Annotated in this window: 59 protein-coding genes, 5 tRNA genes and 1 pseudogene (1 of these 65 running past the window's edge); 26 read left to right on the top strand and 39 right to left on the bottom strand. The window is 68.7% G+C overall.

Going from position 1 to position 53,912, the window contains the following annotated elements:
- Positions 1–468, bottom strand: partial view of a pyruvate dehydrogenase complex E1 component subunit beta gene (locus tag J2Y58_RS16570; RefSeq protein WP_310105460.1) — the beginning only. It extends 963 nt beyond the left edge of the window; only the first 468 of its 1,431 coding nucleotides appear in the window; it begins with the start codon at positions 466–468; the stop codon falls past the left edge of the window.
- Position 469: 1 nt separating this feature from the next.
- Positions 470–1,525 (bottom strand): pyruvate dehydrogenase (acetyl-transferring) E1 component subunit alpha, encoded by a 1,056-nt coding sequence (pdhA, locus tag J2Y58_RS16565; protein WP_310105458.1) that lies wholly within the window; start codon positions 1,523–1,525, stop codon positions 470–472.
- A gap of 113 nt (positions 1,526–1,638) precedes the next feature.
- Between pdhA and J2Y58_RS16560 the strand changes: the two genes are divergently transcribed.
- From J2Y58_RS16560 to J2Y58_RS16550, 3 genes are all read left to right on the top strand, one after another.
- On the top strand, positions 1,639–2,985 hold the full coding sequence (locus tag J2Y58_RS16560) for an MFS transporter (protein WP_310105455.1): 1,347 nt from the start codon (positions 1,639–1,641) through the stop codon (positions 2,983–2,985).
- Complete coding sequence (gene cysK / locus J2Y58_RS16555) at positions 2,982–3,902, top strand: cysteine synthase A (RefSeq protein ID WP_310105452.1); 921 nt, start codon at positions 2,982–2,984, stop codon at positions 3,900–3,902. Before J2Y58_RS16560 ends, cysK begins: the two co-directional genes overlap by 4 nt.
- Positions 3,903–3,975: 73 nt before the next feature.
- Positions 3,976–5,163: a cell wall hydrolase gene (locus J2Y58_RS16550; protein ID WP_310105448.1), complete on the top strand. Its 1,188-nt coding sequence runs from the start codon at positions 3,976–3,978 to the stop codon at positions 5,161–5,163.
- Between the two features lie 237 nt (positions 5,164–5,400).
- Here J2Y58_RS16550 and J2Y58_RS16545 read toward each other — a convergent pair whose 3' ends face one another.
- The 3 genes from J2Y58_RS16545 to J2Y58_RS16535 all read right to left on the bottom strand — a co-directional run bounded on the left by J2Y58_RS16545 (position 5,401) and on the right by J2Y58_RS16535 (position 7,192).
- Complete coding sequence (locus tag J2Y58_RS16545) at positions 5,401–5,955, bottom strand: FKBP-type peptidyl-prolyl cis-trans isomerase (RefSeq protein WP_310105445.1); 555 nt, start codon at positions 5,953–5,955, stop codon at positions 5,401–5,403.
- Between the two features lie 103 nt (positions 5,956–6,058).
- Entirely contained in the window at positions 6,059–6,265 is a 207-nt protein-coding gene (gene rpsU / locus J2Y58_RS16540) for a 30S ribosomal protein S21 (protein ID WP_007404630.1), read from the bottom strand.
- Positions 6,266–6,364: 99 nt separating this feature from the next.
- A complete protein-coding gene (locus tag J2Y58_RS16535) occupies positions 6,365–7,192 on the bottom strand; it encodes a carbon-nitrogen hydrolase family protein (protein ID WP_310105418.1) in 828 nt (275 codons plus the stop codon).
- A gap of 121 nt (positions 7,193–7,313) precedes the next feature.
- Here J2Y58_RS16535 and cysS point away from each other — a divergent pair, with 121 nt between their 5' ends.
- The 4 genes from cysS to J2Y58_RS16515 all read left to right on the top strand — a co-directional run bounded on the left by cysS (position 7,314) and on the right by J2Y58_RS16515 (position 11,171).
- Positions 7,314–8,744 carry a cysteine--tRNA ligase gene (gene cysS / locus J2Y58_RS16530; RefSeq protein WP_310105416.1) on the top strand — a complete coding sequence of 477 codons (1,431 nt, stop codon included), beginning with the start codon at positions 7,314–7,316 and terminating at the stop codon, positions 8,742–8,744.
- A gap of 27 nt (positions 8,745–8,771) precedes the next feature.
- The gene (locus J2Y58_RS16525; RefSeq protein WP_310105414.1) at positions 8,772–9,551 is read left to right on the top strand and encodes an SDR family oxidoreductase; all 780 of its coding nucleotides are present in this window, start codon (positions 8,772–8,774) and stop codon (positions 9,549–9,551) included.
- A 69-nt stretch (positions 9,552–9,620) separates the two neighbouring features.
- A complete protein-coding gene (locus J2Y58_RS16520; protein WP_310105410.1) occupies positions 9,621–10,988 on the top strand; it encodes a class II 3-deoxy-7-phosphoheptulonate synthase in 1,368 nt (455 codons plus the stop codon).
- A 107-nt stretch (positions 10,989–11,095) separates the two neighbouring features.
- Positions 11,096–11,171, top strand: a tRNA-Glu gene (locus tag J2Y58_RS16515).
- A gap of 154 nt (positions 11,172–11,325) precedes the next feature.
- Here the strand turns inward: J2Y58_RS16515 and J2Y58_RS16510 are convergent.
- The 5 genes and pseudogenes from J2Y58_RS16510 to J2Y58_RS16490 form a co-directional block, all read right to left on the bottom strand.
- Positions 11,326–12,480: pseudogene (locus J2Y58_RS16510) on the bottom strand (IS3 family transposase).
- Between the two features lie 40 nt (positions 12,481–12,520).
- The gene (locus tag J2Y58_RS16505; RefSeq protein ID WP_310105407.1) at positions 12,521–12,826 is read right to left on the bottom strand and encodes a hypothetical protein; all 306 of its coding nucleotides are present in this window, start codon (positions 12,824–12,826) and stop codon (positions 12,521–12,523) included.
- Between the two features lie 10 nt (positions 12,827–12,836).
- Positions 12,837–13,535 carry a DUF6538 domain-containing protein gene (locus J2Y58_RS16500; protein WP_310105404.1) on the bottom strand — a complete coding sequence of 233 codons (699 nt, stop codon included), beginning with the start codon at positions 13,533–13,535 and terminating at the stop codon, positions 12,837–12,839.
- 105 nt (positions 13,536–13,640) lie between these two features.
- Positions 13,641–13,715, bottom strand: a tRNA-Gln gene (locus J2Y58_RS16495).
- Between the two features lie 36 nt (positions 13,716–13,751).
- The gene (locus J2Y58_RS16490; RefSeq protein WP_310105401.1) at positions 13,752–14,831 is read right to left on the bottom strand and encodes a branched-chain amino acid aminotransferase; all 1,080 of its coding nucleotides are present in this window, start codon (positions 14,829–14,831) and stop codon (positions 13,752–13,754) included.
- An 83-nt stretch (positions 14,832–14,914) separates the two neighbouring features.
- Here J2Y58_RS16490 and J2Y58_RS16485 point away from each other — a divergent pair, with 83 nt between their 5' ends.
- Positions 14,915–15,403 (top strand): helix-turn-helix domain-containing protein, encoded by a 489-nt coding sequence (locus J2Y58_RS16485; RefSeq protein ID WP_310105398.1) that lies wholly within the window; start codon positions 14,915–14,917, stop codon positions 15,401–15,403.
- Between the two features lie 100 nt (positions 15,404–15,503).
- Here J2Y58_RS16485 and J2Y58_RS16480 read toward each other — a convergent pair whose 3' ends face one another.
- From J2Y58_RS16480 to J2Y58_RS16460, 5 genes are read right to left on the bottom strand one after another with little or no spacing between them, the layout of a single operon-like run.
- Positions 15,504–16,289, bottom strand: a complete 786-nt coding sequence (locus J2Y58_RS16480; protein ID WP_310105395.1) for a pyrroline-5-carboxylate reductase dimerization domain-containing protein — start codon at positions 16,287–16,289, stop codon at positions 15,504–15,506.
- A gap of 7 nt (positions 16,290–16,296) precedes the next feature.
- Positions 16,297–16,803, bottom strand: coding sequence for a YbjN domain-containing protein (locus J2Y58_RS16475; RefSeq protein ID WP_310105392.1), 507 nt, complete (start codon positions 16,801–16,803; stop codon positions 16,297–16,299).
- Between the two features lie 57 nt (positions 16,804–16,860).
- Positions 16,861–17,121 (bottom strand): accessory factor UbiK family protein, encoded by a 261-nt coding sequence (locus tag J2Y58_RS16470; protein ID WP_310105389.1) that lies wholly within the window; start codon positions 17,119–17,121, stop codon positions 16,861–16,863.
- A 27-nt stretch (positions 17,122–17,148) separates the two neighbouring features.
- Entirely contained in the window at positions 17,149–17,703 is a 555-nt protein-coding gene (locus J2Y58_RS16465; RefSeq protein ID WP_310105387.1) for a TspO/MBR family protein, read from the bottom strand.
- A gap of 60 nt (positions 17,704–17,763) precedes the next feature.
- Positions 17,764–18,507: a TlyA family RNA methyltransferase gene (locus J2Y58_RS16460; protein WP_310105385.1), complete on the bottom strand. Its 744-nt coding sequence runs from the start codon at positions 18,505–18,507 to the stop codon at positions 17,764–17,766.
- 203 nt (positions 18,508–18,710) lie between these two features.
- Here J2Y58_RS16460 and J2Y58_RS16455 point away from each other — a divergent pair, with 203 nt between their 5' ends.
- Positions 18,711–19,373 carry an alpha/beta hydrolase gene (locus J2Y58_RS16455; RefSeq protein ID WP_310105382.1) on the top strand — a complete coding sequence of 221 codons (663 nt, stop codon included), beginning with the start codon at positions 18,711–18,713 and terminating at the stop codon, positions 19,371–19,373.
- 12 nt (positions 19,374–19,385) lie between these two features.
- On the opposite strand, the gene J2Y58_RS16450 is transcribed toward J2Y58_RS16455, so the two are convergent.
- From J2Y58_RS16450 to gap, 3 genes are all read right to left on the bottom strand, one after another.
- Positions 19,386–20,576, bottom strand: coding sequence for a phosphoglycerate kinase (locus J2Y58_RS16450; protein ID WP_310105379.1), 1,191 nt, complete (start codon positions 20,574–20,576; stop codon positions 19,386–19,388).
- Positions 20,573–20,980 (bottom strand): MOSC domain-containing protein, encoded by a 408-nt coding sequence (locus J2Y58_RS16445; protein ID WP_310105501.1) that lies wholly within the window; start codon positions 20,978–20,980, stop codon positions 20,573–20,575. The genes J2Y58_RS16450 and J2Y58_RS16445 overlap by 4 nt, the downstream gene beginning before the upstream one ends.
- A 139-nt stretch (positions 20,981–21,119) precedes the next feature.
- Positions 21,120–22,121, bottom strand: coding sequence for a type I glyceraldehyde-3-phosphate dehydrogenase (gene gap, locus J2Y58_RS16440; RefSeq protein ID WP_310105376.1), 1,002 nt, complete (start codon positions 22,119–22,121; stop codon positions 21,120–21,122).
- 140 nt (positions 22,122–22,261) lie between these two features.
- Here gap and J2Y58_RS16435 point away from each other — a divergent pair, with 140 nt between their 5' ends.
- From J2Y58_RS16435 to J2Y58_RS16420, 4 genes are all read left to right on the top strand, one after another.
- Positions 22,262–22,450: a hypothetical protein gene (locus J2Y58_RS16435; protein WP_310105373.1), complete on the top strand. Its 189-nt coding sequence runs from the start codon at positions 22,262–22,264 to the stop codon at positions 22,448–22,450.
- 1 nt (position 22,451) lies between these two features.
- Positions 22,452–22,757: a cell division protein ZapA gene (locus tag J2Y58_RS16430; RefSeq protein ID WP_310105370.1), complete on the top strand. Its 306-nt coding sequence runs from the start codon at positions 22,452–22,454 to the stop codon at positions 22,755–22,757.
- 189 nt (positions 22,758–22,946) lie between these two features.
- The gene (locus tag J2Y58_RS16425) at positions 22,947–23,489 is read left to right on the top strand and encodes a 5-formyltetrahydrofolate cyclo-ligase (protein ID WP_310105367.1); all 543 of its coding nucleotides are present in this window, start codon (positions 22,947–22,949) and stop codon (positions 23,487–23,489) included.
- Positions 23,486–23,692 (top strand): DUF2842 domain-containing protein, encoded by a 207-nt coding sequence (locus tag J2Y58_RS16420; protein ID WP_310105366.1) that lies wholly within the window; start codon positions 23,486–23,488, stop codon positions 23,690–23,692. The genes J2Y58_RS16425 and J2Y58_RS16420 overlap by 4 nt, the downstream gene beginning before the upstream one ends.
- Positions 23,693–23,712: 20 nt before the next feature.
- Here the strand turns inward: J2Y58_RS16420 and J2Y58_RS16415 are convergent.
- From J2Y58_RS16415 to J2Y58_RS16400, 4 genes are all read right to left on the bottom strand, one after another.
- Positions 23,713–23,789, bottom strand: a tRNA-Asp gene (locus tag J2Y58_RS16415).
- 91 nt (positions 23,790–23,880) lie between these two features.
- Positions 23,881–23,957, bottom strand: a tRNA-Asp gene (locus tag J2Y58_RS16410).
- A 46-nt stretch (positions 23,958–24,003) separates the two neighbouring features.
- A complete protein-coding gene (locus J2Y58_RS16405; protein WP_310105364.1) occupies positions 24,004–25,191 on the bottom strand; it encodes an AI-2E family transporter in 1,188 nt (395 codons plus the stop codon).
- Positions 25,192–25,245: 54 nt separating this feature from the next.
- On the bottom strand, positions 25,246–25,980 hold the full coding sequence (locus tag J2Y58_RS16400) for a Crp/Fnr family transcriptional regulator (protein ID WP_310105358.1): 735 nt from the start codon (positions 25,978–25,980) through the stop codon (positions 25,246–25,248).
- Between the two features lie 192 nt (positions 25,981–26,172).
- Between J2Y58_RS16400 and J2Y58_RS16395 the strand changes: the two genes are divergently transcribed.
- The 4 genes from J2Y58_RS16395 to J2Y58_RS16380 all read left to right on the top strand — a co-directional run bounded on the left by J2Y58_RS16395 (position 26,173) and on the right by J2Y58_RS16380 (position 31,527).
- Positions 26,173–28,209: a 3-hydroxyacyl-CoA dehydrogenase NAD-binding domain-containing protein gene (locus J2Y58_RS16395; RefSeq protein WP_310105356.1), complete on the top strand. Its 2,037-nt coding sequence runs from the start codon at positions 26,173–26,175 to the stop codon at positions 28,207–28,209.
- The gene (locus tag J2Y58_RS16390; RefSeq protein WP_310105355.1) at positions 28,206–29,384 is read left to right on the top strand and encodes an acyl-CoA dehydrogenase family protein; all 1,179 of its coding nucleotides are present in this window, start codon (positions 28,206–28,208) and stop codon (positions 29,382–29,384) included. Before J2Y58_RS16395 ends, J2Y58_RS16390 begins: the two co-directional genes overlap by 4 nt.
- Positions 29,385–29,506: 122 nt before the next feature.
- The gene (locus J2Y58_RS16385; RefSeq protein WP_310105352.1) at positions 29,507–30,643 is read left to right on the top strand and encodes an acyl-CoA dehydrogenase family protein; all 1,137 of its coding nucleotides are present in this window, start codon (positions 29,507–29,509) and stop codon (positions 30,641–30,643) included.
- Complete coding sequence (locus J2Y58_RS16380; RefSeq protein WP_310105349.1) at positions 30,640–31,527, top strand: acyl-CoA thioesterase II; 888 nt, start codon at positions 30,640–30,642, stop codon at positions 31,525–31,527. Before J2Y58_RS16385 ends, J2Y58_RS16380 begins: the two co-directional genes overlap by 4 nt.
- 1 nt (position 31,528) lies before the next feature.
- Here the strand turns inward: J2Y58_RS16380 and J2Y58_RS16375 are convergent, their stop codons facing one another.
- Positions 31,529–32,533 (bottom strand): catalase family protein, encoded by a 1,005-nt coding sequence (locus J2Y58_RS16375; RefSeq protein WP_310105498.1) that lies wholly within the window; start codon positions 32,531–32,533, stop codon positions 31,529–31,531.
- Between J2Y58_RS16375 and J2Y58_RS16370 the strand changes: the two genes are divergently transcribed.
- A complete protein-coding gene (locus tag J2Y58_RS16370) occupies positions 32,471–32,629 on the top strand; it encodes a hypothetical protein (protein ID WP_310105346.1) in 159 nt (52 codons plus the stop codon). The genes J2Y58_RS16375 and J2Y58_RS16370 overlap by 63 nt on opposite strands.
- Before the next feature lie 28 nt (positions 32,630–32,657).
- On the opposite strand, the gene J2Y58_RS16365 is transcribed toward J2Y58_RS16370, so the two are convergent.
- Genes J2Y58_RS16365 through J2Y58_RS16355 form a run of 3 tightly spaced genes read right to left on the bottom strand, consistent with a single transcriptional unit; the run spans position 32,658 to position 35,703 of the window.
- On the bottom strand, positions 32,658–33,455 hold the full coding sequence (locus J2Y58_RS16365; RefSeq protein ID WP_310105343.1) for an SDR family oxidoreductase: 798 nt from the start codon (positions 33,453–33,455) through the stop codon (positions 32,658–32,660).
- Positions 33,452–34,471, bottom strand: a complete 1,020-nt coding sequence (locus tag J2Y58_RS16360) for a phosphotransferase family protein (protein ID WP_310105340.1) — start codon at positions 34,469–34,471, stop codon at positions 33,452–33,454. The genes J2Y58_RS16365 and J2Y58_RS16360 overlap by 4 nt, the downstream gene beginning before the upstream one ends.
- Positions 34,468–35,703: an acyl-CoA dehydrogenase family protein gene (locus tag J2Y58_RS16355; protein WP_310105337.1), complete on the bottom strand. Its 1,236-nt coding sequence runs from the start codon at positions 35,701–35,703 to the stop codon at positions 34,468–34,470. The genes J2Y58_RS16360 and J2Y58_RS16355 overlap by 4 nt, the downstream gene beginning before the upstream one ends.
- Before the next feature lie 135 nt (positions 35,704–35,838).
- Between J2Y58_RS16355 and J2Y58_RS16350 the strand changes: the two genes are divergently transcribed.
- Complete coding sequence (locus tag J2Y58_RS16350; RefSeq protein ID WP_310105334.1) at positions 35,839–37,086, top strand: TetR/AcrR family transcriptional regulator; 1,248 nt, start codon at positions 35,839–35,841, stop codon at positions 37,084–37,086.
- Between the two features lie 62 nt (positions 37,087–37,148).
- Here J2Y58_RS16350 and J2Y58_RS16345 read toward each other — a convergent pair whose 3' ends face one another.
- Positions 37,149–38,003 (bottom strand): helix-turn-helix domain-containing protein, encoded by an 855-nt coding sequence (locus tag J2Y58_RS16345; protein WP_310105330.1) that lies wholly within the window; start codon positions 38,001–38,003, stop codon positions 37,149–37,151.
- 165 nt (positions 38,004–38,168) lie between these two features.
- On the opposite strand from J2Y58_RS16345, the gene J2Y58_RS16340 reads away from it, so the two are divergent.
- The 5 genes from J2Y58_RS16340 (at position 38,169) to J2Y58_RS16320 (ending at position 42,270) form a co-directional block, all read left to right on the top strand.
- On the top strand, positions 38,169–38,807 hold the full coding sequence (locus J2Y58_RS16340) for a glutathione S-transferase N-terminal domain-containing protein (RefSeq protein ID WP_310105327.1): 639 nt from the start codon (positions 38,169–38,171) through the stop codon (positions 38,805–38,807).
- Positions 38,804–39,574, top strand: a complete 771-nt coding sequence (locus tag J2Y58_RS16335) for a thioesterase family protein (RefSeq protein ID WP_310105325.1) — start codon at positions 38,804–38,806, stop codon at positions 39,572–39,574. Before J2Y58_RS16340 ends, J2Y58_RS16335 begins: the two co-directional genes overlap by 4 nt.
- 111 nt (positions 39,575–39,685) lie before the next feature.
- Positions 39,686–40,153, top strand: a complete 468-nt coding sequence (locus J2Y58_RS16330; protein ID WP_310105323.1) for a ca2+ sensor protein — start codon at positions 39,686–39,688, stop codon at positions 40,151–40,153.
- Positions 40,154–40,195: 42 nt separating this feature from the next.
- The gene (locus tag J2Y58_RS16325; protein ID WP_310105320.1) at positions 40,196–40,915 is read left to right on the top strand and encodes a response regulator; all 720 of its coding nucleotides are present in this window, start codon (positions 40,196–40,198) and stop codon (positions 40,913–40,915) included.
- A 2-nt stretch (positions 40,916–40,917) separates the two neighbouring features.
- Positions 40,918–42,270 carry a HAMP domain-containing sensor histidine kinase gene (locus J2Y58_RS16320; RefSeq protein ID WP_310105316.1) on the top strand — a complete coding sequence of 451 codons (1,353 nt, stop codon included), beginning with the start codon at positions 40,918–40,920 and terminating at the stop codon, positions 42,268–42,270.
- Positions 42,271–42,487: 217 nt separating this feature from the next.
- Here J2Y58_RS16320 and J2Y58_RS16315 read toward each other — a convergent pair whose 3' ends face one another.
- The 12 genes from J2Y58_RS16315 to J2Y58_RS16260 all read right to left on the bottom strand — a co-directional run bounded on the left by J2Y58_RS16315 (position 42,488) and on the right by J2Y58_RS16260 (position 51,682).
- Positions 42,488–43,300 (bottom strand): inositol monophosphatase family protein, encoded by an 813-nt coding sequence (locus J2Y58_RS16315; protein ID WP_310105314.1) that lies wholly within the window; start codon positions 43,298–43,300, stop codon positions 42,488–42,490.
- Positions 43,301–43,536: 236 nt separating this feature from the next.
- Positions 43,537–44,100 carry an elongation factor P gene (efp, locus tag J2Y58_RS16310; protein WP_294197670.1) on the bottom strand — a complete coding sequence of 188 codons (564 nt, stop codon included), beginning with the start codon at positions 44,098–44,100 and terminating at the stop codon, positions 43,537–43,539.
- 66 nt (positions 44,101–44,166) lie between these two features.
- On the bottom strand, positions 44,167–44,754 hold the full coding sequence (locus J2Y58_RS16305) for a M23 family metallopeptidase (protein ID WP_310105309.1): 588 nt from the start codon (positions 44,752–44,754) through the stop codon (positions 44,167–44,169).
- Between the two features lie 2 nt (positions 44,755–44,756).
- Positions 44,757–45,758: a L,D-transpeptidase family protein gene (locus J2Y58_RS16300; RefSeq protein WP_310105306.1), complete on the bottom strand. Its 1,002-nt coding sequence runs from the start codon at positions 45,756–45,758 to the stop codon at positions 44,757–44,759.
- A 55-nt stretch (positions 45,759–45,813) separates the two neighbouring features.
- Complete coding sequence (gene thiE / locus J2Y58_RS16295; protein WP_310105302.1) at positions 45,814–46,494, bottom strand: thiamine phosphate synthase; 681 nt, start codon at positions 46,492–46,494, stop codon at positions 45,814–45,816.
- 223 nt (positions 46,495–46,717) lie between these two features.
- On the bottom strand, positions 46,718–47,626 hold the full coding sequence (locus J2Y58_RS16290; protein WP_310105300.1) for a class I fructose-bisphosphate aldolase: 909 nt from the start codon (positions 47,624–47,626) through the stop codon (positions 46,718–46,720).
- A gap of 22 nt (positions 47,627–47,648) precedes the next feature.
- Entirely contained in the window at positions 47,649–47,999 is a 351-nt protein-coding gene (locus tag J2Y58_RS16285; protein WP_310105297.1) for a type II toxin-antitoxin system PemK/MazF family toxin, read from the bottom strand.
- Positions 47,990–48,226: a ribbon-helix-helix protein, CopG family gene (locus tag J2Y58_RS16280; protein WP_028966408.1), complete on the bottom strand. Its 237-nt coding sequence runs from the start codon at positions 48,224–48,226 to the stop codon at positions 47,990–47,992. The genes J2Y58_RS16285 and J2Y58_RS16280 overlap by 10 nt, the downstream gene beginning before the upstream one ends.
- Before the next feature lie 58 nt (positions 48,227–48,284).
- Positions 48,285–48,824, bottom strand: coding sequence for a hypothetical protein (locus J2Y58_RS16275; RefSeq protein ID WP_310105291.1), 540 nt, complete (start codon positions 48,822–48,824; stop codon positions 48,285–48,287).
- Complete coding sequence (gene dxs, locus J2Y58_RS16270; protein WP_310105289.1) at positions 48,821–50,740, bottom strand: 1-deoxy-D-xylulose-5-phosphate synthase; 1,920 nt, start codon at positions 50,738–50,740, stop codon at positions 48,821–48,823. Before dxs ends, J2Y58_RS16275 begins: the two co-directional genes overlap by 4 nt.
- 35 nt (positions 50,741–50,775) lie before the next feature.
- The gene (locus J2Y58_RS16265; protein ID WP_310105287.1) at positions 50,776–51,258 is read right to left on the bottom strand and encodes a transcriptional repressor; all 483 of its coding nucleotides are present in this window, start codon (positions 51,256–51,258) and stop codon (positions 50,776–50,778) included.
- A gap of 37 nt (positions 51,259–51,295) precedes the next feature.
- Entirely contained in the window at positions 51,296–51,682 is a 387-nt protein-coding gene (locus tag J2Y58_RS16260) for a MerC domain-containing protein (protein ID WP_310105284.1), read from the bottom strand.
- 99 nt (positions 51,683–51,781) lie between these two features.
- Between J2Y58_RS16260 and recJ the strand changes: the two genes are divergently transcribed.
- Entirely contained in the window at positions 51,782–53,527 is a 1,746-nt protein-coding gene (gene recJ / locus J2Y58_RS16255; RefSeq protein ID WP_310105281.1) for a single-stranded-DNA-specific exonuclease RecJ, read from the top strand.
- Positions 53,528–53,583: 56 nt separating this feature from the next.
- A tRNA-Glu gene (locus tag J2Y58_RS16250) sits at positions 53,584–53,658 on the top strand.
- The last annotated feature ends 254 nt before the right edge of the window (positions 53,659–53,912 follow it).

The following is a 53,912-nucleotide window of genomic DNA, read 5'->3' as shown; positions in this document are numbered from 1 at the left end:
GCGGACGGTGACCTTCACCATCTCGGTGCCCGCCGGGATCGCGGGATCGGTGACCTCGGCCTTGTGGCTCGCGGCCTCGAACAGCTGGCGGGCGCCGGTGTCGACCTTTTCCTGCGCCGGGTGCGCCGAATCCTCGACCTGGTCGGGCTTCTTCTCGTCGGCCTGCGCGTCCGGCTGCGCGGTGTCGTCCTTCGTCGCGGGCGCGGCGGTATCGCCGGCGTCCTCGCCCTCACCCGCCAGCTGCATGATGACCGTGCCGACCTTCACGCCGTCCGTACCCTCGGCAACGAGGATCTTCGACACGGTGCCCTCGTCGACCGCCTCGAACTCCATCGTCGCCTTGTCGGTCTCGATCTCGGCCATGATGTCGCCGGACTTCACCGTGTCGCCTTCCTTGACGAGCCACTTGGCGAGCGTGCCCTCCTCCATGGTGGGCGACAGCGCCGGCATCTTGATGTCGATCGCCATCTCAGTACTTCTCCACCAGAACGTCGGTATACAGTTCGGCCGGATCCGGCTCCGGCGTGCTTTCGGCGAAATCGGCGGACTCGGCCACCTGCTTGCGGATGCGCTGCTCGATCGCCTTGAAATCCTCTTCCTTGGCGCCGTGCCCCTCGGTCAGCAGCTTCTTGACGTGCTCGATCGGGTCGGACTTGTCGCGCACCGCCTGCACCTCGTCGCGCGAGCGATACTTGGCCGGGTCGCTCATCGAGTGACCGCGATAGCGATAGGTCTTCATCTCCAGGATGATCGGCCCCTTGCCCGCGCGCACCCAGGCGAGCGCTTCCTCGGCCGCGCCGCGCGCCGCCAGCACGTCCATGCCGTCGATCTGAAGACCCGGGATGCGGAAGCTCTCGCCGCGGCGGTACAGCTGATCCTCGGACGACGCGCGATTGACGCTGGTGCCCATCGCATACTGGTTGTTCTCGATCACGAAGATGATCGGCAGCTTCCACAGCTCGGCCATGTTGAAGCTTTCGTACACCTGGCCCTGGTTGGCCGCGCCGTCGCCGAAATAGGCGAGGCACACGCCGCCGTCGTTGGCGTACTTGTGGCTGAACGCCAGCCCGGCGCCGAGCGACACCTGCGCACCGACGATGCCGTGGCCGCCGTAGAATTTATGCTCGACGCTGAACATGTGCATCGAGCCGCCCTTGCCCTTCGAGATGCCGGCCTGGCGCCCGGTCAGCTCCGCCATGACGTCCTTGGGCGGGATCCCGCACAGCAGCATGTGCCCGTGGTCACGGTAGCCGGTGATGACCGAGTCCTTCTCGGTCAGCGCCGACTGCAACCCGACCGCGACCGCTTCCTGCCCGATATACAGGTGGCAGAAGCCGCCGATCAGCCCCAGGCCGTACAGCTGCCCGGCCTTCTCCTCGAAGCGGCGGATCAGCAGCATGTCCTCGTAGAATTTGAGCAGCTCGTCCTTGCTCGCCTCATAGGGCCGCGGGTCGGCGGGCCGCTCGCGATTCGTTTTCTGCGGGTCGGCAGCCGGTGCTTCGCTGCGTGCGGGGGCTTTTGCCACGATGGACACTACCTCGTTTCCTGAAAGACGTAGCGGCCTATAGCCACGGCACGGTGCAGACTGCAAACCCCAGTGTCTTGCAAGGGATTAGGGGCGGGTCTAGGCCTGCCGCGATGAGTGGAACGATCGACCTGCCGCCCCCTGTCCATCCGCTCAGGATCGCCAATTTTCGGGCATACTGGCTGTCGCGCTTCGCCGGCACAATCGCGGTCAGCGCGCAGGCGATCATCATCGGCTGGCAAGTCTATGGCATCGCTCGCGAAACCATGGATATCCGCGAGGCCGCCTTCATGCTGGGCATGATCGGGCTGGTGCAGTTCATTCCGCTGTTCCTGCTGACGCCCGTCGTCGGGCTGGTCGCCGACAGCGTCGATCGGCGCTGGATCGTGCGCGGCACGACCGCGCTCCTGGTCGCCAACGCGGCGACTTTGGGGCTGCTGACCTGGTCGGGTAATCTTTCGTTGCCGACGTTGTTCGGCGCCGCCGTGCTGATCGGGATTGCGCGTGCCTTCTCCGGACCGGCCTATTCGGCGCTGGCGCCGAACCTGGTCCCCAAGGAAAGCCTGCCGACCGCGATCGCAATCTCCTCGATCGCATGGCAGTTCGGAACGGTCGCGGGACCGAGCATCGGCGGGCTGCTGTATGCGATCCACCCCGATGTCGCGTACGGCGTGATCTCGGCGTTGCTGGCGCTGGCGCTGGCGACGATGTTCCTGATCGGCAAGGTGCCGCAGCCGCCGGCGCAAAAGGATCGCCGGCCGCTCCAGCGCATCCTCGACGGTTTCTCCTATGTGCGTCGTAACCGACTGGTTTTGGCGGCGATCACGCTGGATCTGTTTGCGGTGCTCCTGGCGGGCGCCACCGCGCTGCTGCCGATCTACGCGCGCGACATCCTGCACGTCGGGGCAAGCGGGCTGGGCTTCCTGGCGGCCGGCATGGGGATCGGCGCGGGGACAACCGCGATCTGGTTCTCGTTTCGTCCGATGAAGTCGAATGTCGGGGTGAAGATGCTGGCCGCGGTGGTAGTCTTCGGGCTGGCGATCCTGACCTTCGGCATCGCGACCCAGGTCACCGAGCTGCTGGAGATCACCCGCATCGGCGCGGTGCAGGTCGATTTCGTCATCAGCCTGATCGCGCTGATCGTCGCGGGCGGCGCGGACATGGTCTCCGTCTACGTCCGTACCTCGTTGATCCAGCTGCACACCCCCGATGCGATGCGCGGCCGGGTGAGCGCCGTGTCGCAGCTGACCATCTCGGCCTCGAACGAATTGGGCGAGGCGGAGAGCGGGTTGATGGCGTCGCTGCTGGGCCCGGTGGGTGCCGTCGTCTTCGGCGGGGTCGGCGCGATCGCGGTCACGCTGCTGTGGTCGCGGCTGTTTCCGGAACTCCGCCGCGCGCGGACCTTTGACCCGCCCGACATGATCGATACCGTCCCACAACATGGAGTAGCGCAGCCATGAAGGCACAGAACGTCCTGGAGACGATCGGCAACACGCCGCACGTCCGCATCCAGAAGCTGTTTCCCGGCTCGGAAGTGTGGATCAAGTCCGAGCGCGCCAATCCCGGCGGGTCGATCAAGGACCGTATCGCGCTGGCGATGGTCGAGGCGGCCGAAGCATCGGGCGCGCTGACGCCCGGTGGCACGATCATCGAGCCGACCAGCGGCAACACCGGCATCGGGCTGGCGATGGTCGCAGCGGTCAAGGGCTACAAGCTGATCCTCGTCATGCCGGAAAGCATGAGCCTGGAGCGCCGCCGGCTGATGCTGGCCTATGGCGCCGAGTTCGACCTGACCCCGCGCGAGAAGGGCATGAAGGGCGCGATCGAACGCGCGCTGGAGCTGGTCGAACAGACGCCCGGCGCATGGATGCCGCAGCAATTCGAGAACCCTGCGAACATCGACGTGCATGTGCGCACGACCGCTCAGGAAATCCTGAACGACTTCCGCGACTCACCGATCGACGTGATCATCACCGGCGTCGGGACCGGCGGGCACATCACCGGCGTGGCCGAGGTGCTGAAGAAGGAATGGCCGAACCTGAAGGTGTTCGCGGTCGAGCCCAAGGCGTCGCCGGTCATCTCCGGCGGGCAGGCCGGGCCGCACCCGATCCAGGGGATCGGCGCCGGCTTCATCCCCGCCAACCTGCACACGCAGACGCTGGACGGCGTGATCGAGGTCGACGCGGCGGTCGCCAAGGACATGGCGCGGCGCTCGGCCCGCGAGGAAGGGCTTCTGGTCGGCATCTCCTCGGGCGCGACGCTGGCGGCGATCCTGCAAAAGCTGCCCGACCTGCCCGACGACGTGCGCGTGCTCGGCTTCAACTACGATACCGGCGAGCGCTACCTGTCGGTGCCGGACTTCCTGCCGGAGAACTGACCTGTCCGAGCCGAGCTGGAGGCTGCGCGCGATCCTGGGCGGAATCGCGACGCTGGCGGTCGTGGCGCCGGCGGTGGTGGTTACGCGCACGCCCGACGTGCCGCGCGCCATCCGCGCCAAGGTGGCGCGGCCGCAGCGCGTGGTGGCGGCGACCGAGATCCCGGAGGTCGAGCCGGTCGAGTTGCAGGATCTCAGCCCCGAGGATGCGCGGCTCTACAATGCCGGCATTCCGTTCGTGCGCGGTCCGCGCCCGCCTGCGCAGCCGTTCCGATTCGTCGGCGACGAGGCGCAACGGGCGCGCGCGACCGACTGCCTGGCCGCCGCGGCGTGGTACGAGGCGGGCGACGATCCAGTCGGCGAGCGGGCAGTGGTGCAGGTCGTGCTCAATCGGCTGCGCCACCCCGCCTTCCCCAAGACGGTGTGCGGCGTGGTCTTTCAGGGGCAGGAGCGCCGGACCGGCTGCCAGTTCACCTTCACCTGCGACGGTGCGCTGGCGCGGCACCCGTCCGAGCCGGCGTGGCAGCGCGCGCGCGCGATCGCGACCGCTGCGCTGAACGGCGCGGTCGTCAGGCAGGTCGGCTATGCGACCCATTACCATACCGACTGGGTGGTGCCGTATTGGAGCGCGAGCCTCGACAAGCTCGCCGAGGTGCATACCCACCTGTTCTTTCGCTGGACCGGTTGGTGGGGCACGCCGGCGGCGTTCCGGCGTGCGGTGTCGAGCGACGAGCCGGTGATCGCGACGCTGGCGGCGATCTCGCCCGCGCACCGGCTGGGCGGGGCGCTGGAGGAGGCCGCCACCGCCGTCGCCGCAGCGGCGCCGATCGTGGGTGCGGCCGCGGTGGCGACGAGCGCGGTGCCGGGCGAGCCCGACAGCTTCACCGCGCTGCTCGACGTCGGCGCACCCGAGACGTATCCGCAGCTGGCGAAGACGGCGTGCGGCACGCGCGCGAAATGCAAGTTCCTCGGCTGGACCGACCGCGCGATGCTGCCGGGCGGCGCGGCGATGACGGCGGCGCAGATGGCGGCGATGTCGTTCAGCTACCTGCGCGACAAAGATGCCGGGCTGGAGCGCGAGCTGTGGAACTGCCGGGAGTTTCCGCGCACCGGGCCGGGGCTGTGCATGCGGCGGCAGGTCGTACCGGTGGCCGCCGCGACGCCGGCGCCGCGCGGCGATGGCGCGCCGGCACCGCTGACCGGCGTCCGCCGCCGCGAGGGGCTGACCGCCGCGCCGCTGCCGGGCGCAACGACGCTGCCGTAGCGACGGCGGCTCACCCTTCCCGTCGCGATCGTGGCGGCGAGGCCAGCGTTGTGTCGCGCAGGGCGCTCCGCGCCCGCGACTTCCCATGACCATCCTCACGCCGATCATGCGGGCGGCCGGGCGGTAGCCGAGAAGTGAGTTGCACGAACCGAGCTTATCGCAGCTCCGCGCCGCCCGAACGGAAAAGGGCGACCCGCAGGCCGCCCCTCACCTATCCGACGGTCGGTAACCCCGCGATCAGCGGCCACCCGGGGCGGCACCCGGCGCTCCGCCCGGACCACCCATGCCGGGCATCCCGCCCATCATGCTCTGCTGCATCTGCAACTGGCGCAGCGTCGCCTCGGGGATGAAGTCCTGCAGCTCGACGTCGAAGACCAGGGTCGAGTTCGGCGGGATCGGCCCGGCGGCACGCTCGCCATAGCCCAGTTCCGGCTTGATCCAAAAGCGGTACTTGGCGCCCTTGTGCATCAGCTTCAGGCCTTCGGAGAAGCCCGGGACGACACCGGCGACCGGCAGCGGCGTCGGCTGCTGCGACTTGTCGAAGACCGTACCGTCCACCAGCCGGCCTTCGTAATTCACCAGCGACACGTCCGTGTCGGTGGGGTGCGGCCCCTTCACGTCGCCGGCCTTCAGCACCTGATACCGCAGCCCCGACGGCGTCGTGACGATCCCGGTGCTGCCGGCGCGTGCGAGCGCCACGCCCGCCACCAGCGCGATCAGCAATCCGGCGATCAGCCACAGCACGTAGGCGCGGCGGACGGGCGGAATCGGAACGGCGGTGACAGTCGACATGATGCGGGCAACCTCAGCTTGCGCGCGCCGTCCCCGACGCGCCCACGGACAGGTGATGGCCGCGGCGACGCGCCGGAGCGCGCCTCACGGCCGACGCAGCGTCTTACCGCGCGCCGTCACGCTCCGCACGCTTGCGCTCCAGCTTGCGCGCACGACGCACCGCCGCCGCACGCTCACGCGCGCGCTTCTCCGACGGCTTCTCGTAGTGGCGGCGCAGCTTCATTTCGCGATACACGCCTTCACGCTGCAGCTTCTTCTTGAGCGCGCGCAGGGCCTGGTCAACATTGTTGTCGCGAACGATGATCTGCATGGAAACCTTCAACTCCGGATCAAACAGGTAATGCGGCGGCGAGCGAGGCTCGCGCCGAACACACCGGCCCTAGCAGCAACCGCCCGTGCCCGCAAGCGCTCACGCAATCACGATCGGGGCGGTGACGACGCGGCGATGCTGGATCGCCGGCACGCGCCCGCGCACCGCCGCCACGCGATCAGGATCGAGCTCGGCATAGCCGATACCGGGCGCCTCGCCCATGTCCAGCAGCACCTCGCCCCAGGGATCGACGACCAGCGAATGGCCATAGGTGGCGCGCCCGTCCTCGTGCACGCCGGTCTGCGCCGCGGCGACAAGGTGGACCCCTGCCTCGATCGCGCGCGCGCGCAGCAGCACGTGCCAGTGCGCCGCCCCGGTCGGGCGCGTGAAGCTGGCCGGCACCGCCAGCACCTGCGCGCCCGCGTCGGTCAGCGCGCGGTACAGGTCGGGAAAGCGCATGTCGTAGCAGATCGACAACCCCATCGGCCCGAGCGGGGTGCCGACCACCACCGGGCGGTCGCCCGCAGCATAAGCGGCCGACTCGCGCCAGCTCTCGCCGGTCGGCAGGTCGACGTCGAACAGGTGCATCTTGTCGTAGCGCGCGCGGATGTTGCCCGCGGCATCGATCACGAAGCTGCGGTTGGCGAACCGCCCGTCGGGACGCCGCAGCGCCAGCGAGCCGAGATGCACCCAGATGCCCGCGCGCGCCGCCGCCTCGCGCACCGCGACCAGAACGCGGTCCTCGCCCTCGCGCACGATCGCGTCGGATGCGCGCGCGCGGTCGCGGTCGAGCAGCCCCGACATTTCCGGGGTGAACGCCATCGTCGCCCCCGCCCCCGCCGCCTCCGCGATCGCCGCGACCAAGGCGGCGGCGTTCGCCGCAGGGTCGATCCCGGTCGTGGTCTGAACGACGGCAATCTTCGTCACGCCTCACTCCTTGCTGCCTGGATGATCCGGAACAGCAAGCGCTTCGGCGGCGCAAGTGTTGCATCGCGGCAACGGGAGCGGACGGTTGGCCTTGCGCGCGGGGCGGACTAAGAGCCGCGACATGACCGGCGCTCCTCTGATCCTGTACAACAGCCTGACGCGTGCATCCGAGACGTTCGTGCCGCTGGACCCCGGCAACGTCCGGGTCTATTCCTGCGGACCGACCGTCTACCATTATGCGCATGTCGGCAACCTGCGCGCCTATGTCTTCACCGATACGCTGACCCGTACGATCGCGTGGAAGGGCTGGCCGCTGACGCATGTCGTCAACATCACCGACGTCGGGCACCTGACCTCCGACGCCGATGCCGGCGACGACAAGATGGAGGCGGCGGCGCGCGCGACCGGTCGGGATATTTGGGCGATCGCAAGGCATTATACCGACGCGTTCAAACAAAACCTCACCGACCTCAACATCCGCACGCCGACGCACATGCCGCTGGCGACCGATCATGTCGCCGAGATGATTGCATGGGGCGAGAAGATCGCCGAGCGGCATTGCTACCGATTGGCGGACGGACTGTATTTCGACACCACCACCGTTCCCGACTACGGGCGGCTGGCGGGCGCCGCCGACGATGCCGCGCATGCACGGATCGACGCGGTCGCGGGCAAGCGCCACCCGCAGGACTTTGCGATCTGGCGGACGACCCCGCCGGGCGAGACGAGGCAGATGGAGTGGGACTCGCCGTGGGGCCGCGGTGCGCCGGGCTGGCATCTCGAATGTTCGGTGATGTCGGCCAAGTATCTGGGACCGGCGTTCGATATCCACACCGGCGGGATCGATCACCGCGAGATCCACCACCCCAACGAGATCGCGCAGAACCAGGCGCATTGCGAATGTGCCGACACGGGTGCGACCTTCTGGATGCACAACAACTTCCTTGTCGATCGCACGGGAAAGATGAGCAAATCGTCGGGCGAGTTCCTGACGCTGCCGGCGCTTGGCGCGCGCGGCTTCCACCCGCTCGCCTATCGGCTGATGTGCCTTCAGGCGCATTATCGCAGCGAGCTCGAATTCTCCTGGGAAAACCTGGCCGCGGCGCAGGTGCGGCTGAAGCGCTGGGTCCATGCGGTGGAAGGATTGCGCCTGCGCGCCGGCGACGAGAGCGGCGCCATCTCCGCCAGCTACGTCGAGCAGCTCGATGCCGCGATCAGCGACGATCTGGCGACGCCGCGCGCCCTGCCGGTGCTGGACGCCATGCTGGCCGACAAGAAACTGTCGCCGGCGACCCGGCTCGCCACGCTGGCCGAGTTCGACCGGGTGCTCGGCCTGGAGTTGGCGGAGGCGACGCGCGCGGCGCTTCGGACGCGCCCGGCCGGGGTTGCGATCGAGCCGGCCGCGATCCAGGAACAATTGGCGGCACGCAAGGCGGCGCGGGCGGACAGGGACTTCGTGCGCTCCGATGCGATCCGCGATGCGCTGCTCGCCGCGGGGGTCGATGTCATGGACGGCGATCCGCTGGGATGGGACTGGAAGCTGCCGGGGTGACCGGCGCATGGACGAAGGACGGCCATCATGGACCTGGGACTGACCGGACGAACCGCGATCGTCTGCGCCTCGAGCCACGGGCTGGGGCGCGCGTGCGCCGCCGCCCTTGCCGCGGCCGGGTGCACGCTGATCCTCAACGGGCGCGACGCTGCCGCGCTGGAGGATGCCGCCGCGGCGCTGCGCCATGACGGTGCCACCGTACGCACGGTCGCCGGCGACGTCGCGGACGAGCAGGTGCAGCAGGCGCTGATCGACGCGGCCCAGGGCAAGGTCGACATCCTCGTCAACAACAACGGCGGCCCGCCGCTGCGCGACTTCCGCGCGCTGGATGCCGAGGCGATCCATGCCGGCGTGGACGCCAACATGGTCACTCCGATCCGGCTGGTCCAGAAGGTGATCGACGGGATGATCGAGCGCCGCTTCGGCCGGATCGTGTGCATCACCTCGGGATCGGTGAAGGCGCCGGTGCCCGGCCTCGACCTGTCGAGCGGCGCGCGAGTGGGGCTGACGGGGTTTTTGGCCGGCGTCGCGCGGCAGGTTGCGCATGCCAATGTCACGATCAACTTCCTGCTGCCCGGGCTGTTCGAGACGCGGCGGCTGGCCGGTGTTCATGCCTTCAATGCGAAGGCCAGGGACATATCGGTGGAGGACGCCGCGGCGCAGGCACGCGAGCGCATCCCCGCGCGGCGCTTCGGCGATCCGGCCGAGTTCGGCGATGCCTGCGCCTTCCTCTGCGCTGCGTCGTCGGGCTTCATCACGGGACAAAGCCTGCTGATCGACGGCGGCGCTTACCCAGGCGTGCTGTAAAGAGGAAGTTGATTGCGGGCCGCGCACGATTGGTTCAAGGCGACGCCCTAAATTGGAAGGAAGAATGCCATGGCCACGTGGGCCCCGCACAGCTGGACTGCCGCAGAGGCGCGCCAGCTTCCCGTTTATCCCGACGCTGCGGCGCTGGAGGATGCGACGCGCCGGCTGGCCACCTTTCCGCCCCTCGTCTTCGCCGGCGAGGCGCGCAACCTGACCGCCGATCTGGCCAAGGTGGCGGAGGGCAAGGCATTCCTGTTGCAGGGCGGCGACTGCGCGGAAAGCTTTGCGGAATTTCATCCCAACACCATCCGCGACACGTTCCGCGTCATCCTGCAGATGGCCGTGGTGTTGACCTATGCGTCGAAGCTGCCGGTGGTGAAGGTGGGGCGGATGGCGGGGCAGTTCGCCAAGCCGCGCTCGGCCAACACCGAGACGGTCGATGGCGTCGAGCTGCCCAGCTACCGCGGCGACAACGTCAACGACATCGCCTTCACGCCCGAGTCGCGCATCCCCGATCCGGAGCGGATGATCCGCTCCTACGCGCAGTCGGCGGCGACGCTGAACCTGCTGCGCGCGTTTGCGCAGGGCGGCTATGCCAATCTCCACCAAGTCCATCGCTGGACACACGACTTCATGGGCCGCAGTCCGTGGGCCAAGAAGTATGCCGAAACCGCCGATCGCATCGGCGAGGCGCTGGACTTCATGGAGGCGTGCGGGATCAGCCCCGACACGGTGCCGCAGCTGTCGCAGACCACCTTCTATACCAGCCACGAGGCGCTGCTGCTGCCGTTCGAGCAGGCGCTGACGCGGCAGGACTCGCTTACCGGCGACTGGTACGACACGTCGGCGCATTTTCTCTGGATCGGCGACCGGACGCGCTTCGAGGGATCGGCCCATGTCGAATTCCTGCGCGGGATCGGCAATCCGATCGGCGTGAAGTGCGGCCCGTCGCTGGACCCGGACGCGCTGCTGCGGATGCTCGACACGCTCAATCCGCAGCGCGTGCCGGGGCGCATGACGCTCATCACCCGCTACGGTTACGACCAGATCGAGGCGCATCTGCCGCGGCTGGTGCGCGCGGTGACGCGTGAGGGGCATCCGGTGGTGTGGAGCTGTGACCCGATGCACGGCAACACCGTGAAGGCGGCGACTGGCTACAAGACGCGGCCGTTCGAGCGCATCCTTTCCGAAGTGCGCGGCTTCTTCGCCGTCCACCGTGCGGAGGGCACGCACGCCGGGGGCATCCATGCCGAGATGACCGGGCAGAACGTGACCGAATGCACCGGCGGCGCGATCGACGTCACCGAACAGTCGCTCGCCGATCGCTACCACACGCATTGCGATCCGCGGTTGAACGCGGGGCAGAGCTTGGAACTGGCGTTCCTGCTGGCCGAGATGCTGAACACCGAAATGGCGGAGCGGCGCAAAGCGGCGTGACACAGCGCGGCGCCGGTAGCCACTCCGGCACCGTTTCGTGGCGGATGCAAGAAAGTCGTTGACGGCACCTCCCCCGCCTCCTAACAGCGCGCCTCCACACCGCGCACGGCCCCTTCGTCTAGCGGTCTAGGACGTCGCCCTCTCACGGCGAAAACACGGGTTCGAGTCCCGTAGGGGTCACCAGCGATTACAAGCACTTAGCTTGCATCGTCGGTTTAGTGGTCGATTATCGATCAAATACACGGTGGCGGACCCTGTCCAACGCCTGTGGATATTCTCGGCCGGCTGAAATTTCGATTGCCTTTTTCAGGTGACGTGCTCCCCGTCTTGTTACCGCTCAGACGTAGAGTGCGTGGGGATCATGCTTGAGGGTTGAGGGGATGACAACGTGGTCCGGGACATGCCCCGGACCACGTTGGCCGGCTATCTGGGCGGGGGTGCGCCCGCCGAGCTGGGAGTGTGGCCTGACGGTGTTGTAGTCGAGGCGCCAAGCCGCCAACACCGCTCTGGCGTGGGCCAGCGAGGTGAACAGCGTCTCGTTGAGACATTCGTCGCGCAGGCGACCGTTGAAGCTCTCGACGAAGGCGTTCTGGGTCGGCTTGCCTGGTGCGATATAGTGCCACTCGACCTGCCGTTCCTGCGACCAACGCAGGATGGCGACCGAGGTGAGCTCGGTGCCATTGTCGCTGACAATCAGGAGCGGCTTGCCGCGCTCACCCAGCAGCGCCGTCAGCTCGCGTGCAACACGGGCGCCGGACAGTGACGTGTCCGCCACCAAGGCCAAGCACTCCCGGCTGAAGTCATCGACTACCGCCAGGATACGGAAGCGCCGGCCGCAGACAAAGGCATCCGACACGAAGTCGAGGCTCCAGCGCTGGTTCGGCTCCTGCGGCACCGTCATCGGTGCGCGCGTGCCCAGCGCCCGCTTGCGGCCCCCACGCCGGCGGACCTTCAGACCCTCCTCGCGATAGATGCGCAGCAGCTTCTTGTGATTGGGCGCCAGCCCCTCCCGGGCAAGGAGGTAGCCCAGTCGCCGGTAGCCGAACCGACGGCGCTCCCCGGCCAGCTCTCGCAAACGCTGGCGCAGGACGCCGTCGTCGGGCCGCACCGCTTCATATCGGACGACCCGACGCGCAACGCCGACAATGTCGCAGGCACGGCGCTCGCTGAGCCCCAGCCGCTCGCGGATGAGATGGATGGACGGCCCGCCGCTTCGCGTCGGGCGTCACCAGTTTTTTCCCACGATCTCCTTCAGCGCGGCGTTGTCGAGCATCGCGTCTGCCAACAGCCGCTTCAGGCGCGCGTTCTCGTCCTCCAGCGCCTTCAGCCGGCGCGCCTCGGATATCTCCAGGCCGCCATATTTCGCCTTCCACTTGTAGAAGGTCGCATCGCTGATCCCGTGCCTGCGGCACACATCAGCCGTCTTCGTGCCGGCCTCCTGCTCCTTCACGATCGCGATGATCTGCTCGTCCGAAAACCTGCTTCGCTTCATCTATCCGTCTCCTGTCGAGGCGGACTCTACCTCACCGCGGTCACATTCCAGGGGAGCACGTCATCGATGCCACCTGCCCCTTCTCCAACGCCGCGGACCAAAGCGCGGCGAGTGCATTGAAATGTCGCTGAATGGTTCGGGGCGTCAGACGATCGGTATCGATCGATTTGGTAGCCGCAACGATCTCGGCCGCGGGCATGCCGCGAAACTCGGCCGCCTTGCCATAATTGGCGGACAGATCGCTGAGCAACTCCTTGAAGGCCGCGGCATCGCTTCGCGCAAATCCCTCGAGCGGCCGATCCCCGAAATGCTGAACGAAAAGCGCATAAGTCTTGCGCGCCTGCAAGGCCGTCTGCTTATCCCACACACCTCGACGAACTTGCGTCTGGCGAAATTGCTCCGCTTCGACAGAGAACATCGGGCCCGGAGGGGGCAGGCGTTTGGGTCGGGGAGACGGGTTGCGGCTGTACTACCCGTTCGGTAAGCGCCGCTGCCAGTAGCTTATCGGCCGGTTCGTAATTGAAGTCGCCTTCGGCCCTGGCGCGCAATGTCTCGGCGATTTCTACGCCGGCACGCAGCATGGCTTGCCCCGCTTTGCGAACACTCAGTTTGTCGAAGCGTGCCTCCGTGCGGTATCGACGTGCAAGCATGACGGCGGTGATCTGCCGCACCGATCCAAAAGCATTGCTCGCGAGGTCGATCCGGCTGCGTTCTGCAAGCTGGCGATAGTGCTCCGCCCGATGTTCCCGGAAGGCATCGGGAGTGTCGTTTAGCAACCGCTCATTGTCGTCCTGCCGCAAGATGGTGGCATAGAAGTCCCGCACCAGCGCCGCGATGTCGTTTTCGCTCAACATGGGCGCGCACTCGAGAACACCGAACAATTCCTCCGACCGCAGGTACAGGCAGCGCGACAGCGTTCGCGCCGCACCTGCTTCGTGCGTGTGGAGGCTGCATGTCAATTCGGCACGGGCCAACCGCATGCGCAGCGCCGTCGGCACGGCCCTGCGGAAGTGATAGACGCCACCGCGCCTGACCGTATTCGGGATCGCTCCCATCCCCACAAAACCCCGGCTCTGTAGCAGGGTTCTGTAGCAAAACCCCACCACGGTTCCGGCACCCCCCCGCAAAACCGAGACTGGTCACTATCTTAGATGGTATTGTGGCTGGGGCGGCAGGATTCGAACCTGCGAATGCCGGTACCAAAAACCGGTGCCTTACCGCTTGGCGACGCCCCAACGAGCCGCGCGCCTTAGAACGGCGCGCGGGAAAGCTCAACCGATACGATGCAGCCAGCCATGAGAATCTTCCACCCGCCCGCGCTGGATTGCGCTCAGTCGCTCCAGGAAGTGGGCGGTCAGCTGCCCCGTCCCGCCGCTCCCGATCGTGAACTCATAGTCCGGCCCCGCGACGCGGCCGATCGGCGTCACCACCGCTGCGGTGCCGCAGGCGAAGCTCTCAACCAGGCGGCCGCTTTGCGCATCGGCGCGCCAGTCCTGGATGGCATACGGCTCCTCGTGCACCGCCAGCCCCTGGTCGCGCGCGATCTGCAGGATCGAATCGCGCGTGATCCCGGGCAGGATCGTGCCGGTCAGCGGCGGCGTGCGCAGCGATCCGTCCTCGAAGACGAAGAAGATGTTCATCCCGCCCAGTTCCTCGATCCAGCGCCGCTCCGCCGCGTCGAGGAACACGACCTGGTCGTAGCCGCGGCGGATCGCTTCCTGCTGCGCGACCAGGCTGGTGGCGTAATTGCCCCCGCACTTGGCCGCACCGGTGCCGCCAGGCGCGGCGCGGGTGTAGTCGTGGCTGACCCACAGCGACACTGCGCGCGCGCCGCCCTTCCAGTACGCGCCGACCGACGACGCGAGCACCATGTACAGATATTCCGCGGACGGCTTCACACCTAGGAAGGCCTCGGACGCGATCATGAACGGACGCAGGTACAGCGACCCGCCCTCGACCGTCGGCATCCATTCGCGTTCGGTGAGCACCAGCTGCTCGACCGACTCGAGGAACAGTTCCTCGGGCAGTTCGGGCATCGCCATCCGCCGCGCCGAATTGTTGAAGCGTCGCGCATTCGCCTCCGGCCTGAACAGCGCCAACCCGCCGTCCTCCAGACGATATGCCTTGAGCCCCTCGAAGATCTCCTGCGCATAATGGAGTACCGACGACGCCGGGTCCATGGTCAGCGGCATCCGCTGCGCGATGCGCCCGTCGTGCCAGCCGCGCCCCTCCGAATAATGCAGCACCGCCATGTGATCGGTGAAGACGCGCCCGAATCCCGGATCGACCAGCCGGGCCGCACGCTCGTTGGCGGAGACGGGGGACGGATGCGGTTCGAACGCGAAGTTCACGGGACAATGCCTCCAGGGATGGCGACGGCGCGTCGACGCGCCGGGGTTGCGGTGGCCTAGGGCCGATGGCAAAGCCGGTCAACATGGCTGCCACAACCCATTCCGCCTCGCCGCTTTTCCTCCGCGAAACCGAAATCCGGCGCGGGTTGGAGCTGTTGTACTTCGGCAATGCGCACATCACGCGGTCGATCGACCGCGGGCTGGCCAAGCAGGGGCTGGGACGCGCGCACCACCGCGCGCTTTATTTCATCGCGCGCAAGCCCGACATGCCGGTCAGCGATCTGCTGGCGCTGCTGGCGATCACCAAGCAATCGTTGGGGCGTGTGCTGAACGAACTGATGGAGCGCGGGCTGGTCGAGGCGCGCGCTGGGGACCGCGACCGGCGCCAGCGGCTGCTGCGGCTCACCCCAGCCGGGGTCGAGCTGGAGGCCAGCCTGTACGAGGCGCTGCGCGAGAAGCTGTCGCTGGCCTATTCGCGTGCTGGCCAGGGGGCGGTGACGGGCTTCTGGGCGGTGCTCGAAGGACTGATTCCGGACGACGAGATCGCGCGCGTCGAGGCACTGCGCGGTTAGGAAACGCCGTCGCCAAGGGCGTGGCGAAGCGGTCGTGTGCGTCCTGATCTGACGCTCGACCCTTCGTCGATCCGGCAGAAAACGCGTCCGGCACCGCCGGTCAGCCTTTCGCCATCTCCGCCCCCCGCGCCGCCGCCGCGCCGATCGTGCGCTCGAGCAGCGTCACGAGCGCCTCTTCGTCGTCCAGCACGTTCAGCCCGGCGCGGGTCATCCCGCCGGGGCTCGCGACGGCGTCGGCCAGCGCCGCTGGCGTGCGGTCGCTCGCCGCGGCCATCGCCGCCGCGCCCTCGACGGTCGCCAGCGCCACCGCCGCGGCCCGCGCCGGGTCGAGCCCGATCGCGACTCCGCCAGCCGCCAGCGCATCGACGAACCGGAACAGGAACGCCGGCCCACATCCCGACAACGCGCCCGCCGCCGCGAAGCGCGCCGCATCGTCGAACCATTCGATGAGCCCCAGCGGCGCCATCAGCCGGTCGACCGTGGCGCGCGCGTCGGCCGGTGCGGCCGGTGCATGGATCGCAACGACCCCGCGCCCCAGCTCGACCGGCAGGTTCGGCATCGTCTGAATCGCCAGCGGCCCCGGGAACGCTGCCGACAGCCGCGCCGGATCGGCCCCGGCCAGCATCGACACGAGCAGCGGCGCGTCGCGGAGCCGGTCGCGATGTACTGCCGCTACGTCGTCCAGTTGCTGCGGCTTGATGCCGAGCACGACGACGTCGGGCGGCGGTCCGTCCGGCAGCGTCCGGGCCTGCCGCACGTCGCCGGGCAGCGAGCGGTCGGTCCGGTTCACGACATCCACGTCACCGGCGGCCACCACACCGCTGGCCAGCCACCGCCGCAACATCGCGGAGGCCATGTTGCCGCACCCGATCATCCACAGCCGCATGCTCGCGTCAGGCCTCGCCCTGCGTCTCGACCATCGCCGCCGCGATCGCCTCGGCCGGCGACTTGCCGCCCCACAGCACGAACTGGAACACCGGGTAAAAGCGCTCGCACTCGTCGATCGCCGAATCGACCAGCAGCTCGGCCGTGGCCAGCGCCATCGTTGCCTCGCCCTCGCGCGTCTCGATCACGGTCGCGCAGCGATACAGCAGGATCCCGCTCGACGACCACATCTCGAAATGGCCGAGCCATAGTTGCTCGTTGATCAGCCCCAGCGTCTCGTAGATCTTGCCCCGCCGCCCCTCGGCCACCTTCACGTCCGGGAACGCCAGCAGCTGCACGACCCCGTCCTCCTCGCGCCACAGCGCGCGAAGCTCGTATTCGGTCCAGCTGCCCTTGACCGTCGCGGTGATCTCGTCCTCGTTCCGCTCGCACGGCCAGCCATGGGCGAGGAAATAGGACTCGAGCATGTCGAGCGGCGCTTCGGGTTCGGAAAATTGATCGGCTTCGTCGAGCATTACGCGCTTATCGCACGGCACGGCGCGTCCGTCATCCCTGCGTGACGGCCACAGCCGTCACTCGCCGCCGCGCGCAGCCAGTGCCGCCTCCAGCTTCTCGATGCGCGCGCGCAGCGCGTCGTTCTCGTCGCGCGCGGCGACGGCCATCGCCTTTACCGCGTTGAACTCGTCGCGTGCAATGAAGTCCAGCCCACCGATCCACTCGCGCGCACGCGCCCGTGCATTGGCCTCGGCCTCGCGCCCCATGCCCGCGATCGTTCCGGCGGCGCCGTTGAAGAGCTTGGCGACGTCACCGAACAGATGGTTTTCGGATTGCATGGCGATTCGTCCTGACAGCTGAGAAGGTCAACGGATCATCTGGGACGCGACGGGCGCTTGCACAACCCGTTCCGCATCCGGATTGAGGCGACCGATCTCCCAATTCAGCGCCGCCGCCAGGCACAGCCACGCCATATACGGCACCATCAACCACGCCGCCGCACGGCGGATCTGCGCGAACACGATCGTGGCGAGCACCGACAGTCCCAGGATCGCGACGATCAGCAGAAAGGCGGCATCGACGCGGTGCGCGCCGAAGAACAGCGGCGTCCAGGCCAGGTTGCCGGCCAGCTGCGCCACGAACAGCGCGGCCCCGAGCCCGCGCAGCCGCGCACCGCGCGCACTGACGATCATCGCGATCGCCAGCCCGAGCATGACGTACAGCACCGACCACACCACCGGAAACGCCCAGCCCGGCGGCGTGAAATCCGGTTTGGCCAGCGCCGCATACCAGCCGTTCTGCTCACCCGAAGGGACCGTCCGGCCCGACAGGAAGCCGAGCAGCAGCACCGCCGGGATCAGCACCGCGGCGGCGCGGACGAAGTCCATCCGCAACTGCGACCTTGACGCCAACTCGCCCATGCCTCTCCCCTGTCCTGATGTGAACAATCGACCGCCAAAGCGCCAACATCCGCGACGGTGTCATCCTCTTTGCGCGGCCAGCAGGAACTCGACGTTTCCTTCCGGTCCGGTGATGGGGCTTTCGACCACCCCCTCCACGCGCCACCCCTGACCCACGAACCAGTCGGCGATCTCGCCGCACACCCGCTGATGCACCACGGGGTCGCGCACCACACCGCCCTTGCCGACCTCCGCGCGTCCCGCCTCGAACTGCGGCTTGACCAGCACCAGCGCGCGCCCGGCGGCGGTCACGAAGCCCAGCGGCACCTCCAGCACCTTGGCGAGTCCGATGAAGCTGGCGTCGCACACCACCAGATCGACCGGCTCCGGGACATGCGTGTCGGTCAGGATCCGCGCGCTGGTCTGTTCGTGGACGACGACCCGTGGGTCCTGCCGCAGCTTCCAGGCGAGCTGGTTCGTCCCGCTGTCGACCGCATAGACGCGCGTCGCGCCACGGGTCAGCAGGACGTCGGTGAAGCCGCCCGTCGACGATCCGACGTCGATCGCCACCGCGCCGGTCACGGCCCAGCCGAAATGATCCAGCCCATGCGCCAGCTTGATCCCGCCGCGCGACACCCACGGATGATCGCGTCCGCGCACGTCAAGCACTGCGTCCACCGCGACCGGCTGACCCGGTTTCTCGACCTTGCGCTCGCCGACAAACACCAGCCCGGCCATTACCAGCGCCTGCGCGCGGGTGCGCGACTCGGCCAGCCCACGGTCGACGAGCAACTGGTCGATGCGTTGCTTTGGGGAAGCGGCCATACCCTGCGCTATCGCGGGGCGCCTGCCGCTGCAAGCGGCGCCAACGCCTCGTCGCACGCGCGCCTCCGCTGACGCGAATTGCTGCAGCGCACGATTGTCCATCAACTTAATAGGTATTATGTCCCCGATAGAGGCCGCGGCATGCCCGACCCCAGCTATAACGCCGCGGCCTCGCTCTGATGGTGGACGACAGGAGGTACGTCATGGGACATGCCAACTACGATTTGTCGGTACAACCCACCGTTCTGACGGTGCCCGGTCTCGGCGGCTCGGGCCCCGCACACTGGCAGACCTTGTGGGAGCGCAGCCGTCCCGACACGTCGCGGATCGAACTCGGCATGTGGGATCGCCCACATCGCAACAGCTGGGTGACGAAGATCGATCAGGCGGTGGCGTCGGCGCGCGCGCCGGTGATCCTCGTCGGCCACAGCCTCGGCTGCATCGCGGTCGCCTGGTGGGCGTCGATGAGCCCGCAACCTTATGGCTGGCCGGTCGCCGGCGCGTTGCTGGTCGCGCCCGCCGACGTCGATCGCGCTGGGGTCGCGGCGGAACTCGCGCCGTTTGCGCCCTGCCCGAAGGCGCCGCTGCCCTTCCCCTCGATCGTGGTCGCCTCTACCGACGATCCCTGGGTAACGATCGACCGCGCCCACAGCCTGGCGGTCGACTGGGGCAGCCACTTCATCGACTATGGCGCGCACGGCCACATCAACGCCGCCAGCGGGCTGGGCCAATGGCCGGAGGGGATGGAGTTGCTCGATCGCGTGATCGCCGCGGCCGGCGGTCCGCACGGCGAGGTGCGCACGCCCGGCGACGCGCGTGCGATCCTGTCGCGGCGTGCCGGCGGCGATCGCCGCCCGCACGCCTGACCCTCCCGAGCGTCAGCGCTGCAGCGCGGCGACCCCCGGCAATTCGCGGCCTTCCATCCACTCCAGGAACGCGCCGCCCGCTGTCGAGACGAAGGTGAAGGAACCGGCCGCACCAGCTTGATTCAGCGCGGCAACCGTGTCGCCGCCGCCCGCAACCGACACCAACCCGCCTTCCTTGGTGAGCGCCGCCGCGGTCCGCGCCAGCGCCACCGTGGCGGTGTCGAACGGCGGGGTCTCGAACGCGCCCAGCGGCCCGTTCCACACCAACGTCCGACAGTTCTTCAGCACGTCGCCCAGCGACTCGGTCGCGGCCGGGCCGACGTCGAGAATCATCTCGTCTGCGGCAACTTCGTGAACATTGACGGTGCGGGTCGGCGGATTGGGCTTGAACTCCTTCGCGACGACAACGTCGTACGGCAGATGGATCGTGCAGCCCGCCTGCTCGGCCGCGTCGAAAATCTCCTCGGCGGTGCCCGTCAGGTCGTGCTCGCACAGGCTCTTGCCGACATCGACCCCGCGCGCCGCCAGGAAGGTGTTCGCCATGCCGCCGCCGATGATCAGGTGATCGACGCGGCTGACCAGGTGCTTGAGCACGTCGAGCTTGGTCGAGACCTTCGCGCCGCCGACCACCGCCGCGACGGGATGCTCTGGCGAACCCAGCGCCTTCTCCAGCGCGTCGAGTTCCGCCTCCATCGCCCGACCGGCAAAGGCGGGCAGCACGTGCGCCAGCCCCTCGGTCGAGGCGTGCGCGCGGTGCGCGGCGGAGAACGCGTCGTTGACGTACAGGTCGCCGAGCGCCGCGAAACGTTCCACCACCGCCGGATCGTTCTTCTCCTCGCCGCCGAAGAAACGGGTATTCTCCAGCACGCCGATGTCACCCGGCTGCATCGTCGCGACCGCGTCGGCTGCACCCTCCCAATCGACGTAGCGTACCGGGCGGCCCAGCACCGCCTCATAAGGCTTGACGATCTGCGCCAGCGACATGTCCGGGGACGGCACGCCCTTCGGCCGCCCGAAATGTGCGAGCACCAGCACGATCGCGCCCTTGTCGGCCAGCTCGGCGACCGTGGCGACCGTCGCGAGCAGCCGCGTGTCGTCGCTTACCTGCCCGTCGTGCAAGGGCACGTTCAGGTCCTCGCGTACCAGCACGCGCTTGCCCGTGACATCGCCGATATCGTCAAGCGTTCGGAATGACTTGGTCATGAGTCCTCGATCCTGATTGCATCACCGGCGGCAATGGTGCCGCCCTGGATAACCATCGCACAGGCGCCGCCACGCCAATCAGGGGTCAGCGCGGCGCGCAACCCCTCCGCCAACGCCTCCATGCGCTCGCACGGGTCGCATTCACGGGTGATCTGTAGGATCACGTCGGGGCCGATGCGCACGCGCGTGCCGGCGACCTGCGGCAGGTCGACGCCGTCGACCAGCAGGTTGGCGCGGCGTTCCTGCCAACCGATCGTATGGCCGACCTCCGCCATCGCCGCGTCCCAGTCACCGCGCTCGATCAGCGTCACCTGCCGCTTGTACGGCTTGCCGCGCATCGCGCCGCGAAAATCGCCGTGGATGCCGCCGTCGACGCTCACCTCGACGCAATCGACCAGTTCCATCGGCGCACGCGACCGCGCGTGGCGCGCGATGCCGAGCAGCACGCCCGTCACCGCACCAGAACCGTCACCCCGGTAAAAGCCGGGGTTTCTCCGCCACAGGGAGATGACAGCAGTTGCTGACATGACGGGCGGCGGCTGATCACCCCAGCTTGGCCATCGCCGAGGCGGTATCGACCATGCGGTTCGAGAAGCCCCATTCGTTGTCGTACCAGCTGACGACGCGCACCAGCTTGCCGTCGATCACCGCCGTCTCCAGGCTGTCGACCGTCGACGAATACGGTGTGTGGACGATGTCGATCGACACGAGCGGCTCGTCGGAGAAATGCAGCACGCCCTTCATCGGGCCTTCCGCCGCCGCCTTCAACAGCGCGTTGACCTCGTCCTTGGTCGTGTCGCGCGCCGGCGTGAAGGTCAGGTCGACCAGGCTGCCGTCCGGCACCGGCACACGCACCGCCGAGCCGTCCAGCTTGCCCTTCAATTCCGGCAGCACCTCGCCTACCGCGCGCGCCGCGCCGGTCGTGGTCGGGATGATGTTCATCGCGGCGGCGCGGGCGCGGCGCAGGTCCGGGTGGATCTGGTCGAGGATCTTCTGGTCGTTGGTATAGGCGTGGATCGTGGTCATCAGGCCACGCTCGATCCCGATCGCGTCGTTCAGCACCTTCGCCACCGGCGCCAGGCAGTTGGTGGTGCACGACGCGTTCGACACGATCGTGTGGCCGGCCTCCAGCTTGTCGTGGTTCACGCCGTACACGACGGTGATGTCGACGCCTTTCGCCGGGGCGGAGATCAGCACCTTCTTGGCACCCGCGTCGATATGCTTCTGCGCACTGGCACGATCGGTGAAGAAGCCCGTGCATTCCAGCACGATATCGACGCCCAGCTCGGCGTGCGGCAGGTTGGCGGGATCGCGCTCGGCGGTGACGCGGATGCGCTTACCGTCGATCACCATGTCCTGACCATCGGCCTCGACGGTCCCGGCATACTTGCCATGGACGCTGTCGCGGCTGAACAGCCAGGCGTTGGACTTCGTGTCGGCCAGGTCGTTGATCGCCACCAGCTCCAGCTCGCTGCCGCGCTCCAGCAGCGCGCGCGCCACCAGTCGGCCGATGCGCCCGAACCCGTTGATCGCCACCTTCGTCATCGTCAAACTCCCGCCAGTTTCGCTCCGATGCGGCGGCTATTGCGCAGGTGGACGGCCACCCGTCAACTGCCGCACTGCAACGGCCGTCCGGCGCGCAAGCTACTTGTCGCGCCGCGTGTGCGATCCTATCGCTGCGCGCCATGGACAATCCCGCGATCGCCCGGCTCGACGCCGCCATCACCCGCGTGGAAGCGGCGATCGCCGCGCGCCGCGCCGCCGATGCGCAGCTGGAACGCCGACACGCCACGTTGAAGGCGACCATGGCACAGGCGGTCGCGGCGCTCGATGCGATCATCGCCAACACGCCAGACGACAAGGGAGAGCGCTGAGATGGCTTTGGTCAGCCTGCGGATCGGCGACACGAGCTACGACCTGGCATGCCGCGACGGTGGCGAGGCGCGGCTGGAGCAGGCCGCCGCGCTGATCGACGAGCGCTGGGAGATCGCGCGGCGTGCAGCGGGCGCCGGGGGCACGAACCGCGCGATGCTGCTGGCCGCGCTGATGGTCGCCGACGCCCTGATCGACGCTCGCAATGCGCCCCCGCCCGAGACGCCGGAGGGCGTGGCGCTCGATCGACTGTCCGAACGGCTGGAAGCGATCGCGTCGGCCCTTGAGCAAACGCTGCCGAGCGCCTAGATCGGTGTCGGCGGGTTCTGCCCGGTACGAGCCTAGAACTATCCCTGAGGCTATTCATCATCCATGGGGGTTGTCCCTGCCCGGATCCTGGTCCGACGCACATGATCCCCACCTGACGTACTGGGCGTCAGTGGATACTCCGGAAAACGGCCACGGCGGTCCCGCCACCCGCCCCCTCGTGCGACAGCGATGACCGACAAGCAGCAGATGCGCGCCGCCGCCCGCGCCGCCCGTGACGCCTTCGTCCGCACAGCGCATCCGCCGATCCGGGTCGACCCGGGCTTCCTGGCGATGCTGTCGGCGGGGTTGACGATCGCCAGCTACGTACCGATCGGCAGCGAGGCCGATCCCGCACCGCTGGAGCACGCAGCAATCGCAGCGGGTTGCACCCTGGCCCTTCCGCATGTCGTCGACCGGGCGACGCCGCTGCGTTTTCTGCGCTGGATGAGCGACGAACCGCTGTCGCCCGGCCCCTTCGGACTCCGCCAACCGCGTCGCGAGGCCGAAGAACGCGCTCCCGACCTGGTCCTGACCCCACTGGTCGCGTTCGACCGCGACTTGAACCGCCTCGGGCAAGGCGCGGGGCATTATGACCGCGCCTTCGCCGCCTATCCCGATGCCTTGCGCATCGGCGTGGCGTGGAGCGTCCAGCAGGTCGAGGCTTTGCCGGCCGACCTGTGGGACGTGCCGCTGCACGCCATCGTCACCGAACAGCAATGGATCTCCGTATGACCCCCTCATGGCGCAAACCCGCGGGGATGCTTGCCATCCTGCTGCTGATCCTGGTGTGGTGCATCGCCATCGCCTCGCTATCCGGGACGGTCGGGCGATGGCATGGCGCGGTGCAGCTCGGCTTCTACGTCGTGACCGGCATCATATGGATCGCACCGCTCAAGCCGCTGCTGCGCTGGATGGAAACCGGGCGCTGGCGCTGATGTGATCGCCACCCTGACGGTGGCGCGAGTGACGGGGCTCGAACCCGCGACCTCCGGCGTGACAGGCCGGCGCTCTAACCAACTGAGCTACACCCGCATTCCATCGACACGCCCGACACGGCGGGGTGTCACACCCACGACCGCGCAGACCCTGCCGGAAACACTGCTGCTGACACCATCCCGAGGGATGGCGCGAGTGACGGGGCTCGAACCCGCGACCTCCGGCGTGACAGGCCGGCGCTCTAACCAACTGAGCTACACCCGCTTGTAGAAGCGTGAGGCGCGCCAACTAGGCGGCGTCCCGGAACCTGTCAACGACTATCCGATACTTTTTCGATCGCCGCGAGCGGCTCCTCCTGGCCGCGCATCAGCGTGCCGTCCTCGAACAGGAACCCGGCGATGTCGGGGCGCCCGGCCGCCGACAGGATCGTTTGGACGATGATGAGGATCGGCACTGCCAGCAGCGCACCGACAGTGCCCCACACCCAGCCCCAGAAACTGATCGAAATGAGGATCATGACCGGGTTGATGGTCAGGCGATGCCCCACGATCAGCGGCGTGACCACGTTCGCCTCGATCAGGTGAGCACCGTACATGATCGCCGGCGCCGACAGCGCCGTCCACACGTCGGCAAAGGTCATCAGCCCGCCGATCGCCAGCAGCAGCGCCGCGACCACCGGCCCGAAATAGGGCACGTAGTTCAGCAGCGTCACGATCCCGCCCCACATCAGCGGAAACGGCATGCCGAGCAAGTGGAGGGCACCGGCGACGATCGCGCCGAGCGCGATGTTGATCGCGGTGATCGTGCCCAGGTACGACGACACTGCATCGACCATTTCCTGCAGGACGCGTGCGGTGGTCATCGCACCGCCAAAGCTCGCGCGTCCGGTGATCATCCGCTCGCGCATCCGCGTCCAGCCCGAGAGGAAGAAGAAGGCGACGAGGATCGCGTAGAAGGTCTGGACGATCGCCGCCGGTGCCGACGTGGCGGCCAGTTCCACGATCGAGCTGGGCGGCGCGACCGCCGTCGTCGGCGACGCCTTCACCGGAGTCGTCGCGATCTGGCGCAGTGTGCGGTTGGCGTAGCGCTCCAGGCTGGAATACAGGTCGAGAATCGGGGCGAGGTTCGCCTGGATGCGATGGATGCGGCTCGGCAGCAGCCGGAAGAATTCGGTCGCCGGCACGACGATCGCCGCCAGCGCCACATTGGCGACGATCAGGAACAGGATGACGCAGAACAGCGCGGCGATCGGCGATGGGATCCTCCGCCGCTCAAGCCATTCCAGGAGCGGGATCAGCGCCAGTGACACGACCAGCGCGATCGCGGTCGGCATGAAGAATTCCGCACCCGCCTGGAGTGCGAACGGCAACCCCAGCATCAACCCGACGCCGGCCGTCAGCGTCAATCCGGCGAGCAGGCGGTCGCGGCGCATCGGCGGGTCGATTCCCGCCCCGATAGGTGCCGGAAGGAGCGGGTCGGCGGCGCGTTGTTCGGACATATCCGCCACCTTGGGACATTTGCCCGCCCCGGCCAAGCGCCTTCGCGCGGAAGGTCAATCCTTTGCGTGCCACGCTCCTTCCTCAAGGTAGAGGTAATCGGGATCGAATTCGCCGAGCCTGGCGAGGCGATCGTGGTCGAGGATCCGCACGGTGCCGCGCGCGAACTCCGCCAAACCCCCCTCGCGCAGCCGCCGCAGCATGCGGTTGACGTGAACGCTGGTCAGGCCGAGCCCCTCACCCAAGTCCTGCTGGGTCAAGGCAAATTCGAACGTTCCGCCGTCCGCCACCCCGACGGCGCGCAGCCGGTGATAGGTTTCGAGCAAGAAATGGGCGAGGCGGCCGGCGGCGTCGAGGCGGCCGATGCGGAAGATCCATTCGCGGTGGAGCGCGGCATCCAGCAACGTCGAGCGCCAGAGCAGGCGGGTCAGGTGCGGATGTTCGGCCAGGATGTCGTCGAGTCGAGCATGCGGTATGACCGCGACGCGCGCCTCGGTGAGGGTGCCGACGTCGTGATCGAGGCGGCGCAGCGGGTAGCCGTGCAGGTCGACGAAATCCCCCGTCAATTGCAGCGCCACGAGTTGCCGGAAGCCGTCGCGCGCGTCCATGTAGCGGCACATCACCCCGTCCAGCAGCAGCGTACTGTGCGAAACCGGCGTACCGCGACGCGTGACGATGGTACGCGCGGGCAGGTGCTCGACTCGTTCGACGGCGCGCTCCAGCACGTCTTTGTCGTCTTCGGTCAAGACGTTACGGCCGCGACCGCGCAGAAAGTCCCTTGTCACCCGCATCGGCTGAGCGTCTCCCGTTCCCATGCGCGATGCTTAGGCAGACGCGCGGCCGCGCGACAAGGGAGGCGCCCGCATCGTCGACACGGTTCGCACGTCGGGCATTGCCTTGCCCTCTCCGGGCGCGATAGGAAGGCGATGGTTCGAAACATCGGTATGCCGAACGCCGGCGTCGATACGAAGGAGAGTGACCCGATGACGTCGCAAAGCAACGAGCAAAGCGGGCCGATCCGTACCGAACGGCACGGCGACGTGCTGGTTATCATCAGCGATTCGCCGCCGGTAAACGCGCTGGGTGCCGCAGTGCGCGACGGAATAGCGGCCTCGGTGCAGCAAGCAGTGGCGGATTCGAGCATTGCGGCGATCGTGGTGCGATGCGAGGGCCGCACATTCTTCGCCGGCGCGGACATCAGCGAGTTCGGCAAGCCGCTGCAAGGCGTCCCCCTCCCCACGCTGGTTGACATGATCGAGGCGAGCCCGACGCCGGTCGTCGCGGCGATCCACGGCACCGCGCTGGGCGGCGGGTGCGAGGTGGCGCTGGGGTGCCATTACCGGGTCGCGGTACCGTCGGCGACGCTCGGCACGCCCGAGGTGAAGCTGGGGCTGCTGCCGGGCGCGGGGGGCACGCAGCGGCTGCCGCGCGTGGTCGGCATCAAGAATGCGCTCGACATGATCGTGCTCGGCAACCCGATCCCGGCGAAGGCGGCCGCGGACGCCGGGCTGATCGACAGGATCGTCGGCGAGGAGTCGCTGGAGGCCGACGCGATCGCCTTTGCGCGCGAAGTGGCGGGCAAGCGCCCGATCCCGCGCGTCCGCGACCGCGACGTCGCGCCCGATCCGGAGGCGGTCGAGGCATTCCGCAAGACGCACGGCCGCAAGCTGCGCGGGTTCGACGCGCCCGAGGCGTGCATCGCCTGCGTCGCGGCGGCGGGCGAGAAGCCGTTCGAGGACGGCATCGCGTTCGAGCGCGAGCAGTTCATGACGTTGATGAACGGCACGCAATCGGCGGCGCAACGGCACATCTTCTTCGCCGAGCGGCAGGCCGCGAAGATCGACGGCGTCGATCCGGCGACCCCGCTGCGTGCCGTCAACCGCGTCGGCGTGATCGGCGCGGGCACGATGGGCGGCGGGATCGCGATGAACTTCCTGTCGGCGGGCGTGCCGGTCACGATCGTCGAGATGCAGCAGGAGGCGCTCGACCGCGGCACCGGCATCATGCGCCGCAATTACGAGGCGAGCGCGGCGAAGGGCCGACTGCCCGCGGGCGCGCCGGACAAGGCGATGGCGCTGCTGACCCCCACCCTGTCGCTCGACGACCTGGCCGATTGCGACCTGATCATCGAGGCCGTGTACGAGGACATGGGGGTGAAGAAGGACATCTTCACCAGGCTGGACGCGATAGCCAAGCCGGGGGCGATCCTGGCGAGCAACACCAGCTACCTGAATATCGACGAGATCGCCGCGGTGACGAAGCGGCCGGGCGACGTGCTGGGCATGCACTTCTTCTCGCCGGCCAATGTCATGAAATTGCTGGAGGTCGTGCGCGGTGCGCAGACCGCGCCCGACGTGCTGGCGACGGTGATGGCGCTCGCCAAGAAGATCCGCAAGGTCGCGGTGGTCGCGGGAGTGTGCGACGGGTTCATCGGCAACCGGATGCTGATGCCGCGGCAGGTCGAGGCCAACAAGCTGTTGATGGAGGGCGCGACGCCCGAGCAGATCGACCGCGTGCATGTCGCGTTCGGGATGCCGATGGGGCCGTTCCAGATGGCCGACCTGGCCGGGGTCGATATCGGCTGGCACCGCGACCCGGCGCGGATCGAGAACATCCGCGACGCACTGGCCGCGGAGGGCCGCTGGGGACAGAAGAAGGGCGCTGGCTTCTACGATTACGACGAGAAGCGGAATCCCACCCCCTCGCCGCGGGTCGCCGAGATCATCGACGCGTTCCGCGCGAAGGAAGGCACGACGCCGCGCCCGATCGGCGACGAGGAGATCGTCGCGCGCACGCTCTACACGATGGTCAACGAAGGCGCGCTGATCCTGGAGGAAGGAATGGCGCAGCGGGCGAGCGATATCGATGTCGTCTGGGTCTATGGCTACGGCTGGCCGGTCTATCGCGGCGGGCCGATGTTCTGGGCGCAGAGCGAGGGCGTCGACAAGGTGGTCGCCGGGCTGGAGCGCTACGGCTTTCCGGTCGCCAAGGGGCTGAAGACCGGGGAGGCGTTCAAGTGAGCGATATCGAGACGTTCCGCGCCGAGACGCGGGCGTGGCTGGAGGAGAATTGTCCGGCGGAGATGCGGCAGCCGGTCGTCAGCGACAAGGACGTGGTTTGGGGCGGGCGCGACCAGTCTCGGCTGACCGCGCCGCAGAAGACCTGGCTCGACCGGATGGCGACGCGCGGCTGGACCGTGCCCGACTGGCCGACGGAATATGGCGGCGGCGGGCTGTCCCCGGCCGAGACGAAGGTGCTGCGCGAGGAGATGGCGCGGATCGGCGCGCGCAATCCGCTCAACAGCTTCGGCATTTCGATGCTCGGCCCGGCGCTGCTGAAATACGGCACCGAGGCGCAGAAGCTGGAGCATTTGACCAAGATCGCACGCGGCGAGATCCGCTGGTGCCAGGGCTATTCGGAGCCGAACGCGGGATCGGACCTGGCGGCGCTGGCGACCAGCGCGGAGGATGCCGGCGACCATTTCGTCGTCAACGGTCAAAAGGTGTGGACCAGCTATGCCGACCAGGCGGACTGGATCTTCTGCCTGGTGCGCACCGACAGGACGACGAAGCAGGGCGGGATCAGCTTCGTGCTGTTCGACATGGCCTCACCCGGCGTCTCGACCAGGCCGATCCTGCTCATCAGCGGCTATTCGCCGTTCTGCGAGACGTTCTTCGACAATGTGAAGGTGCCGAAGACGAACCTCGTCGGCGAGCTGAACAAGGGCTGGGACGTCGCCAAATATCTGCTAGGGCACGAGCGCGAGATGATTTCCGGCATGGGATTGTCGGGGGGCGGCGACGCGCTGATCGAGGGGGCGTTGGCGACGGTCGGCGTGGATGCCGAGGGGCGGCTGGCCGACCCGCTGCTGCGTGCGCAGATCGCGCTCTATGAGGTGCGCGCGCAGGCGTTTGCGGCGCAGAGCGAGCGGTTCATCGACGAGCTGAAGGCGGGGCGCGCGCACCCTGCGCAGCCGAGCATGATGAAATATTACGGCACCGAGCTGAACAAGGCGCGCCACGAGCTGGCGATGGCGGCAGGCGGATCGGACGCGATCGAATGGGAGAGCGTACGGTCGGGTACCGGGCGTGCGGCGCGCGCGTGGCTGCGCACGAAGGCCAATTCGATCGAGGGTGGGACGAGCGAGATCCAGCTGAACATCGTGGCGAAGCGGATCCTGGAATTGCCGGGGTGATCGTCGCTTGATCGTCACCCCGGCGAAAGCCGGGGTCTCGGGCCGCAAGCGAGCGGCGTGTGGAGAAAGACCCCAGCTTTCGCTGGGGTGACGATTGCCGATCCAGACGGGGCTTGATCGAAATGCCGCTTTTCCTGAACGACGAACAGACGATGCTGCGCGACACCGCGCGCGATTTCGTGAGCGAGAATGCGCCGGTCGCGCATCTGCGGCGGCTGCGCGACAGCGACGATGCGACGGGCTTCGATCGCGCGCTGTGGAAGCAGTTCGCGGAAATGGGGTTCACCGGCATCCTGATCGGCGAGGAGGCCGGCGGGCTGGGACTGGGCCATGTCGAGGCGGGCGTCGTGCTGGAGGAGATCGGGCGCAACCTGTCGCCCTCCCCGTTCCTGACCACGGCGGTGGCGGCGGTCGCGGCGCTGGACGGCACGGCGCAGGCCGGGCGCTGGTTCCCCGGCATCTTGGCGGGCGAGACGGTGGCGGCGCTGGCGATCGACGAAGGACCGAAGCATCGCGACGCGGTGGCGATGCGCGCCGAGCGCGCCGGCAACGGCTTCAAGCTGACCGGCGCCAAGCAGTTCGTGACCCACGGTCATGTCGCGGACCTGCTGATCGTCGCGGCGCGTACTGCCGGCGCGGCCGATGATGCCGAGGGCGTGACGTTGTTCGCGGTGCCGGCCGATGCCGCGGGGGTGACCGCGACGCCGGAGCGGCTGGCCGACAGCAGCCTTGCGGCGCGAATGACGTTCGACGGCGTCCAGGTCGATGCCGATGCGGTGATCGGCGAGGTCGACGCGGGGCGGGCGCCGCTCGACCGGTTGCTGCGCGCGGGGCGGACGGGCGCTTCGGCCGAGCTGCTGGGCGTCGGCGGCGGCGCGATGGACATGACGGTCGGCTATCTGAAGCAGCGCAAGCAGTTCGGCGCGGTGATCGGCAGCTTCCAGGCGCTGCAGCACCGCGCCGCGCATCTCTATGCCGAGCTGGAGGTGGCGCGCGCCGCGGTGCTGAAGGCGCAGCAATTGCTGGACGGCGGCGCGGATGCCGGCGGCGACCGGGATCGTGCGGTATCGGTCGCCAAGGCGATGACGGGGCTTGCCACGACGCTGTCGGTGCAGGAAGGCGTGCAGATGCACGGCGGAATCGGCATGACCGACGAATATGACATCGGCTTCTTCATGAAGCGCGCGCGGGTGCTCGCCGAAATGTTCGGTGACGCGAACTTCCACGCCGACCGCGTGGCGCGCGGGCGCGGCTATTGAGCGACGCACCTTCCCCCGCCGCACTCGTCGCCGATCTGGTCGATCTGCTCGATGTCGAGGAGATCGACACCGATCTGTATCGCGGGCGGCGCTCGACCGGCGGCGTGGGACGCGTCTTCGGCGGGCAGGTGATCGCGCAGGCATTGCAGGCCGCGCAGCGATCGGCGGGCGAGACGCCCAAGGTCGCGCACTCGCTCCACGCCTATTTCATGCGCGCGGGCGCGGAGGAGCATCCGATCATCTACCGCGTGGTGCGCGATTTCGAGGGGCGCAGCTTCGCCACCCGGCGCGTGATCGCGATGCAGCGCGGCACGCCGATCCTGAACATGGCGGCGTCGTTCCAGCTGCCCGAGGACGGCTTCGCGCATCAGGATGCGATGCCGGACGTGCCGCCGCCGGACGCGTTGCAGGACGAACTCGCGCTGCGTGCCGCGGTGGCCGACAGGATCCCGCCGGGCCTGCGCGACCAGCTGCTGCGCCCGCGCGCGATCGAATACCGCCCGGTGACGCCGCGGCACTGGACCGAGCCGGTGCCCGCTGCGCCGGTGCATCATTACTGGTTCCGCGCGGCGGCGCCGGTCGGCGACGATCCGGCGATGCACCGCGCGGTGCTCGCCTACGCCAGCGACATGCTGCTGCTGGGCACGTGCATGTTGCCGCACGGCGTGACGTGGATCACGCCGGGGATGCAGACCGCCAGCCTCGACCACGCGTTATGGCTGCACGAGCCGGCGCGGACCGACGACTGGCTGCTCTACGCGATGGACAGTCCGTGGGCCGGGCACGGACGCGGCATGAACCGCGGGCGAATCTTCACCGCGGACGGGCGCCTGGTGGCCAGCGTGGCGCAGGAGGGGCTGGCGCGGATGCGCGCGCCACGCTGACTCAGGCCGGCTCGTGGATCGGGCAGCGGTTCACGCGCTCCCGGTAGTCGGCGGAGTGGCGGTAGGTGTCGCGGCGCGCGCGGTTGATGTTGCCGAGCGGGCGATGCGCGGCAAGGCCGGTCCAGACGCTGAAGCGCATATGGTCGTTGACCTGCGCGACGCGCGCATCGTCCCAGCTGTCCTGTGCGGCGGCGCGGATCGTGGCGACACGGACGAACGGCGCCTCCGCCTCGTCCCATTCCACCGTCGCGTCCTCGACCGGCTGGCGCGAAAGGTCGCGGGCGAGCTGGACGCGGAACTCCCATTCGCCCGCGATGCTGCGCAGTTCGTCCCGCACGGTGTGGCGGATCGCGTCGCGATCCCCTGCGGTGGCGATGATCGCGCCGGTACGCTCCTTCAGTCCGGGGGCGAGCGGCGCGACGCTGAACTTGGCGATATGGTCGCCGTAGCGGAACGGCGTGGCGCTGTAATAGGTCTCGCCAATCGGATCGACGTTGGGCGCGCCGCCGAGCGTGTTCACGGTCGCGCTCTCGATGCCGACCGCGCCCAGCGCGCTGCTGACGCCGCGCAGCACCGCGGACAACGCCTTCTTCGCGCCTTCCGCCTTGTCCGTGGTGCGCGCGAGCAGCTTGAGATTGCCGAGAAACTTCTCGGCGGTTTTCGCCTGGAACGCGGTGGCGTTGACCATGATGAAGTCCTGCGTCCGGCCCGCGGCACCGGGCAGCCGCTCGCCGTCAACGTCGAACACCTTGATCGCGAGCCCGCGCGGGAGCGAGATGGCGTTGTCGAGGATGTCGCCGGGGTTGGTGGAGAGGCGCATCATCACCTTGTGTTCGCCCGGCGTCGCGAACAGACCCTGCGCCAGTTCGGGCGGCAGATCGGCATCGATGGTCAGCGTCCCTTCGAGGATCGCATGCGCCTTGGCATGGACGGCGCGCACCGCATGGCCGTAATCCTCGGCGGTGGTGTCGAGGACGATGTCGAATTGCTCGTTCAGGTGCGCGATCGTCTCGCGCTCGTCGGGCAGGACCTGTTCGATGTCGGGCGAATAACGGACGGGGGGGGGACATCGGGCGACTCTCCTTCGGGATCGGGAGCATAACCAAGGTTAACCGCCAGTGTTCCGCGCGCTACACCGCGGTCTTGCCGTAATCCTGGCGCGTGACCGGGTGGCTGGACGACAACCCGCCATCGGCGGCGAGCGCCTGGCCGTTCACGTAGCTGGCGTCGTCGCTGGCGAGGAACAGCGCGACGCGCGCCAGTTCTTCGGGCTGCGCGCCGCGGCGCAAGGGGTTGAGGCGGCCGATGCGGTCGAGCTTGCCGACGTCGCGCGCATAGTCGAAGGTCGGCTGCGTCATGCCCGTCTCGGTGAGGCCGGGGCAGAGCGCGTTGACGCGGACGTTCGCGCCGGAGAGCTGCTGCGCGGCGACCATCGCGAGATTGACGACGCCGGCCTTGGATGCCGAATAGGCAGGCGACCCGGCGCCCGAGCGAAGCCCGGCGACGCTGGCGGTCAGCACGATCGCACCCCCGCCGCGTGCGGCGATCGCGGGCGCGGCGTGCTTCACCGCGAGCCACGGGCCGATCAGGTTGACGCGCAGCACGTCGCTGAACAGCGCCACATCGGTGTCGAAGATGTTGGCCAGCCCCCCGGAAATGCCGGCATTGGCGAACATCACGTCAAGGCCGCCAAAGCGCTCCACCGCGAGCGCGACGGTGCGCGCGACGTCGTCCTCGTTCCCGGCATCCATGCGGATCGCGACGGCGGTGCCGCCGGCCGCAACGATGTCTCGCGCCGTGGCCTCGGCCTGTTCGGTGAGGTCGGCGACGATCACCTGCCCGCCCTCGGCGGCGAACAGCGCGGCGGCGGCGCGGCCGATCCCGGAGCCGGCGCCGGTGACGACGATCGATTTCCCCGCGAACCTCATGCGCCGGCCCTCTGCGCGAAATGCCAGGCGGCATCGACCAGCCCGCCCATCCGCGCGGCGGTCTCGTGCGCGCGCGGGTTGGCGGCGGTACCGATGACGATACGCTTCTTGATGCCCTGCACGATCCCGGCGAGGCGGAAGAGGTTGAACGCGAAATACCAGTCGAGCGCGATCGGTGCGCTGCGGTTCGTGCGCGCGCAATAACGCTCGAGCATCTCGGGCAGCTCGGGAATCCCGCTGGTCGCGCCGGTGCGGCCGAGCACGCCGGAGCGCCCCTCGGGCTCGGTCACCCAGCTCATCAGGAAATAGGTGAGGTCGGCGACCGGATCGCCGAGCGTCGAGAGTTCCCAGTCGAGCACCGCGGCGACGCGCGGTTCGGTGCCCGGCGCGAAGCGGAGATTGTCCACGCGGTAATCGCCATGGACGATGCTGGTCCGCTCCTGCGCAGGGACGGTGCGCGGCAGGAAGTCGATCAGCCGCTCCATCGCCGGCATCGTCTCGGTCTCGGCACCGCGGTACTGCTTCGTCCAGCGCGCGACCTGCCGCTCGAAGTAATTGCCCGGGCGACCGTAATCCCCCAGCCCGATCGCGACGTGATCGGTGTTGTGGAGGTCGGCGAGCGTGTCGATCATCGCGTGATAGTGGTCGCGGCGCTGCGCAGGCGCGAGATCGGGCATCGTGCCGTCCCAGATCGTCCGCCCCTCGACCATCTCCATGACGTAGAAGGCCGAGCCGATGACCGCGTCGTCCATGCACAGCCCATACGGGCGCGGGACCGGAAAGCCGGTGGGGTGGAGCGCGGCGATGACGCGGTACTCGCGGTCGACCTGATGCGCGGAGGGCAGCAGCACACCGACCGGCTTGCGACGGAGCACGTAGCTGCCGTGCCCGGTATCGATCCGGTGGGTGGGGTTGGACTGTCCACCCTCGAACCGCTGCTGCCCGGTGATCGCGCCCGCCCCGGGCACGTGCGCCGCCAGCCACGCGCCGAGGGATTCCGTGTCGAGATCGCTCATGCGTATCTGCCGAATTCGTGACGTGCGATCGCGCGCGCGTGCACCTCGTCGGGACCGTCGGCGAAGCGCAGCGTGCGCATCGACGCCCACGCGTGCGCCAGCCCGACGTCGTCCGACACGCCCGCGCCGCCATGCGCCTGCACCGCATCGTCGAGGATGCGCAACGCCATGGTGGGCGCCTGCACCTTGATCATCGCGATCTCTGCCTGCGCGGCCTTGTTGCCGGCCTTGTCCATCATGTCGGCGGCCTTGAGGCAGAGAAGCCGGGTCATTTCGATGTCGATCCGCGCGCGGGCGACCCGTTCCTCCCACACGCTGTGATCGGCGATGCGCTTGCCGAAGGCGACACGGCCGACCAGCCGGCGCGCCATCGCCTCGATCGCGACCTCCGCCACGCCGATCGTGCGCATGCAATGGTGGATGCGCCCCGGCCCGAGCCGTCCCTGCGCGATCTCGAACCCCCTGCCCTCGCCGAGCAGCATGTTCTCGACCGGCACGCGCACATCGGTGAACGTGACCTCGCCGTGGCCATGCGGCGCATGATCATAGCCATAGACCGACAGCATGCGCTCGATCCGCACCCCCGGCGTGTCGAGCGGAACCAGCACCATGCTCTGCTGCTGGTGGCGGGCGGCGCCCGGGTCGGTCTTGCCCATCAGGATGCCGATCTTGCAGCGGGGATCACCGAGCCCCGACGACCACCATTTCCGGCCGTTGATGACATAGTGATCGCCGTCGCGCTCGATCCGCGTCTCGATATTCGTCGCATCGGACGAGGCGACCGCGGGCTCGGTCATGAGGAAGACCGAGCGGATTTCGCCGTGCATGAGCGGGCGAAGCCATTCCTCCTTCTGCGCCAGCGTGCCGTAGCGGTGCAGCACCTCCATGTTGCCGGTGTCGGGCGCCGAGCAGTTGAAGCATTCGCTCGCCCATTCGATGCGGCCCATCTCCTCGGCGCAGAGCGCATATTCGAGGTTGGACAGCTGCGTCCCCTCGAACGCGAACGTGTCGTCGACGTGGCGCTGGCCGGAGTGCGGGGGCATGAAGAAGTTCCACAGCCCCGCCGCTTTGGCGCGCGCCTTCACCTCCTCGATCACCGGCAACACCTTCCAGCGCTCGCCTTCCTGCTGCTGTCGATGATAATCGGCATGGCGCGGGGCGATCTCGCGGGCGATGAAGTCGCGTACCCGATCGCGGAAAAGCGTCTCGCGCTCGCTCAACGTGAAATCCACCGCGCTTCCTCTCCGCCGTTGACCCGCCCTTGATCTAGGCCATACCGCATCTTCGGTAAAGGCGCGGATCGCACGATCCATGCTCTATGAAGAAAAGGACTGCATCTTCGAAAGCGAGCATGCTAACGCTACGTCATGGGGGATGTGACCATATCGAACGCCGCCGAGGACAGCGGCAGCACGCGGCGTTTCCGCGAGAAGCGCCAGGCGATCCTGGCCGCCGCCGCCGATGCGATCAACGAGCAGAGCGCGAAGGGGATGACCTTCGCCGACGTGGCGCGGCGCGTCGGGCTGAACACCACCAGCGTGACCTATTATTTCAAGCGCAAGGAGGATCTGGCCGCCGCCGCGTTCGAGCAGACGCTCGACGGGCTGATGGCGATGCTCGACGACGCCTCGCAGGCGCCGACGCCGGTCGCGCGGGTCGAGCGGATGGTGGCACTCAACATCGAACGGCTGATCCGCATCGAGCGCGGCGAGGAGCGCGCGATGGCGATCCTGTCGGACCTGCGCGCGATGGACGAACCGGTGCGCGCCGCGCTGATGAACCGCTGGCGCGAGGTGTTCCGGCGGACGCGCGCGCTGTGGGGCAGGAATCTGTCGCGCGAGGCGACCGACCTGGCGGGCGCGCGCGCGCACGTGCTGCTGGAGAACATCTTCTGGCTGCCGTTGTGGCTGCCGCGGTACGAGGCGGATCAGTACCGGCGCGTGGCGGCGCGGTTGATGGCGCTGTTCCGCGACGGACTGGCGGTGGAGGGCGCGACCTGGGCGCCGGCGCCGGTCGCGCTGCCGCACGACGATGCGGTGCCCGGGCGCGAGGCGTTCCTGCTGGCGGCGACCCGGCTGATCAACGAGCTCGGTTATCGCGGTGCTTCGGTCCAGCGGATCGCGTCGGAACTGAACGTCACCAAGGGCAGCTTCTACCACCACCTCGACGCCAAGGACGATCTGGTCGTCGCCTGCTATCGCCGCAGCTTCGACACGATCGCGGCGGCGCAGCGGCTGGCGGACGAGCGCGGGGGCACGCAGTGGCAGCGGCTGTGCGACACCGTCGCGACGCTGGTGGCGGTGCAGTTTTCCGAGCGCGAATCGCTGTTGCGCACCACCGCGCTGAGCGGGCTGCCCGCGGGCGAGCGGCAGCAGATGATCGACCGCTCGACACGGATCGCGCGGCGCTTTGCGGGCACGATGATGGACGGGATCGCGGAGGGCACCGTGCGCGCGGTCGACAGCCTGGTCGCGGCGCAGGCGATGATGGGGATGCTGAACGCAGCGTTCGACATGCGCAAATGGGCGTGGAGCATGGATCGCGACCGGGCGATCCGCCATTACGCCTCGACGCTGATGTTCGGGATGTTCGACGATCGCGCGCTGGGCGCCTGACCGGTCAGAGTTTGATCCACTGACGTGGAAGCGGCACCGGCCCAGCTTTGCTGGATCAGACTCTAGACAGGGGTTCCCAGCGCCTGCGTGCGCGCGGTGATCGCGACCTGGTTGTGCGGGCCGCGCCGGCGCGAGAATTCGCGTACCGAGCAGCCGAGGAACAGGTGGCTGTCGCGCAGGAAGTGCGATCGATCCCAATAGCCCGCCGCTTCCAGCGCCGCCTGCCCACCCTCGGGATTGGTCAGCATGGTCGTGAGCGCGCGCAGGAAGCGCGTGCGGCGCAGCAGCAGCTTGGGCGTGAAGCCGAAGTTGAAGCGCGTCATCGCGGCGAGCGCGCGCGGCGACATGTCGAGCGCCTCGGCCACCGCCTCGATCCGGGTGGTGGCGGGATCGCGCAGCATCTCGCACAATGCCTCGATCCGCGGGTCGGCGGGCGGCCGGCGCTCCAGCCGCGCCTCCAGCCAGCCGGCGAAGGCGGCGTCGAACGGCAGCTCGCCCTCCAGCGAAGCGCGCAGCATGTCCGCCCCGGGATCGACCGCGCTCAGCGGCACCACCCGGTTGGACAGCCGCGACACGTCACCGCCGAAGATCTGCGCCCAGCCGAACGGCAGCAGCCCGACCCCGACCAGCTCGCCGCCGTGGCACGAGACGTAGCCGGCGTAGCTGGTCGGGCCGGTCAGCGCGACGACCGGCATCGGATCGATGCAACGGCTGCCGATCTTCAGCGACCATGGCGGGCTGTCGCGCAGCGACACGCGAATCGTCGTGACGCTGGGAAAGAAGGCGTCGCGCAATTCGGTTTGGTGGCAGATCGGCGCGGCAAAGCGGTGATAGCCGGTGACGTAGCGGACGAGCCGCCCCGTCGGCGCGGCGTAGCGGACATCGACATCGGCCGGCCCGTGGTGTTTCCCTGTCACGTCGCCCCCCAGCAACTTGTTAGCGAAGCCTCATAATCTTTTGCAACAATGCTGCAAGCATGTGTCGCCTTCCGGCATCGTTTCGAGGCAGTAAGGGGGAACATGGACGCGCGCGGCGCGATGTGCAGGGCATCACCTACCCCTCACCGCAGGAGCTGCGAAGCGATGATCGACCTTCATTACTGGCCGACCCCGAACGGCCACAAAATCCTGATCTTCCTGGAGGAGGCCGGGCTCGAGCATCGGATCCATCCGGTGAACATCGGCGCGGGCGAGCAGTTCAGGCCCGACTTCCTGAAGATCGCCCCCAACAACCGCATGCCCGCGATCGTCGACCACGCCCCGAGCGACGGCGGCGACCCGATCAGCGTCTTCGAAAGCGGCGCGATCCTGCTCTATCTCGCGCACAAGACGGGCAAATTCGGTGGCGGCAGCCCGCGCGGGCATGTCGACGTGCTGCAATGGCTGATGTGGCAGATGGGCGGGCTCGGCCCGATGCTGGGGCAGAACCACCATTTCACGCGCTTCGCGCCCGAGAAGGTGCCCTACGCCATCGACCGCTACGTCAAGGAGACGACGCGGCTGTACGGCGTGCTCGACCGGCAGCTGGAGGGGCGCACGTTCGTGACCGGCGACGACTATACGGTCGCGGACATGGCGTGCCATCCCTGGATCCTGCCCGAGGCGCAGGGGCAGGACATGGCGCAGTTCCCGAATCTCGCGCGCTGGCACGCCGTGGTCGCGGCGCGCCCGGCGGTGGCCCGCGCGTATGAACGTGGCAAGGCGGTCGCCGCGCCGAAATGACCGCGCTGCACGACATCCTGGCGGCGGGGCATCGCGTCGTGCCCGGCCGGCGACAGGTAACGATCCCCGCCGACTGGTTGCAGGGCCGCACCTGCTACGGCGGGCTGTCGGCGGCGCTGGCGCTCGACGCGGTGCTGCGCGAGATACCCGACCTGCCCCCGCTGCGATCGGCGCAAGTGGCGTTCATCGGCCCGCTGGCGGGCGAGGTGGAGGTCGCGACGCAGCTGCTGCGCCGCGGCCGCAACGCGGCGTTCGTGCAGGCCGATGTCACCGGCGCGGACGGGTTGGGGCTGCGCTGCACGTTCGTGTTCATGCGAAGGCTGGACAGCACGATCGACCATGACGCGTCGCCAATGCCCTGCGTGCCCCCCGTCGCGGGGGAGGCATCGCTGGCAAGCGCAGCGATGCCGGCGTTCGCGCGGCAGTTCGAGATGGTCGATCGCCCGATGGAGGGGGTCGGATGGCGGCGCTGGATCCGGCTGGCGCAGCGCAACGGCACGCTGCCGCCCGCGATCGAGCTGCTGGCGATCGGCGACGCGCTGCCCCCCGCGGCGATGCGGCTGGCGACGCAGCCGGTACCGCTCAGCTCGCTGACGTGGATGGTCAACGTGCTCGCCGCGAAAGCGGTGACGGGCGACGGCTGGTGGCTCGTCGAGTCGCAGACCGACCACGCGCGTGGCGGGGTGACGTCGCAGGCGATGGCGATCCGCGACGGTGATGGGCGCAAGGTGGCCGAGCAGATGCAGGCGGCGGCGATCTTCGGCTGATACATCTCGCGACAAAATCGCCGTCGCGTCGACATGTTCGGGCGACGGATCGGCGGCACAAGTCCCGTGACGGCGGTGCGCCGCGCCCGCCTGAGATGTAAGGGATGTGCCATGAGGATCTGGATGACCGCCGCTGCGCTGGGTGCAGCGGCGCTGGGCGGTCTCGCGAGCGCCGGCGCCATCGCGCAGGCTCCGGCGACGCCTGCCCCGGTGCCCGCGCCGATGATGGCGGGCGACGGCATCTCCAGCCGTGACGAAGCCGCCGCGGACGCCGACCGACGCTTCGCCACGATGGATGCCAACCAACACGGCAAGCTGACCGCCGACGAACGGCGCGCCTGGCGCGAACAGCACCGGCCACCCCCGCGTCGCGCCGGAGCAAGCGACCGGCGCGACGAAGCGCAGACGCAGGCCGACTTCCGCGACCGCGCGTTGCGCCGCTTCGATCGGATCGACACCAACCGCGACGGGCGGATCGACGCGCGCGAGCGCGAGGCGGCGATGCTGCTGATGCGCGCGCGGCGGATCGGCCATGACCGGCCGGTGCCGCCGGCCGATCCCGCCGCACCGACCGACTGACCCCCTTCCGGCCACGCGACGATTGTGTCAGGTGCCATGACCATGGGCGACACGCCGCACCTCCTGCTGGTCGATGACGAGCGGTCGATCCGCGAGCCGCTGGCCAGCTATCTGACGAAGCAGGGCTTTCGCGTGACCCAGGCGGGCGATGCGGAGGCCGCGCGCACGCGGCTGGCCGCCTATGCCATCGACCTGATCGTGCTCGACATCATGATGCCCGGCGAGGACGGGCTGTCGCTGTGCCGTCACGTCCGCGCCAACGGCGAAACGCCGGTGATCCTGCTGACCGCCAAAAGCGAGGAAACCGACCGGATCGTCGGGTTGGAGATGGGCGCGGACGATTATGTCGTGAAGCCCTTCTCCCCGCGCGAGCTGGCGGCGCGGATCAAGACGGTGCTGCGCCGGACCGCCGGCGGGGCGGTGCGGCACCATGCGCCCGAGAGCGGGTCCTATGCCTTTGCCGGCTGGGTGCTGAAGACGGGCGAGCGCGCGCTGGTCGACCGCGAGGGCGTGTCGGTGCCGCTGTCGACCGGGGAATACAATCTGCTGCTGGCACTGGTGCAGCGTCCGCGACAGGTGCTGACGCGCGACCAGCTGCTGGACCTGACGCAGGGGCGCGAGGCCGCGGCGTTCGACCGCGCGATCGACAATCAGGTCAGCCGGTTGCGTCGCAAGATCGAGCCCGATCCCAAGAACCCGGAGATCATCAAGACGGTGTGGGGCGGCGGCTATGCGCTGTCGACGGACGTCACGCGCCTGTGAGGATGCCGATCCCGTGGCCGCGCAGCCTGGCGGGGCAAATGGCGCTGCTGGTCGCCCTGGCGCTGTTCATGGCGCAGGCGATCAATCTGGCGCTGCTGCTGCGCGAGCGCGCGGCGGTGCGGATGGCGCAGATCACGCGGCCGGCCGCCTATCGCATCGCCGACGCGCTGGACCAGGAAGCCGCCGGGCGACCGGTCGTCGCGGATCGCGGACGCGTGCGGCTGGTACCCCGCAACCCGATCACCAAGGCGATGGACGCGCAGCCGGCGGTCGCGCGCGAGCTGGCGAGCCAGTTGACCGACATGGGCGTGCGGGTCGCCGCGGTCGAGGTCGCGGTCGCCAAGCCGTGGCAATATCGTATCCCGCTCAGCCGCTTCGAGCGGCGCATGGCGACGCGCGCCACGCATGACGACGGACCGCGCGACTCGATCGTGGTGGCGGTGAGGCGCAGTGACGGACGGTGGATGGCGCTGTCGGGCGGGTTGCCGCGCGACGACCTGCGGCTGTTCTGGCGACTGCTGGGGCAGACGCTGATCCTCTATGCCGTCGTGCTGGCGCCGGTGCTGTGGGTGGCGCGACGCATCTCGCGACCGCTGCGCGAGCTGGCGGCGGCGGCGCGCGGCTATTCGCCCGCGGTACCCCCCGTGCCGCTCGAGGAGAGCGGGCCGCATGACGTGCGATCGGTAACGGCGGCGTTCAACGCGCTACGGCTGCGCGTCACCGCGATGCTCGACGAGAAGGACCGGATGCTCGGCGCGATCGGGCACGACCTGCGCACTCCGCTGGCGGCGCTGCGCGTGCGGATCGAGTCCGTCGAGGACGAGCAGGACCGCGCACGGATGGCGGACACGATCGCGGAGATGAATCGCACGCTCGACGACATCCTGTCGCTGGCACGGCTGGGGCGGCCGAGCGAACCGGAAACCGAGGTCGATCTGGCGGCGCTGGTCGATGCGGTGGTCGAGGATTTCCGCGATCTGGGCGCGGCGGTCACGTTCGAGGAGGCCGAGCGGCTGCGGATGCGGCTGCGCCCGTCGCTGATCCGGCGCGCGGTACGCAATCTGATCGAGAATGCGGTGAAATACGCGGGCGCGGCAGAGGTGTCGCTGGCGTCGGATGCGCGAATGGCGGCGATCGTGGTCGCGGATCGCGGGCCGGGCATCCCGCCCGAGCGGCTGGATCAGGTGTTCGACCCGTTCTTCCGGCTGGAGAGTTCGCGCAACCGCCATACCGGCGGGATCGGGCTGGGTCTCGCGCTGGCGCGCGCGATCGTCGAGGAAGCGGGTGGGCGAATCGTGCTCAGCCCGCGCGACGGCGGCGGGCTGGTGGCGACGATCACGCTGCCACGGGGGTGATCGGCAAACGTCATCCCAGCGGAAGCCGGGATCTTCTGCTTGGCAGACACGCCGCGCCTGAAGGAGACCCCAGCTGACGCCGGGGTGACGGTTGTAGGGCAGAGCACTCTAATGACATGCCCGATTGGTGCCGAGCGTGTCGAAGGGCGTTCGGCGGGGCACGTGCTTCGACAGGCTCAGCACGAACGGGGTGCGATACCCGTCCGTGCGAGGTATCTTAGCGCAGCGCCTGCGCGACCATCTTGTGCAGCTTGTTATGCAGCGCGTCGTTGGCGGCGAGGAACTCGTTGCGTTCGATCGCGCGGTCGCCGCCGCGGAAGTCGGTGACGTAGCCGCCCGCTTCCTTGACCAGCAGCATCCCCGCCGCGACGTCCCACAGCTTCAGGTCGCTTTCCCAATAGCCGTCGAAACGCCCCGCCGCGACCCAGGCGAGGTCGAGCGCCGCCGCCCCCAGCCGGCGGATGCCCGCGACCTGGGGCGCGACCGCGCCGAAGATGCGGGTCCATTGCACGAAGTCGCCGTGGCCCATGAACGGGATGCCGGTGGCGATCAGCGCCTCGGACGGCTCGCGCCGCGATGACACGCGCAACCGCTGGTCCTGCAACCACGCGCCGCGCCCCTTTTCGGCCCAGAAGCTTTCGTCGGTCAGCGGCTGATAGACGAGCGCGGTGGTGATGTCGCGCTTTCCGTTGGGCAGCGGCTCTTCCACGGCGATCGAAATGCAGAAGTGCGGGATGCCGTGGAGGAAGTTCGAGGTGCCGTCGAGCGGGTCGATGATGAAGCGCGGCTTGTTCGGGTCGCCCTCAATCGTGCCGCCTTCCTCCATGACGAAGCCCCAGTCGGGACGCGCCTTCGACAGTTCGTCGTACAGCGTGCGTTCGCAGCGCTGATCGGCCTGGCTGACGAAGTCGGCCGGGCCCTTGCGGCTGACCTGCAAATGCTGGACCTCGTTGAAGTCGCGCCGCAGCCGCGGTGCCGCCTTGCGCGCCGCGCGTTCGATGACCGTGAACAGGCCGGAATGGGATGGCATTTTCAGATCTCCCCCCTCCCTGGAAGGGAGGGGTCGGGGGTGGGTGGCGGAGGGTGATACGGCGGAAGTTTCGGAGAAGGTGCCCGTACCATGAGCACGCTTCCCCTCACCCCGGCCCTCTCCCCAGCGGGGAGAGGGAGCGTTCCGTCGGCCCGCTGCGGGCAAAGCCCGCGTCGTCGGACGCGCCGTGCGCGCCGGCCGGGCGGCGGCTTGTGCGAATAGCTACGCTGTTCGTCTCAATCCGCACGCCGAACGTACGTCTGCTCGTACACATCGACCACGATCCGCGTGCCCGACGAAATGTGGGGCGGGACCATCACGCGCACGCCGTTGTCGAGGATCGCGGGCTTGTAGCTGGACGAGGCGGTCTGCCCCTTCACCACCGCGTCGGCCTCGACGATCGTCGCCTCGATCGTGTCGGGCAGCTGCACGCTGATCGGCTCCTCGTCATAGAGCTCCATCACGACGTCCATGCCGTCCTGAAGGAAGGCGGCGGCGTCGCCGAGCAGGTCGCGCGGCAGCGTCACCTGATCGTAGGTTTCCTTGTCCATGAAGACCAGCCCGTCGCCCTCGGCGAACAGGAACTGGAAGTCCTTGGTGTCCAGGCGGACGCGCTCGACCGTCTCGGCGGAGCGGAAGCGGACGTTGTTCTTGCGGCCATCGCGCAGGTTCTTCAGCTCGACCTGCATGTACGCGCCGCCCTTGCCGGGCTGCGTGTGCTGGATCTTGACCGCGCGCCAGATACCGCCTTCGTACTCGATGATGTTGCCGGGACGGATGTCCACGCCGCTGATCTTCATGGGGCTTCGCCTATTGTAAAAGAGCCGCGGCGCCGATGGTAGTCCACGGGCGCCGTTGGCGGCGGCTTAGCGATTGACGCGCGGTTCGGCAAGGAGCGGAAAGGGATCGACCGGCTGCCCCTCCGACCAGCCACGATCCGGCGCGGTCCGCAGCACCGAGAAATGGAGGTGCGGCGCCGCCGCATCGGCGTTGCCGGTCGCCCCGACGGTCGCGATCGGCTCGCCGCGGCGCACCACCTGCCCTTCGGTCAGGCCGTCGCGATAGGCATCGAGGTGGGCGTAGTAGTACATCGTCGCGCCATCGGTGGAGCGGACGTAAATCGTCCGTCCGCCGGCCGCGCTGTCGAACAATTTGTCGATCCGGCCGTCCGCCGCGGCGAGCACCGGGGTGCCGCGCGGGGCCATGATGTCGATCGCCTCGTGGTGCCGCGCACCCCCGTCGCGTGGCTGCCCGAACGTGTCGACCAGCGCGGCGCGGGCGACCCCGGCGACCGGCACCAGCAGCCGCTGGCCGGTGACCGGTGCCAACGGCGCGCCGTCTGATAGCGGCGTCGGGGCGGCGGCCGGCGGAGTCGAGCCGATCGACACGAGCGAGGCGAACCCTGCCCCGAGCAGGAGGATCAACGCCAGGATCGACCAGCCGAGCTTCGTCATCGTCAGGCCTGGAACAGCACCGGGGTTCCGCCCTTCACCATCAAGGCGACGCGCGCCGCATCCCAGTTGGTCAGGCGGACGCAGCCATTCGACTGCGCGCGCCCGATCTGTTCGGGCTCGCTGGTGCCGTGGATGCCGTAATGCTCCTTGCTAAGGTCGATCCATACGACGCCGACCGGGTTGTTGGGGCCGGGCGGGATGATCTGCGCCTGCTTGCTGTCGGGCACGCCCTTCAGGATCTTCGGATTCATCTTCCAGTCGGGATTGGGCGAGACGTGCAGCACCTTCCAGTTGCCGAGCGGCAGCGGGTCGCGCGCCGAGCCGATCGTGGCGGTATATTGCGCGATCACCTTGCCGTTGCCGTCGAGCACGCGGAGGATGCCGTCCGATTTGTCGACGACGATCTTCGCCGCCTGCGGTACAGCCGCCTCGACGTTGAGCGAGGCGAGCGTCGCGCGCCATTGCGGCGTGGCGTCGGCGGGATAGGCGCGCGAGGTCGGGAAAGTGTTGGGCACGGTGATCTTCGAGCCCACCCCGATCGTCGTGACGCCGGGGTTCAGTTCCGCGAGCACCGCGGGCGTGGTGTGGAAGCGCTCCGCCAGCTTCTCGAGCGGGCGCGCATAGGCCATCGACGGCAGCTTGGCCTTTTCCGCGTAATCCTCCGGCATCGTCGGCACGTACGGACCGCGCATCGCGGCGGCGTCGAGCGTCACCTGCATCGTCGGCCGGACGTTGCCGTAGCGGCGCAGCGCGTCCAACGTGGCGGCATCAGGCTTGCCGGTGACGCGCAGCCCGCGGCTTTCCTGAAAGCCCTTGACCGCGTTGGTGAGCGACTGTCCGCCGCGTCCGTCGATCACGCCGGGGCCGAAGCCGAGCTTGTCGAGCACGACCTGCATCCGCAGCACCGCGGGGTCGAGCGCGGGCGTCGCGCGGTTCTGCGCCGGCGCGGCGGCGGTGAGCGTCAGAACGATGAGGCTGGCGGCGACGGGGGCGATACGCTTCACGGGCACCTCTCAAATTTCGGTGCCGTAACAACGCCGATCGCGGCGTCCGGGTCCGTCAGCGGTTCAGCACCGCGTCGAACGCCTTGATCGCCGCCGCTTCGTCGCCGCCCCACACCGCATGGCTGGCGGCGATGAAGTCGGCCCCCGCAGCGACCAGCGGCGCGGCATTGTCGGGCGTTATGCCGCCGATCGCGACGGAGGGAAGTTCGAACAGCGCGTGCCACCACGACAGGATCACCGGCTCGGGGCGGTGCTTCACCGCCTTGGTGGTGGTGGGATAGAAGCTGCCGAACGCGACATAATCGGCGCCCGCCTCACCCGCCTCCATCGCCAGGTGGCGGCTGTCGTGGCAGGTGACGCCGATCTGCACGGACGGACCGAGCGCCGCGCGTGCTTCGCGGACGTCGCCGTCCTCCTGACCCAGATGCACGCCGTCGGCACCGAGCCGCTTGGCGAGGCTGACCGAATCGTTGATGATGAACGCGACGTCGCGGTCGGCACAGATGCGCTGGAGCGGCTCGGCAAGACGCGCGGCGCTGTGCTGGTCGACGTCCTTCACGCGGAACTGGAAGGCGGCGACCGGGCCGGCATCGAGCGCATTCCTGAGCCGATCGGGGAAGGTGCCGGTCACGTCCAGCGGAGAGATGAGGTAGAGCTGGCAGGGCGGCCGGCGGTCGTCGCGCGTGAAATTCGCGCCGAAATCGGGGTCGAGCGGGCCGAGCGGGTCGTCAGTCATGCGCCGCGGTTAGCGGGTTTGGTGATGGGGTGGAAGTGGTGCGCGTGTAAGCCCTCTCCCCTGCGGGGAGAGGGTTGGGTGAGGGGTTCCGCGGGCGGTACGGGTTCGGGTTCGAGCCGGCCCCGGCTTGGCGGACTTGTGGCTCGCACACCGTGCCTCACCGCCCCTCACCCCGGCCCTCTCCCCGCAGGGAGAGGGAGGTGCTTGCCGCCCTGCCCTGCGCTTATTCCTCGCCCTTGTAGATCGAAACCAGCTTGTCGAGCATCGCCAGCGCCTCGCCACGCTCGCGCTGGAAGGTGTTGCGGCCGATGATCGAACCGTTGCCGCCGCCCGCCAGGATATTGCGCGCGTCCTGGTAGACCGCGTCGGTCCCCTTCGCCGCACCGCCCGAAAAGACGACGATCCGTCGCCCGGCGAAGCTCGACTGCACGACGTGGCGGACGCGATCGGCCTGGTTCGACCAGTCGGTGCCCTCGTAGCTCTTCTGCGCGTCCTTCTGCTCGATATGCGCGCTCGGCAGCTTCACCTTGATGATGTGCGCGCCCAGCAGCGCCGCCATGTGCGCGGCATAGGCCCCGACGTCGAGCGCCAGTTCGCCTTCCTTGCTCAACTTGCCGCCGCGCGGATAGCTCCAGATGACGGTCGCGAGGCCGGCGGCGGCGGCTTCCTCGCGCAGTTCGCGGATCTGCTCCATCGCGGCGAAGATGTCGTCGGCGCCCGGATAGATGGTGAAGCCGATCGCTGCGCAACCGAGCCGCAGCGCGTCCTCGACGCTGCCGGTCTGCGCCTGCGCGATCTGCGTCGCCCAGCTGTTCGAGCTGTTGACCTTCAGGATCGTCGGGATCTGCCCCGCGAACGTGTCGGCGCCCGCCTCCAGCATGCCGAGCGGCGCGGCATAGGCCGACAGGCCGGCGTCGATCGCGAGCTGGTAGTGATAGTGCGGGTCGTAGGCGGGCGGGTTGACCGCGAAGCTGCGCGCCGGGCCGTGCTCGAACCCCTGGTCGACCGGCAGGATGATCAGCTTGCCGGTGCCGCCCAGCTTCCCCTGCATCAGGATGCGCGCCAGATTGGCCTTCACCGCCGGACTGGTGGCTTCGTACTTGTCCAGAATCGACTTCACGATCGGCGTCATGGTTTCTTCCTGTCCTGTTGCGTTACAAAGCGAGCCAGCGGCGCAGCGCCTGATCGACCTGCTCCATGCGGGTGGCGGAGGCATGGCCGATCACCTTGACGATGCGATGACGGCGGATGCTGGTGATGCGGTCGACCTGCACCTCGCATTCGACGGTGAGGCCGGTGTGCTCCTGCGGCGAGATCGCGACGCGGAACAGGACCTCGCCGCCGACGACCGGGGTCAGCGGGCACAGCGTGACGGTGGCGTGACTATCGTTGAACAGATCGGCCTGCACGACGACGCACGGGCGTGGGCCGCCGCTGCCCTCGTCCGGCGCGGCGACCAGCACGATCGCACCGTGGCGGATCTCGACCGGATCGGTCACCGCCATGCGGCGTCCTCACGCTCGGCCTGTTCCCAGAAGGCATAATCCTCGTGCGTGTCGCGGCGCGAAGCACGTTGCGACTGCCGGCGCGCTTCGCGACGGAACGCCTCGTCGTGCAGCTCGACATAGCGGCGCACCGCCTCGCGCGCGATGTCGCTCTTGCTGCGGCCTTGCGTCCGCGCGACATTGGCGAGCCGTTCTTCCAATTCCGTGTCGAGCCTGACGCCGAGCACCTGCCCCTCCGTTTAACACGTTCAACGTAGGGCGTCCCGGAGGATGGCGCAAGCGGGTTTATGGTCGGGGGTGTGTTGCCGATCCCGGCCGGCTATCGCCTCCGTTCGTGCTGAGCTTGTCGAAGCACGTGCCCGGTACACCGTCGGGCGCGCGTGAAACACGCGCTTCGACACGCTCAGGACGAACGGAGGGCTGGGCCGGACGAACGGGGGCCGGATCGGCCGACGCAAGGTAGCGCACGACCGCCGCCACGTCTGGCAGGTCGGGGAGTGACGGACCCGGCGGCGGCAGGTCGAGGCGTGTCGCGGCGTCGGCGAGGAGGTCGTCGATCTCGCCGCGATCCATCTTCAGGAAGCGCTTGAGCGTGTCTTCGGGGCGCGGCACGACCCCCTCCCCGTACCACGGTGCGATCGCCGCGCGGACTGCCGGTGCGACGCGCGGGTCGAGGTCGACGAACACCACGTCGAAATCGGCTGCGGTCCAGGCCGCACGCGTCGCCACCGCGCCCCGCACGCGGCGCACCATCGTCCAGTTCACCCACAGCAGCCCGACGACATACAGCGCCGTCAGCGCGGCGACCTTCTGCCAGCCCGTCACGCGCGCGCGATGACGCCCGCTTCGTTATAGCGCAGCGCCTTCAGCACGGTCTCGACGATCGCATCGGCATCGAGCCGCGCCTGCGCATATTGCACCTCGGGCTTGTCCTGATCCTGGAACAGATCGGGCAAGCGCATGGTGCGGATACGCAGGCCGTTGTCGGTCAATCCCTCGTCCGAGGCCATGGTCAGCACATGCGCCCCGAGCCCGCCGACCGCATTCTCCTCGATCGTGATCGCGACCTCGTGCGTGGTGAGCAGGCGGCGGATCAGCGCCTCGTCGAGCGGCTTGGCGAAGCGCAGGTCGGCGACCGTCGTGCTCAGCCCCTTGGCTTCCAACGTCTCGGCGGCCTTCAGCGCCTCGCCGAGCCGCGTGCCGAGCGACAGGATCGCCACCGCCTTGCCCTCGCGCACGATGCGGCCCTTGCCGATCTCGAGCGCCTTCGGCTCGGTCGGCAGCGCGACGCCGGTGCCGTTGCCGCGCGGATAGCGAACCGCGATCGGGCCTGCGTCATGCTCGACGCAGGTCTGGACCATATGGACCAGCTCGGCCTCGTCGGCGGCGGCCATGACGACGAAATTCGGCAATGTCGCCAGATAGGTGACGTCGAAGCTGCCCGCGTGCGTCGCGCCGTCCGCGCCGACCAGCCCGGCGCGATCGATCGCGAAGCGGACCGGCAGGTTCTGGATCGCCACGTCATGGACGACCTGGTCGTAGGCGCGTTGCAGGAAGGTCGAGTAGATCGCGCAGAACGGCCGCATCCCCTGTGCGGCCAGACCCGCCGCGAAGGTGACCGCATGTTGCTCGGCGATGCCGACGTCGAAGAAGCGCTCCGGGTGCGCGGCGGCGAACCGGTCGAGCCCGGTGCCCGACGGCATCGCGGCGGTGATCGCACAGATGCGCTCGTCGGTGTCGGCGGCCTTGCTCAATGCCTCGCCGAAGACGTTCTGATAGGCCGGCGGTCCCGGTGGTGCCTTCGCCTGCGCGCCGGTGATCACGTCGAACTTTTGCACGCCGTGATATTTGTCGGCGGCATTCTCGGCCGGGGCATAGCCCTTGCCCTTCTTGGTCACGACATGGACCAGGATCGGCCCTTCCTCGGCATCGCGGACGTTTTCGAGGATCGGGATCAGATGGTCGAGATTGTGGCCGTCGATCGGGCCGACATAGTAGAAGCCCAGCTCCTCGAACAAGGTGCCGCCCATCGTCAGCCCGCGGGCATATTCGTCGGTCTTGCGCGCCGCGGATTGCAGGCGTCGCGGCAGCCGCTTGGCGACGCGCTTCATCAATTCGCGCACGCCCAGGAACTCGCGGCTGGACACCATGCGCGACAGGTACGCCGACAGCCCACCGACCGGCGGCGCGATCGACATGTCGTTGTCGTTCAGGATCACGACCAGCCGGTTGCCGGCCGCCTCGGCGTTGTTCATCGCCTCATAGGCCATGCCCGCCGACATCGCGCCGTCGCCGATCACCGCGATGCCCTTCCCGGGCGTGCCGGCGAGCTTGCTTGCGGTCGCGAAACCGAGAGCGGCCGAGATCGACGTCGAACTGTGCGCCGCGCCGAACGGGTCGTACTCGCTCTCGCTGCGCTTGGTGAAGCCGGACAGCCCCCCGCCCTGCCGCAGCGTGCGGATGCGGTCACGCCGCCCGGTCAGGATCTTGTGCGGATAGCATTGGTGGCCGACGTCCCAGATCAGCCGGTCGTCGGGCGTGTCGAAGACGTAATGGATCGCGACGGTCAGCTCGACCACGCCCAGCCCGGAGCCGAGATGGCCGCCGGTCACGCCGACCGCGGAGATCGTCTCCTGCCGCAACTCGTCGGCAAGCTGCCGTAATTGCTCCGGCTTCAGGCGGCGGAGGTCGGCGGGCGTATCGACGGTGTCGAGCAACGGCGTGTTCGGGGTTTCGGCCATCCCGCCCGAATAGCTGACACGGATCAGCGTGTCGATTACCCGCTTTGCGCCTGTCCCGCCGCCGCACAGGCCGCGCAGCGACCGCGCACCTCGACCACCGGCCGCTCGACGACGAACCCGGCGGCGCCCGCTGCGCTGCGCAGCCCGCCGGTCAGCGAATCGTCGTCGAAATGGGTGGTGCTGCCGCAACCGTCACAAACAAGGAAGATGCAGTCGTGACGGCATCCGGGGTGCGCATTGGCGACATAGGCGTTCGCGCTCTCGACGCGCAGCGCCAGGTTGGCGGCGACGAACAGGTCGAGGATGCGATAGATGCTGTTGGCGGCGATCCGCCGCCCCTCGGCGCGCGACACGCTTTCGGCGATGTCATAGGCCGATGCCGGCTTGTCGAACCCGGACAGCGCCGCGAAGACGCTGGCGCGCATCGCGGTCCATTGCTCGCCCGACCGCTCCAGCGTCGCCTGTGCAGCGGCGAGGAGGTCCTCACCGTGCGGCTCATGATGTCGATGCCCCGCCATGACGGAGATTTAGGCACGCGCCGCGGTGCCGGCAAGTTCAGCGGCGTGCGCGCCGGTTGATCGCATGTCCCGCCGCCAGCACTGCGACGCCCAGGATCGTGAGCGTCGATTCGGCGAGATGCCCGCCCTCGTGCGCGACGAACAGGGCAGCCGCCATCAGCGCAAGACCGGTCGCACCGAGCGCGATCGGCAACAGGCGGCGATGGACGACGATCCCGCGCCCGAACGCAACGCAGCCGAGCGCGATCGCGATCAGCAACCCGCCTTCGTGAATCAAGGGACTGCCGAGGATGCCTCCGGCGGTCGACAGCACCGCCACCAGCATCGTGGTGGCCAGGCAATGCACGACGCACGCCGCCGACAGCCACATCGCCCAGCGATCCAGCCGGCCGCGCTTGCCCTGATCGGTCGCGTCGATAGCCATCATGCACCGCAATTAGGACGGCGGCGCCAATGTTACAACGTCTCATCGATGTTTTCTTGCCACGTGACGCGGCGATCCCGCTCGCGTATGAGGCATGCGATGCGCCATGTCCTCGATGTCGAGCGCTCGATCCTCGGCCAGCCCTGGCGCTGGCGCGCGCTGGCGGCCGACCAGCGCGACGGGTTCGTGCCGGACGATCTGCTCACCCAATTGCTGCTGGCGCGCGGGTGTCCACGCGATGCGCTCGATGCGCACAAGTTGCCGTCGATCCGCGGCTTCATGCCCGATCCGTCGATCTTCCGCGATATGGACACCGCCGCGGCGCGGCTGGCCGATGCGGTGGAGCGGTCCGAGTCGATTGCGATCTTCGGCGATTACGACGTCGACGGCGCGACCTCCTCCGCGCTGCTCGTGCTGTTGCTGCGCGCACTGGGGCGCGAGGCGCGCGTCTATATCCCCGATCGACTGGCGGAGGGATATGGCCCGAACGCAGCGGCCATGGAACGGCTGGCGGCGGAGGGGGCGACGCTGATCGTCACCGTCGATTGCGGCGCGCAGGCGTTCGAGGCGCTGGCGGCGGCGCGCTGCGACGTGATCGTCGCCGACCATCACCAATGCGCGACGCAACTGCCGCGCGCGGTGGCGGTGGTGAATCCCAACCGTTGCGACGAGGGTGACGGGGCGGCGCACGGCCATCTGGCGGCGGTCGGGGTGTGTTTCCTGCTCGGCGCGGCATTGGTGCGCGAACTGCGGCGGCGCGGTTATTTCGCCGCCCGCGACGAGCCGCGGCTGCTCGACCTGCTCGATCTCGTCGCGCTGGGTACCGTCGCCGATGTCGCGCAGTTGCGCGGGCTGAACCGCGCGTTCGTCGCGCAGGGGCTGAAGGTCATGGCGCAACGGCGCAATGTCGGGCTGACCGCGCTCGCCGAGGCCGCGCGGCTGACCCGTGCACCGACCGCCAGCGATCTGGGCTTCGCGCTGGGGCCGCGGATCAATGCCGGCGGCCGCGTCGGACGCGCCGATCTGGGCGTACGGCTGCTGACGACGACCGATCCGGTCGAGGCGCGTGCGATCGCCGCCGAGCTCGACCGCTTGAACGAGGAACGCCGCGCGATCGAAGCGATGGTGCAGGAAGGCGCGGAAGCGATGCTGTGCCACGACCGTGCGGTCTGCGTCGTGGCGGGCAAAGGCTGGCATCCCGGCGTGATCGGGATCGTCGCCGGACGGCTGAAGGAGAAGCTGGGCCGGCCCGCGATCGTCATCGCGCTGGACGAGGATGGCGTCGGCAAGGGATCGGGCCGCTCGATCAGCGGTGTCGATCTAGGCGCGGCGGTGCTCGCGGCGCGCGAGCAGGGCTTGCTGATCGCGGGCGGCGGGCATGCGATGGCGGCCGGATTGACGATTGCGGCGGACCGGGTGGCGGCATTCGCCGACTGGCTCGACGCGCGACTGGCCGCGCCCGTGGCCGATGCAGTGGCGGCACGTGCCTTGTTGTTCGACTCGGTCGTGGCCCCGGGGGGCGTCACGCCGTCGCTGGTCGAGGCGCTGGAAGCCGGTGGGCCATATGGCACCGGCTGGCCCGCTCCCCGCGTCGCGGTCGGACCGGTCCGCGCGGTGAAGGTCGACGTGGTCGGCAACGGCCATGTGCGCGCGATCGTGGCCGGTGACGACGGTCGCAGCCTGAAGGCGATGGCGTTCCGCGCCGCCGACACTGCGCTCGGCCAGGCGCTGCTGGCGGCCGGGCCGACACGCCGCTTGTGGCTGGCCGGGCGCGCCAAGCGCGACGACTGGAGCGGGCGCGACGTCGCCGAACTGCACCTGGACGATGCCGCCTGGGCAAATTGATGCGACGGGCGCTTGACGCCCTGCCGCAATCCGCCTAGGCGGCTCCGCACCGCAGCGGCCCCTTCGTCTAGCGGTTAGGACGCGGCCCTTTCACGGCTGAAACACGGGTTCGATTCCCGTAGGGGTCACCAAGCACGGTATTCCTCACTTTTCTGAGATCCGGGCTGGGGCATTTGCCCCGCCAGCGATACAATTTTGCCCCCGGCACTTTCATTGTTACGTGAGGGGCTGGCGGACACTTCAATGACTGGTCATGCGACGTGACCCTATCGTCGCGCACGATCAAAGCCCGTGACCTGCCCCCCATCGGTCCCGCGGTCATAACGAGAGTCCGCTGGTTTGATATTCGGGCATGCTCGCCGGCACAAGCGCGCCGGGGGTGACG

The organism is Sphingomonas sp. BE138 (genome assembly GCF_031456125.1).
Lineage (GTDB): Bacteria > Pseudomonadota > Alphaproteobacteria > Sphingomonadales > Sphingomonadaceae > Sphingomonas.
This window is presented reverse-complemented; position numbering and strand designations above follow the sequence as displayed.

Excerpts from the sequence above, each read along its gene's own strand:
- J2Y58_RS16480 (WP_310105395.1), bottom strand. The coding sequence starts at position 16,289 with ATGCGGCTGTGGATGATCGGGTGCGGCAACATGGCCTCCGCGATGTTG.
- J2Y58_RS16260 (WP_310105284.1), bottom strand. The coding sequence starts at position 51,682 with ATGGCTATCGACGCGACCGATCAGGGCAAGCGCGGCCGGCTGGATCGC.
- J2Y58_RS16395 (WP_310105356.1), top strand. The coding sequence starts at position 26,173 with ATGACGTCGCAAAGCAACGAGCAAAGCGGGCCGATCCGTACCGAACGG.
- J2Y58_RS16285 (WP_310105297.1), bottom strand. The coding sequence starts at position 47,999 with ATGGCGGTGACCGATCCGGTCGAGATCCGCCACGGTGCGATCGTGCTG.
- J2Y58_RS16560 (WP_310105455.1), top strand. The coding sequence starts at position 1,639 with ATGAGTGGAACGATCGACCTGCCGCCCCCTGTCCATCCGCTCAGGATC.
- J2Y58_RS16460 (WP_310105385.1), bottom strand. The coding sequence starts at position 18,507 with ATGGCCGCTTCCCCAAAGCAACGCATCGACCAGTTGCTCGTCGACCGT.
- thiE (WP_310105302.1), bottom strand. The coding sequence starts at position 46,494 with ATGACTGACGACCCGCTCGGCCCGCTCGACCCCGATTTCGGCGCGAAT.
- J2Y58_RS16265 (WP_310105287.1), bottom strand. The coding sequence starts at position 51,258 with ATGGCGGGGCATCGACATCATGAGCCGCACGGTGAGGACCTCCTCGCC.
- J2Y58_RS16290 (WP_310105300.1), bottom strand. The coding sequence starts at position 47,626 with ATGACGCCGATCGTGAAGTCGATTCTGGACAAGTACGAAGCCACCAGT.
- J2Y58_RS16405 (WP_310105364.1), bottom strand. The coding sequence starts at position 25,191 with ATGTCCGAACAACGCGCCGCCGACCCGCTCCTTCCGGCACCTATCGGG.
- J2Y58_RS16365 (WP_310105343.1), bottom strand. The coding sequence starts at position 33,455 with ATGAGGTTCGCGGGGAAATCGATCGTCGTCACCGGCGCCGGCTCCGGG.
- J2Y58_RS16385 (WP_310105352.1), top strand. The coding sequence starts at position 29,507 with ATGCCGCTTTTCCTGAACGACGAACAGACGATGCTGCGCGACACCGCG.
- J2Y58_RS16340 (WP_310105327.1), top strand. The coding sequence starts at position 38,169 with ATGATCGACCTTCATTACTGGCCGACCCCGAACGGCCACAAAATCCTG.
- J2Y58_RS16525 (WP_310105414.1), top strand. The coding sequence starts at position 8,772 with ATGGACCTGGGACTGACCGGACGAACCGCGATCGTCTGCGCCTCGAGC.
- J2Y58_RS16485 (WP_310105398.1), top strand. The coding sequence starts at position 14,915 with ATGGCTGCCACAACCCATTCCGCCTCGCCGCTTTTCCTCCGCGAAACC.
- J2Y58_RS16370 (WP_310105346.1), top strand. The coding sequence starts at position 32,471 with ATGGCCGTAATCCTCGGCGGTGGTGTCGAGGACGATGTCGAATTGCTC.
- J2Y58_RS16545 (WP_310105445.1), bottom strand. The coding sequence starts at position 5,955 with ATGTCGACTGTCACCGCCGTTCCGATTCCGCCCGTCCGCCGCGCCTAC.
- J2Y58_RS16450 (WP_310105379.1), bottom strand. The coding sequence starts at position 20,576 with ATGACCAAGTCATTCCGAACGCTTGACGATATCGGCGATGTCACGGGC.
- J2Y58_RS16455 (WP_310105382.1), top strand. The coding sequence starts at position 18,711 with ATGGGACATGCCAACTACGATTTGTCGGTACAACCCACCGTTCTGACG.
- J2Y58_RS16325 (WP_310105320.1), top strand. The coding sequence starts at position 40,196 with ATGGGCGACACGCCGCACCTCCTGCTGGTCGATGACGAGCGGTCGATC.
- dxs (WP_310105289.1), bottom strand. The coding sequence starts at position 50,740 with ATGGCCGAAACCCCGAACACGCCGTTGCTCGACACCGTCGATACGCCC.
- gap (WP_310105376.1), bottom strand. The coding sequence starts at position 22,121 with ATGACGAAGGTGGCGATCAACGGGTTCGGGCGCATCGGCCGACTGGTG.
- J2Y58_RS16360 (WP_310105340.1), bottom strand. The coding sequence starts at position 34,471 with ATGAGCGATCTCGACACGGAATCCCTCGGCGCGTGGCTGGCGGCGCAC.
- J2Y58_RS16350 (WP_310105334.1), top strand. The coding sequence starts at position 35,839 with ATGGGGGATGTGACCATATCGAACGCCGCCGAGGACAGCGGCAGCACG.
- cysK (WP_310105452.1), top strand. The coding sequence starts at position 2,982 with ATGAAGGCACAGAACGTCCTGGAGACGATCGGCAACACGCCGCACGTC.
- J2Y58_RS16520 (WP_310105410.1), top strand. The coding sequence starts at position 9,621 with ATGGCCACGTGGGCCCCGCACAGCTGGACTGCCGCAGAGGCGCGCCAG.
- J2Y58_RS16465 (WP_310105387.1), bottom strand. The coding sequence starts at position 17,703 with ATGGGCGAGTTGGCGTCAAGGTCGCAGTTGCGGATGGACTTCGTCCGC.
- recJ (WP_310105281.1), top strand. The coding sequence starts at position 51,782 with ATGCGCCATGTCCTCGATGTCGAGCGCTCGATCCTCGGCCAGCCCTGG.
- J2Y58_RS16435 (WP_310105373.1), top strand. The coding sequence starts at position 22,262 with ATGGACAATCCCGCGATCGCCCGGCTCGACGCCGCCATCACCCGCGTG.
- J2Y58_RS16400 (WP_310105358.1), bottom strand. The coding sequence starts at position 25,980 with ATGCGGGTGACAAGGGACTTTCTGCGCGGTCGCGGCCGTAACGTCTTG.
- J2Y58_RS16425 (WP_310105367.1), top strand. The coding sequence starts at position 22,947 with ATGACCGACAAGCAGCAGATGCGCGCCGCCGCCCGCGCCGCCCGTGAC.
- J2Y58_RS16320 (WP_310105316.1), top strand. The coding sequence starts at position 40,918 with ATGCCGATCCCGTGGCCGCGCAGCCTGGCGGGGCAAATGGCGCTGCTG.
- J2Y58_RS16315 (WP_310105314.1), bottom strand. The coding sequence starts at position 43,300 with ATGCCATCCCATTCCGGCCTGTTCACGGTCATCGAACGCGCGGCGCGC.
- J2Y58_RS16475 (WP_310105392.1), bottom strand. The coding sequence starts at position 16,803 with ATGCTCGACGAAGCCGATCAATTTTCCGAACCCGAAGCGCCGCTCGAC.
- J2Y58_RS16430 (WP_310105370.1), top strand. The coding sequence starts at position 22,452 with ATGGCTTTGGTCAGCCTGCGGATCGGCGACACGAGCTACGACCTGGCA.
- J2Y58_RS16305 (WP_310105309.1), bottom strand. The coding sequence starts at position 44,754 with ATGACGAAGCTCGGCTGGTCGATCCTGGCGTTGATCCTCCTGCTCGGG.
- J2Y58_RS16330 (WP_310105323.1), top strand. The coding sequence starts at position 39,686 with ATGAGGATCTGGATGACCGCCGCTGCGCTGGGTGCAGCGGCGCTGGGC.
- efp (WP_294197670.1), bottom strand. The coding sequence starts at position 44,100 with ATGAAGATCAGCGGCGTGGACATCCGTCCCGGCAACATCATCGAGTAC.
- J2Y58_RS16500 (WP_310105404.1), bottom strand. The coding sequence starts at position 13,535 with ATGGGAGCGATCCCGAATACGGTCAGGCGCGGTGGCGTCTATCACTTC.
- J2Y58_RS16470 (WP_310105389.1), bottom strand. The coding sequence starts at position 17,121 with ATGCAATCCGAAAACCATCTGTTCGGTGACGTCGCCAAGCTCTTCAAC.
- J2Y58_RS16445 (WP_310105501.1), bottom strand. The coding sequence starts at position 20,980 with ATGGAACTGGTCGATTGCGTCGAGGTGAGCGTCGACGGCGGCATCCAC.
- J2Y58_RS16335 (WP_310105325.1), top strand. The coding sequence starts at position 38,804 with ATGACCGCGCTGCACGACATCCTGGCGGCGGGGCATCGCGTCGTGCCC.
- rpsU (WP_007404630.1), bottom strand. The coding sequence starts at position 6,265 with ATGCAGATCATCGTTCGCGACAACAATGTTGACCAGGCCCTGCGCGCG.
- J2Y58_RS16420 (WP_310105366.1), top strand. The coding sequence starts at position 23,486 with ATGACCCCCTCATGGCGCAAACCCGCGGGGATGCTTGCCATCCTGCTG.
- cysS (WP_310105416.1), top strand. The coding sequence starts at position 7,314 with ATGACCGGCGCTCCTCTGATCCTGTACAACAGCCTGACGCGTGCATCC.